This is a genomic window from Dehalobacter sp. (genome assembly GCF_030063005.1).
GTDB lineage: Bacteria > Bacillota > Desulfitobacteriia > Desulfitobacteriales > Syntrophobotulaceae > Dehalobacter > Dehalobacter restrictus.
On record NZ_JAPDHR010000012.1, the window covers coordinates 57,672 to 100,911 of the forward strand.

Genomic DNA, 43,240 nt, shown 5'->3' on the forward strand with positions numbered 1-43,240 from the left:
CAGCTGGCTGAGGGCATTAGGGTATCTGCTCGTTCTTCCGTCAATTTCTGCATTCTATGCCATGAATTTTACAGGAGCATCAACGTATACTTCATTTTCCGGCGTTATGAAGGAGATGAAAACCGCTGTTCCGACTATTGTGGTTACCATCGGCGTTGGAGTTACGCTCATTTTACTGAACGCCTTATTCAGGATGTGAGGGGGAGGCCGATATATGAAGCACCGCTATTTGAAAAATGTTTCGACGCTTACGCTTAAGACGGAAAAATGCACCGGCTGCGGAAGATGTCTCGAGGTCTGTCCGCATCAGGTCCTGGGTTTAAAATGCAAAAAAGCAGAGATACTGGATATAGATCTCTGCATGGAATGCGGCGCTTGCGCCCGCAATTGTCCGTTTGAGGCGATCGATGTGAAGTCCGGTGTGGGCTGCGCTTCAGCCGTTATCACAGGGTGGCTTACAGGGACAGAACCAAGCTGCGACTGTTCCGGAGGCAGCAGCGGGGGATGCTGCTGATTGACAAGAGGGGAAGAGGATTTTGATTATAGGTGATCATGCCGTCACAGCCTCTGCGATCGTGGCGTGAGCTCGGAATTCTGCTGACCGACCAGGCCATCACAGGCAGTGTAATTTAATTAGCTGTAATGTCCGAAGAGGAGCTTCTAGCGCGGGTTCAAGGAGTTTCTGTTGCAGCGTATTGGCTGTGCGATGGGCAGCGTCTATCTGTCATTCTCACCAGTCTGATGACGTTTATTCGTCACAACTTCGGTAGAGATAATCAATTATTTAATAAAGCTATAGCAGATTCAATTTTATTAACATCCTTAGGTTCAATTTTAAGCCTAAAGGTTTTTTTCTCTTTTCTTTCTATAATGAGAGTACTTGAAGATACGGAGTAATTAGTAATTTGATATCTCGGTATAAAAAAAGGTATCGTAGGAACAAAGACACCCTTTGAACCAAAATAAACTTTTGAAGTAAAAAACATAATTATGAAAAATACCCCAGTTGACATAAAGGTTATGACTAATTCTGTCTCTAAATTAGATAGATTTCCTTTTAGAGAAATATAAAAATATAATTGTCTAATTCCTAACGCAAAAACAAAAAATAATCCTGCCATCAAGTAAAGAAATCTGTTTTTTGATGAAGACGTTTTCTCCAAAATATTACCGACCATTCTCTTTCTAACGCAGAAAAAAACAATAATTCCAATATTTAATAATATTAAAAATGCTATTATACTATAATTCAACTTAAAACACCCTTTCTAGAAGAATATATCAATTAGCAATCACAGGATTTTACCTGTGATTGCTAATGTTAAAAAACCATAATTTGCTTCTTATCTTAGTTGAACTGAATAAATTAAGGGAGCTGATGGAGAACCAAAACAGAACACAATGACACCATTAGCAAGAGCACCTTGAGCACATGTATTTGCCCAAGTAGATATAATCCAAATTTGTAAACCTGATGCAAGCAAAGATGGTGTCCAGGCCATTCCAAGTGGAATGGCAAGAAGAGCTGCATTATTTGCTGCTTGTTCAAATACTAACTGTTGTCTTGCTGCCATTTCTGCATTTTCAATAGCATCAAAACCATACCAATGGTAGATATAAGTTACCGTTGCCGTCATTATTGACATCTTATTTTTTGTTCTTTTTACCACTGGATCAGAAGATGATTTATCAGTATAAAGGTCTCCTTTTTCTATCATTGTATTGATACCATTCATACCGCTTATCAAATCATTCAATATTTGATTGTCTATAACTTTTTTCGCTGCTGGATCAATTGAGAAAGTACCATCTTCATTTACGATTAAATATTTGGTTTCAATGGTATTAATAGCCTTGTCATAATCAGCTTTCGATATATTTGTAGATTTAACAGAAGATACATCAATATTTGATGCGGCAAATACAGTAGATGATGTGGTAATTAAGAAGGTTACTACCAGAAGTAGTGATACAATCTTTTTGAATTTACTTATAGTCATTTTTGACCTCCAATAATTTTGTGTTTTTTAATTGTTTAGTCAGTGGCCACTGATCTTATACAATAAATTCCACATTAATAATTAGATCCCTTTATCAAAATATGTAATAATATGGAAAATAATAGGTTATATATGCTTAAAAAATAAAATAATGTATTTAATTTGAAATAATTGGCTACTGTGATTGACGATAACTCATTTAGGTCTAATTTTCGATATAATGGTTTGTAAGTTGAAAAAGTAATAATAAACCATTGTAAAGTTTAACCTTCGCGAAAGACCCATTTAGTGAACAAAAAGTAAAACGCCAAACGATAACGTTTTACTTATGCTCTTTAAAATATGAGTAACTGTCCTTGCTATAAAAATTAAGCTTATCTTCTCTTTTGTCTGTTGCGAATGATCTTGGTGGTCAGCCATCCTGCCATCAGAAGTGCGATCAGATAGCCAATCAGGCTGATGACCGGAATCCCAAGTAGCCGGGGCGTGATGCTCGTCATACAGACCAGACTGGCCCCGATCAGGAAGGCCGCACTGAGAATGCTCAAGACGAGCTTGTCCATAATCATGTCGGCCTGACGTACGGGTTCATCGGCGCTGGACAGATCAATATTGATCTTGGCCTGTCCTCTCATTGCCATTTTGAGGATGTTGGCGAACTGAACCGGCAATTCAAGACTGTTTTTGGTAAAACCGTACAGAGAAAGCCCCGCAGAAACCAATTCCTGTCTTGCATCCAACTCACTTAGGAGTTTTCCGGAAACGTGGTTGGCCATAATTTGAATGAAGTTGACTTTCGGGCAGCATACGGCGAGTACTCCCTCGATCGTAAGGACTCCGCGCCCGAGTATCGTGAAGCCTGTCGGCAGGGATATCTGATGGAAATCCAGAACTTTCTTGACTTCTTCCATGATCTGGCCAAAATGCAGCTCAGACAGATCCAAATCACCATAGCGCTCCAACAGGCTTTCAATGTCTTCATAGAGCCTGGTGTGGTTTACCTTACCTTTGATCGTATCGAGTAATAGAAATACTTCTTTTAATCCTTCAATATCATGTTGGACGATAGCCAGGATGATTTTTTTCAACAGCAGCCGGTCATGATTATTGATTTTTCCAACCATCCCTAAATCGAGCCAGACGATTTTCCCGTCTCGGATAAAGATATTTCCCGGATGCGGATCCGCATGAAACAAGCCGTCATCGACAATCTGTTTGACATAGTTTTCGGCGAGTTTTATCCCGATCTCATTTAGATCGTAGCCAAGTGCATGAAGTTTATCAAGATCATCGATTTGAACACCGTCGATGTATTCCATAACAAGTACTCTTGGGGTGCACAGCTGACGTTCGATCAGCGGAAAAGAGATATAATTCACGCTTGCATTCAGGTCGGTAAATTCTTTGATGTAGTTTGCTTCGGCAATAAAGTTCATTTCCTGCTGGGCAGTCGCCCACATTTCATCGATAAACATTCTAAAGTCGATATCTCCGACATTGATGTTTAAGACTTTGATCAGCGAGATTGCTTTTTTCAGCAGTTGGATATCCCGTTCCATCGTTTGATAAATTCCGGGGCGTTGTACCTTGAGCACGACGATTTTGCCGTCTTTCAGCACGGCTTTATGCACCTGCGCAATCGATGCCGAGCCGATGCACACAGGGTCAATTTCCTGAAAAGCTTCCTCTGCGGAGAAACCGTATTCCGAGGCGATGACCTGAAGCACTTCTTCATAAATCATCGGTTTCACATCGGTTCGCAGCTCGGCCAGTTCATCGCAGTAACTCTTCGGGAGCATATCTGTGCGCATAGACATAATCTGACCGAGCTTGACATACGTCGGGCCGAGGTCTTCAAGGATGAATTTTAGCTTGACTGGAGAAACGCCGTGGATGATTCCATGGCGTTTCAGCGCAGTGACCATTTCCTTCAAGCGGGCTGCGGATGATAGTTTGACCTCAGTTTGGGTCATTCTTTTTCTCCATCTCTGCGAGCTTTTGTTTGAGCACAGAGAGCTCTTCTTCATTCAGCGTGTTAACCTTTTGCAGAAGATCCTCCATGTGACGGGCGGAAGAATGATGATGCAGATTTTCAGAAAGGTTGCGTTTTAATTCCTCATTGATGACTTTGCCTTGTTCGACGGTAAGCTCACCTTTTTCAATGAACGAGTCAATGACTTCCTTGGCTTTTTCGGCCGTTGTCGCTATCGCTCCAATTCCCGCAAGAAAGACTTTTTTCATTTCATCGCTTGCATTCAACTTTAACAACCCCCTTTATGCTTTTAGTATATCTAAAAATAGGTATAAAATATATAGAAAATGTAAAATGTTTACTTATGCCTAATCTTTGGATTAATTGATTTTCAGATATTCATTGCTCTGGGATTTTGTGTTAAGATATGACTAAAGCCATATTTCAACCCTCAGTAACCGCAAGCTACTCGAGAATAACGACAAGGAGGCAAATACGCGATGAAAGTGATCAGGAATCTTTTCGTTTCATTCATGTTTTTGGCTTTAGTGAGCCTGTCAGGGTGTCAGTCCCAGACAGGACCAACTCCGGAGCCTTCGCCGGAGCCTGAACCCCCTGCTGTTGAAACGATGAAAGCAGCGGTCTATTATCTGAAGGATAGTAATAATGAAATGTACCTGGTTAGAGAGGTGCATGAGATTCCGAAAAGTACAGGTGTTGCCCGGGCAGCTCTCGAGGAGCTAATTAACGGTACCCCTGTAACGACAGGCGCATTTAAGGTACTTCCCGCCGACACGAAAATTTTGGAAGTTAATATCAAGAACGGTTTGGCAACCATTGATTTTTCCGAAGAGGTGCTGCATGCGAACGTTGGTGCCAGCGGCGAAACACTTGGAATTGCCAGCATTGTCAATACACTGACGGAGTTTCCGACTATTAAAAAAGTTCAGTTCACCGTAAACGGCAAGGCTGAAAACGGCATGGACTGGTGGGGCCACGTTGGTCTTTATAATCAACCCTTTGCCAGGGATCTCAGCTCAGTTTATGAACCGGCGATCTGGGTTACGGCTCCTGTGGACGGACAAACCATAGCGAGCCCGTTAAAGATCACCGGCAATGCCCGGGTCTTTGAAGCTGTCGTAAGCTACCGCTTAAGGGATGTACAAGGTAATATTCTGGCAGAAGGTAACACAATGGCGGCAGCAGGGGCACCAGGACGAGGCGATTTTGAAGCCTCGCTGACATTTACGCCGTCGGCAGCAGGAAGCGGTCAGCTCGAAGTATTCGAGGCCAGCATGAAGGACGGAAGCGATCTGAATAAGGTCATTATTCCTGTCAAATGGTGATCGGATTAAGTTTTCTTATTAAAATACAAAACCGGTTAAGCAGGGATTAGTCACACCGTAAGATAAAGCTTACGCCAGTGCAGCAAGGCAGCTAGCAGGACCCAGAGTCCAGTATAAATCGCAATAAAGCCAAGCTGAGGGTTGCTACTCCAGAATTTCACCCAGTTATAAGAAAATTCAAAAACCGAGAGAGTATTCCCATTCATTTTCAGGATCATATGATGTATAGCGGAGAATACCATCGAAGAACCAAAATACAGGAGGATCGCATTGCGGCCGATCGCCTCAAACAGCCAGTAGAAAGGTGCCATGAGCTTCCTAATAACCGGGATCTGCGGGTCCCAGATCAAGTGGGCAAAGGCCAAAACAAGAATGGTGGCACCGGATGACAGCGTCACAAAGGACGGCGTCCAGAGTCGTTTACCTATTGGGATAAAGTTGGACAGCAGCGGGGTAAGTAGCAGAAGAACAGCAGCCAGAGCCAGGATTTTCAAGAAATTTCGGCCAATGTTTTTATTGTTCAAAAACAAACCTGCCGTATAACCGAAAAGCGTGCTGGCAATTGCGGAAAAAAGTGTACATATTCCTTCCGGATCATATCCGGCATCGCCGTGAACATAAAGATGGCTCTTTGTGAAAATAAACGGATCAGTCATTCCGGATAAATTATGGTCCGGCGAGGGCAAACTGCCCGGAAAAGATTGACTTGTATATAAGAGAATGCCAAGATAGGCAGCCAGAATAAGTAGTCCGGCAGTGAACGGCCAGAACCATTTCCCAGATACCCTGGTGATCAGGGCTGTCATAATTCCGGTAAAAGCCAGAACCTGAAGCACTCCGGTAAAGCGAAGCTCGGAAAGCTGAAATTCCCAGGATACCAGGGAATTAAAAATCAGGCCAATGATAAGCAGCACAAAAAACCTTCTGATTAATCGTACCCAGGGCACATGCTTGCGGTACACAATCGCCATACTGGTTCCGGAAAGTGTCACAAAGGCCGGAAAAGCAAAGTCAATGGCGGTATAACCAAACCACGGAGCATGCGTAATATAGGCCCCGTAGAGAGGCCCTTCCGGAACAAAGGTCAGGAACAAAAGCAGTACGGACAGAGCCCGCGCAAAATCAAGGGCTTTAATCCGGTTCGTTATTCTTTTCATAGCGTTATCCTTTAATCAAAATGAGTAATTTTTAATACATTTTTATTATATATTTAATTATATATTTCTATTATATATTTACATGTCAATGATATTACTGGCTACCGAGTCCAGTGGGTTTCTAAAATTTTCTGGGCCAGGCCGAAATTGTAGCTCGTTGATAGGATACCGGTACTGTAGCGTCCGGCATCCGGGTTCCAGACGTAATAAGCATTCAGGGCGTTCTGATATCGGATCATGTTTTCCTGGGAGACGGATCTCGTTATATTTGCCGCTGGATTGAGGTCCCAGAGCGGCCGGGAAATAATATAGCGGCACGAGGATACGAGGTTCTCATTCTGAAGCTCATGAAGTGCGGTTCCCGAGGCGGCATGATCCGGGTGGGTATCGCTTGGGGACATTGCTTGATGAAGTGCTTGTGGATACTTGGCTTCAAAGGTCAGGATAATCTCGCGGACCGAGGCCGGAGTCACCTGACCGTCTGGAAGGTCATAGACATAAATATTATCCGTCTGGATGCCGAGGTATCTGGCTGATTCATAGAAATCCCGGACGCGCGCTTCTGTGAATTCAGCAAGCGTGATAGGTGGAAGGGTATATGCCGCGAGCCGGTCGTTTACTTCTTTAAAAGCGCCACTTGCGGCACCTTTGGTCAAAAGCACTAGGACGATGGGCTGGTAGTGGTTTTGTGCTTCCAGGACAGTAGCTCCCATGTTTAAAACCTCATCATCCGGATGCGGGACATAAAAGATAGTCGCCTGATCAGAAACCGACGTATCGGCTGAAGGCTCGGACGGGGTCGAAGGATTGTCGGAAATAACACCAGAATAATCCGGTGCCTTCGGCAACGGATTATTTTGGTTAGCTTCACTGTTTATCAGGGTCCACTTCACCCCGGCAAGAGTGATAAATACAAAGATGATCAATAACGGTATCCAATGTTTTTTTTTCATCGATCCCAAACCCATCCTGTATCAGATAGATATTCAGATACCTATTTTATATGTTCTTTCCCAAGCACCTTCTCGACAAATACTTTGGCCAGATGAGGATCAAACTGGGTTCCAGCATTTTTTAGGATTTCTTCAGCAGCGGTTTCCTCGTCTAAGGCTTTTCGGTATGGACGGCTGCTGGTCATCGCATTGTAAGCATCAGCAATCGCAACAATCCGGGCTTCCAATGGGATTTCCTCACCTTTCAGTCCCTTGGGATATCCCTTCCCGTCCCATCGTTCATGATGGGCCAGGACGTAATCCGAGAGATGCGCATACTCATTCATTGTGCTGAGGATTTCATGGCCGAGCTCCGGATGACGCTTAATTTCCGCCATCTCGGAATCAGTCAGCTTGTCCGGTTTGTGAAGAATCCTGCTGTCAAGGCTGACCTTGCCAATGTTTCTGATGAGTCCGAACATCTCAAGATTTTCAATGTTTTTCTCGCTCAATTCCAGGGTTTGACCGATTTCGGCACAAAACTTACTTACTTGGGCGGATTCTTTTTCTTCCATATCGTTCTTATGGTACAGAGTTTCCATGATGATTTCGATCAAAACATTGGTCGGTAGGTTTTTGGCTGTGCTCTTAAGCGGAGGAGTTTTTTCTGCAGCTTCTTTATAGATGAGGGCAATTTCATTTTCTTTCTTCTTTGTTGGTTCACAGCCGAAAGATAAAGGAAGGTTCAGGGCGCCTAATTTTTCCTTATCAACCAAGTCATTAATCCGGTTCACAAGAATATCGGCCTGTTTGGAGTTAGTCTTTGGCAGCAAGATCATAAATTCATTTTCACTGACTCTGGCAACGATATCGTCAACACGGCATTCCTGTTTAATTATTTCAGCGACTCTTTTGATTAGGTTGTCTCCTTCGGCATTGCCGAAGGATTTCTTTACCTCGTCCAGGTAATCAATGTCAATGATGGCCAGAGAGATCGGCAAATTTCTTTCCGTATTCAGTCTTTTAAATTCTTCCTCAAAAAACTTACGGTTGTATAAGCCCGTAAGCGGATCGTGAAAGCTTAAGAATTCAGCTTTGGCAAGTTTTTTGTTTTTCCTGGCCAGTTCTTTAAATACAAGTACGATACCTTGGATGCAGTTGTCTTTGTCCTTCACCGGTTTGGACTTACTCTTGACCGGACGTTTTTCACCCGTTTTAGAGAGCAAGACAGCATTTTTGTCAAATACAACATTTTTGCCTGTTTTAAGCACACTCAGCATGCTGCCGCCAAGCACTTCATGGGTGTCTGCGTTCAAAAGCTGAAATACCTCAGTCAGCGGTTTGTGAAGTGCTTCTTCGCTCGTCCAGCCGGTAAGCAATTCGGCCTTCTGGCTTAATAATCGTATATTGCCTTCAATATCCGTCAAGATAACAGCGTCACTGATCGATTCTAACGTCGTTTTTAACCATTCCTGATCTGGTTTCATACTCCTAATCTCCTATAAAAACTGTTTAAAACGAAAAAACAAGCTGTAACTAATATATCGTAATATTTTTTCAAATATTTAGTAATTTTTTTGGTCGGATCATTTTAAACTCCATAATGGTACCAAGTTCGCTTCGATTGACCTGGAAGTGCATGCAGTGTATAAAAAAAATGCAGAATGATTTTTTGAATTTCAAAAGTTTTACAATTAGTATGATTTTAACTTACATGATTCTCACAACAGCCGCTTGAGGGAAAATCAAAAGTCGGGATAAGTTTGATGAGGAAGGGCTGGTGGTATCCCCAGCCCTTCGCTTGTCGCAGTTAGAATTCACTTCGTTTTGGCTCACCGGTTTTCAGTATTTTTGATAGCTCCTATTTTAGCGCTTAAACCACCGGATCGAAAAGATCGTTGGTGGTGTTATCAAACGCCCTGATATCTCGCTTTAAGCTAAGCTCACCGCTGGGCGTATTAAAAATATTGCGGGCAATGATCATATCCATCACGGCCTCAGCCTCAGCCTTGGTCATATCTGCCCTTGGATTGGGCACCGTGATGGCAAACGTTTTACCACCGGCGGTCAGGAAGGTTAATCTGACAAATTTATTGTTTACAATAGCCATGCTTTCACCTCCTTTCCCGCAGATTTTGCGCGTGTTTATTCTTCGTCAATCAATTCGTAATTCTTCTGCAGCAGCACATTCGATACCGGATTCTGGCTCAGACCGTATAAGGCTGTTATCACATCGAAGAGGTCCTGCACCGCGGCATCAGGCTTCACATAATTGATGCTTTTCTTTTTGATCTCCGGGTCGCCGGCGGGTGTAGTCCCCCCGGTCTGGTAGCGCGCAGCAAGTATCGAATTTAGAGAGACCGCTATCGCTGCCATTGCCCTCAGCTCCTTTCCTCAGGATTGACAGGCCGGGCTTGTACGGCTTGTCTAATATAGTTTATGGTGAAGTATATCCGGCGGTTACCCCCGGAGGCATATATTAAAAAAGTGACACTTCTGCTCTAACCTTAATATCAGCCGCCGGCCGGAGTTGTCCAAGAATCTGAGGCGCCTCAGATTCTTGGACAACCCTGTTATAGGAGGTTTTTCACATTTGTAAGCCTGTCCTCATATTCTGTAAGTGAGGAGAAATTGAAAGCGAGGACCTGAAGCTGTCATGAGCCATTTGATAGACATGAACGATGTGATGATAGAACGTACGCCGCATTTAATCGCGGCTGAGATTAACCTGATCAAATACCAGACCAATCATATCGTGCTTACCAATACCATCGAGATTGGGCGGCGGCTGACGGAGGCCAAGAAGCTGATCCCCTATGGGGGATGGGGCAAATGGCTGAAGGAGTCGGTCAACTACTCCCAGAGCACGGCCGAAAAAATGATGCGTCTCTACCAAGCTTACGGCGACAAGCAGCCCCTTGCCCAGAGCGCCGGCGAACAATCGCAGGAAATTCCGAATCTAAGCTATACGCAGGCATACATCCTCTTAGGCGTCCCGGAGGAGGAACGGAAAGCGTTCATCGCAGAAATTGATATCGTAGACATGTCTACCCGTGAATTGCAAAAGGCGGTTGATGAACGGACCCAGGCAGAGCAGGAAAAGAATAAGGCCTTGGAGCAGAAAGCGGAACTCCGGCAAGCCCTGGATGACGAAAAGGAGAAGAACGAACGGCTGACCAAGGCGAACACCAATCTGAGCAAGAATGCGCAAGCGTTGTATAATGCCAATATCGAGCTCGAAAAAAAGAGCGGTAAGCAGCAGAATGAGCTGGATTCGCTCAAAAAAAGCACATCTTACGGCTTCGTCGACCGGCTGAGAAAGGACCTCGACAGCGCTTCTGTCAAGGTGAAGTCCAATAAAATCGCTTTTCTTTACGAGAACCTGGAAAGAACCATTAAGGAACTGAAGTGGGAGCTGGAGCAGATCGGTGCGGACGATCCGGATACCTTTGTCGCTTATAAGAACAATGTCTATGAGTCTCTGATTCAGTGGACGAGGGATACGTTGTGGAATAAAAATTATTAATTTATTCTGGTGGGAAAGTGAGCAAATTATTTAACTGGTTTATTAATTCCTGATATTGATTGTCATCAATGGCCTTAATTATGGACTTTTTGACTGTTGGCAATTATTAGGATATAATTGAATCAAAGAAAGCATTACCATAAAATACAGAGGTGATGAGCGTGACTATTACAGATATAAAAGAGGTAGTTAGTCAGGTTGCATCTGCATATCCGGTACTTTATATTGATTTATTTGGCTCATATGCAAATGATGAGGCTACAGACGATTCGGACGTAGACCTGCTTGTATACTTTGATGAAAAAGTTGCAAGTTTATTTGATGTGTCAGGACTTAAGCTCGATATTCAGGATATATTGAACACCAAAGTGGATGTAGTTGCCGGACCTCTTAAAGAGAATAGCTACATCACTATTGACAAAAAGGTAAGAATCTATGAAGCATAGGGATATTCAACTACTGAAAAAAATCATATCCGAATGCAAAGATGTTATACGGTATACAAATGAAATCGGTGAAAAAGGGTTTCTCAAAAGCGATATTTTCCAGAAGGCAACGGCAATGTCGCTTCTTAATATAGGTGAGCATGCTAATGCCCTGACAAGAGAGTTGTGGACGGAGTACAAGGATATTCAGTGGAGAAAGATTATTGATCTTAGAAACATCGTAGCACATGGATATGGTGAATTAAGAATGGAGCTTATTTGGAATTTATCGCAAAAAGAAATTCCGGATTTAATGAGACAGCTTGAAGATCTGCTGAATAGATTTGAATAACAACAAGTAGGGACGCAGCCTGAAATACACACAGCTGCGTTTTAATTTTTTTGAGGTAACGTCACCCTGGTTCAGCTTGTCCTTATGAGAATGTTTTATTTTAATCGTATCTCATAAAGCTCCTTGGTTCCTGATTTTTTAACGTAAAGCTTATAACTTTCAGCGTCTGCTGGCAATTCGTATACCCAATTCCCATTTTCTGTGATACCCGGAGAAAGTTCCCGGTAATCCAGATAATATACCATTGGCGGTCAACTTTAATCAATTGAACATCGATTGATTTTTCCACATAAGATTCCTGAATTGTTTTCTGGTATTTTTGCATGGCAGACACCAGCATAGAAATTTTCGGATTGATCTCCGGAAGCACCGGTCTGATGAAGGGAAAAAGTTCTATTACCTGTATTATTTGCTTCATAATTCCTATGATCATTAGAAAACCAGCAAAAACCCAGTTTGCATCCAAATGCCCTCTATCATTAGGGGGCTTAAATATTTCCGAATTTTTGCCGAGTTTTTGCCGATTATTTAAGGCTGAAGAAATTATACTTAACCTATAGTCGTCACCAAAAAACAAGGGGGGGATTATCTTATTGGAAGTTCAAATTAAAAAAAGTATCATTTTCTAACTTTAAAAAAAGAAAGAGAGGCGTAAATTCAAATGTCAATCACACAGATTACCAGGGAATTTCTAGGATTATCTTCTGACACAAAACCTACTAACGTTACAACAGGCTCGAAATTTATCGAACTTGATACAAAGAAAGTATTCATTTTTGACGGTTCATCTTGGTACCTTAATCCTATGCCAGTTATGGTAACTGATTCACTTCCAACGGGGTCAAATATAATTGGGAAAGTCGGAATAGACTCTGGAAATAATGGGGTTTCGATAATTGGGAGTTTAGCGAACGATGTAACCTTCCACAATGCTGCAATAGTAGCGGCAGACGGAACAATTCTAACGGTCGGTGGATACAAGACTTTAACGGTTGAGATATACGGCACATCAACATCCAGAACCATTGCCTTCATCGGAAGAGGCCCAAGCGGAACAGACAGGGCGATTATGGGTGTAAGATTATCTGATCTGTCCACTGGTTCTAGTACGACAGGAACGGGCGAAATCTGGCAGTTTGATATTACTGGTTTATCCTCCGTCTTCGTGGATTTACAGGCTGTAGCAGGTGGAAATGTAACCGCTAAAGGAAGGGTGGTGGCATAAAAATGAATATTATTTCGCTTGCAAAGGCAAACGAGGCATCATCTATTTCAAATAGTCGTGGCATCAACCCTTTATATCCACCATCTCCCTTAACTGCGGCAATCGGCGATGGCGTAACAGATGATTATGCTGTACTAGCTACAATACTTACAAATTACGATTGTCTATTTATGCCAGCTAACACAACTTTTAAAATTACAGATACTTTAAATTTTGAAGGAAAAACCGTACTTGGCGCAGACAGGTTGACTTCTAAAATTATTCAAGATACTTTAACAAAACCAGTTGTTTATATCGGCGGCGTTTGCCATATTGCTGATTTATATATTGGACATAGTAGTCTACCATCATCACCTTTAGCTACTGGTCTTGAAGTTGGATCAACTGTTCAGGATGGTTCAGTAATCGAACGGCTCTACCTTGAAAATAACTCAGACGGAATATTTAACAGTGATAGTAACAACTACAATGTTTTTAGTACGACAATCCGTGATCTTAGAATAACCAGATTTAATCATTCAGGATTATGGCTTGGAGGTCTTGGAAATACCGGTTGCTATATTTCAAATGTGTATCTGGTAAACTGGGACGATTACAACGCTGGAACAAAACTATCTGCTGATTGTGGTGTTTATCTTAGGGGGTATACTGATGGTATCATAGGTCAGCTTAATATAGAACATGGTTATTATGACCAAGGATTGGTAACTGTAGTCTGCGACAATCTAAAATTTAACAGCCTCCATTTTGAAGGTTATGTTGCTAATGTTGATTATAACGGAATGATCTATGTAGGTGGCGGCACAATCTGTTTCGATGTTATAACTGCTGTATTTAATACCTTTGATATCTCAAATTTTTCCGATTACAGTTTTATTAAAATTGATACCGATGCCAAAATATTTATCAAATCAGTACTAATGCGAAACAATACTAAAACAGGATCGCCTACGCTTAGGCGATTCTATGGTGCTAGTACTCAAATTGCTGGCGCAGGAATTTATGTCGATTTCTATAGCTCAGATTTATTTATTGGAAGCGATTATTTCCAGGTAAACACACAAGGAAACCCCGTACTGAAGAAACTTAATAATTCTGTTTATTTTAGCCAATACAAAGGCAATAGCCCGATAGCTCTAGCAACTTCCGGAACAATTGCTGTAACAATGACCGATTCCGAGGTTTTCACAATAACTCCTGGCGGCACGTGTACCTTTAATGCATCAGGTGGCTACGCCGGGAAAAGATGCAGCTTTATTATTACCACTAGCGGGACAACATCATATACCTTAACCTGGGGGACAAACTTCAAGACAACGGGAACATTAGCAACTGGTGCAACCACATCGAAAGTTTTTGTGGTTAATTTCGTCTGTACCGATGGAACAAACTGGGTTGAAACTGGAAGAACTGTAGCAATGTAACTTCGCTAGAAACCCAGTTTACGAACCAAGTTTAATGGGCTGACAGATAACTGGCTCGTTCAGCAACCTGTATGTATGGCGTAAATGCAGTATAGCCAAAAAGAAAAATGAGGCCCTTCTGAGGGCCTCTAAAAAACTTAAGAAATCGTATATACCAGAGAAAAGCAATCACATTTTGCTAAAGTCAGAATTTGGCTTGATTCAACCTTATTTCAATAAAATCTCATAAAGCTCTCTGGTTCCTGATTTTTTAACGTAAAGCTTATAACTTTCAGCGTCTGCTGGCAATTCGTATACCCAATTCCCATTTTCTGTGATGCCCGGAGAAAGTTCCCGGTAATCCAGATAATTGTCAATGGTATTCGTGCTGTCGGCATAGGTCTTATACTCGCGGTTTTTATGATCGACCACGATTAAATCAGGCGGAAAGGTGAATGCTTTGTTAGTCATGTTGGTGACGTCGGCATTAATGATCACGAACTTCGCGCCATCTTTGGCGGCTCTGTCATAACTATATTTTGAGCTGATTGTTTGTTTTTCTTCTACATGATTCACTCTGAGTTTAATCGAGGTAAGGATGATTTCATCGCCAACAGCTTTGGGGATAATAGTCAAGTTCTCTTTTTTAGCTTGTTCCATGAAGCTGTTTGTTCCCTGACCGGCACCATCAGAAGATGAATTGATATTCTTGTTTAATTCCTTGGTAACCAAAATGAAATTAGACAGAAAAACATCTAAGAGCTCATCACTTGGTTGGGAGATATACCAGTGGCGATTAACTTTGATTAATTGAACATTGATAGATTTTTCCACATAAGATTCTTGAATAGTCGCCTTGTGTTTTTGCATGGCAGACATCAGCATTTGTTCTATTTCTTCGTCCTTTATCTCAGAACCTGTGATGGCTGAAGTAAAAGCTTCAGTAAATACATCCTGCAGCACTGCCTTAAGAAGGGGTTCGCCGTTCATATACTTTATATCAACAGTGAGGGTAGCTTGATCATTTTCTATTTTCGGCTCCTTTACAGTGTATGTAATTTTCGCCGCGTTTTCTTGGAAATAGTCCAAAAAATATTTTTGAGACTGGCTTTTACCGTCTTCGCCATCCCTCATGAGATCTAAAATTTTTGTTTTACTGTTTGAGTCTGTTGGATCCACTATCGAAGCCATTTGGGGTAAGTCAAACTTCTTGCCGGCCTCAATAAAGGAGGTTACCGTTGATTCCGGGCTGGGAATATTGGCACAACCGGCAATAAAAAACATTCCGATGATTAATAAGAGGCCTGTTAGTTTTTTCATTTTTTCCTCCCCTTTTTTACCTTTCAAGATATATCGTTTTCAGGTCTTGATGAACCATTATGACATTGTTTTAAATAACTATTTCCAGATATAATTCTTATGTTATAATACAATAAATTATAGAAAATATAAATAAAGAAATTTTACTATTAAATGATAGGGAAGAGGATAAGCATTATGAAAACCAAAGAAGGGTATTTGGTCAGAGAAATTGCCGATTGTTATATTGTCGTTCCAGTCGGGGAACGTGTTATTGAATTCAAGGGGATTATGACGCTTAACGATACAGGGAATTTTATTTGGCGGTGTCTGACCGAAGATATATCTTACAATCAATTGTTGACTTCTATTTTGGATGAATATGAAATCGATGAGGTCACAGCCAAAGCGGACCTGGATGATTTTATTCAGAGTGCCCGTGAAAGCGGAGTGCTGGAGGAATAAATATGGAGAATAATAATAACGAGATTGCCCGGAAGTGGGAAAGCTCGGAAATGACCCTGGCAGGATATGCTGCCCAAAGACATGTACCTTTGGGTGGGACTTTTGAATTAACGGCTCGATGTAATCTAAAGTGTAAAATGTGCTATATACGCTTGGATAAAGCGCAGATAGATCTTATCGGCAGGGAAAAGACCGCTGATGAGTGGATTACCCTTGGAAAAGAAGCCATTCAAGCTGGAACACTAAACCTATTGATTACCGGCGGGGAACCACTATTGCGCCCTGATTTTGCAGAGATATATTCAGCGTTGACCATGATGGGATTTATTATTACGTTAAATACCAATGCAACACTTATCAATAGTGAAATACTTAAACTTTTTAAGAAATATCCACCTACTGCGACAAATGTAACATTGTACGGGGCTACTCCCGAAACATATCAGTCTATTTGCGGCAACCGGGAAGCATTTTACAATACAATAAGCGGTCTGGAAATGTTAGCAGATATCCCAACGGTTCTCGAAGTTCGTACAACTTTTATTAAGGACAATCGGCATGAATTAAATGCCCTTCGTAAGATAGCTAACCGTTACACCAGACGCTTTGCTATTAATACAAAAGTGAATAAGGCTGTGCGTGGAGCTTGTTCCGATGCAGAAAACTGCAGACTAACACCAGCTCAGTTATTTGATTTAGCTGAAGAGAACGGGGAATATTATCGATCTCTAAATAGTGAAACAGAATTTGCTTTGGAAAAAAATATGGATACTGATAATTATATTCATGCACTAGAGCATTCTCATCTTCCTCCTCAAATTCTTACTTGTCTTGCAGCAAAATCAATGTACTGGATTACCTGGGATGGGAAAATGCTTCCATGTGGTTCGTTCACCAGTCCTTACACATTACCTTTTAAAGAGGGGTTTCAATCTGCTTGGGACCGGTTGCCAACTTTGTTTGAGAAGATAAAACTCCCACAGGAATGTATGAAGTGTGAATATGTAAATGGACAATGCTCCAACTGTCCAGCAATTCTTCAATCAGAGTCAGGTTCTTTTTACAAAATTTCATCATACATTTGTGAAATTGCACAAGAGCGGTCGAAACGACGTAAAAAATTAAAATAGGACTAGACAGAATTTGGATTATATGATAGTTTGAATTTAGTTATATGTTTTTTGTGAGGTGTTTTCTATGAAAAAAGAATATACTAAGCCAATGCTTGATGCCAAGGAGTATGCTCAGTTTGAAAGTGTATTTGCTGATTGTAACAAGGGAAATGCTGGTGTAGGCTGCATTGACAATGTTACGGATTGGACTCCAACTGGTTCATCTTATGCTGCATTTGGTGAACAAAAAGGACCAAAATAAATCAATAACAAAAAAGGCACACATTGTGTGTCTTTTTTAATTACAAGGGGATAAATGATGCCAAAGTTCTCTATTGGAGATTTAATAATAAATATATTGGCTCCTGATTGGGCAATACATGAAAACTTTAAATTATTTACGACTAAAGAGGGAGAACCTGATATCGAATGCCAGGTTATTTTTCAGGAACATCAGGATATTTCTGTTGAAGGGGCTCAATTGATCATGGAAACACCTAAGAATAAAATATATGAAATAAACGGAAATATCTTAAATATTAGCGGAGATAGAAAAGCTTACAGCATAACATCTAAGGATTGGTCAACGTATAAAATATATATTAATTCGGAGTATAATAATCCAAATAATGAAGAGATTATTCAAAAAGTTAAAAATGGAATTTTAGCATCTTTACGCGATTTACTAGTTGGAGCATTGGCACAAAAAAATGGTTTAATTATTCATTCCAGCACTATTATCTGGCAGGATAAGGGGATTGTATTCCCTGCGCCTTCAGATACCGGAAAAACTACACATACCCTCTTATGGCAGCAAATGTATCAAACACCGGTTTTGGATGGGGATGTTACTGCCTGTAGGATTAATAATGATACTCCGGTAGTCTATGGCCTTCCATGGTGCGGTACATCGGGTCAATTTATCAATGCCAGCGTCCCTCTTGGGGCAATCGTATTTCTTCAGCAGTCTCAAGAGAACAGTATTATAAAGCTTGATTTTCAGGAAGCATTTCTGCGGCTTACCGCAAGATGTTTTCTTTTGCCTTGGAACCAAAGATTGATGGATCAATACTTAGATACGATTCAAAGAATTGTAGGAAAAGTTAGTTGTTATCTATTGAATTGTCTGCCAAACCAAGAATCAGTAGAGTTGGTGAAGGAATGCCTGAAAAAACAATAAACCGAAATTTTATTCCGGCTATTGTATGGTCAAATGCGTTGCTGCCTATTTTAGCTGAAGGGCATCTGCTGAGATTGCCTATTGAAGGGTTAAGTATGTATCCTTTGCTTGTAGGGAGAAGGGACGAAGTGCTTCTGGCGGATGTCACAGGTAAGAAACTTCGACGAGGTGATATTGTCCTATATGTCCGACAAGATGGGACCCATGTCTTGCATCGGATCCATCATGTTAACCTAAATAATTACTATATGTTTGGTGATGCTCAGACATGGATTGAAGGTCCAATAAATCAAGATAATGTTCTGGGAGTTGCTATTTCAGTGATCAGAAAGGGAAAAACAATTGAATGCAATTCGTTTGGATATCGGTTTATATCCCAGATATGGATGGTAATGCGTCCTGCTAGACCCTTGATCCTAAAAATCATTGATCGTATACCGATTATTGTTAAAATATTGAATATTATCCTGCGTCCAATTCATTCAAAATAACTTTATGCACAAGGTCGACGGCTTCTTGATCCGGTCGGCATTGCAAAAGGTAGATAGGGGTAGAAGCCATGATGCAGGCGATGTGATCGAGTGCCAGATCCATTGAACGCCGGTCATGGTAAGGCAAAAGAAAGCGGGGCAGCAGGCAGGAGGATAATTCCGGCTCCCGGAGCCTGCGCAGCCTGTTCTCCTCACTTTGTTCAAGTACAAATATCGCCTGCAGCGGGGCGCTGTTATTCCGATGTTTATGGCTCGAACCGCACCAGGGAGTGCCATGGATGGTGATTTTATCTACAGATCGTTTCAATATCGGGGTGTCATCATTGATGACAGCAGCCCCCCTATAGGCTTCCCACAGCTGAGCTTGGGTCGATTTTCCGGTTCCGGACGGAGCGGTAAATGCAATTCCTTTATCCTGCCACTTGATCGCGGAAGCATGGAGAATAATCCCTTGATGGAGTAGAATCAGATTGCGGATCACAATATTGCTGAAAAACTTAAAAACTGCAAGCTGCTGGTCGGAGAGATCCTTGATGTATTCGATAGATACCTGCCGCCAGTCCTCTGCAGCCGTTAATTTGCAGACAGGCCCGAAAGGGTAGAGCGGGGTGGAAAGATAAACGGAAAATCCATCTTCATTTTCATCGTGAGTATACCATTTTAAACCGTCTTCATATAGAAACCTTCCCTGAGGAGGGGACACCTCGGAACATTGCAGGAAATCCACCTCGCAGTCCGCAGCTCCATCAGATTCAGATACGTAAAACGTAAATTCTTCGGGCATGTTTTTTAAATCAGTTTGAAAGTCGATAATCAATCCCGCGATATCATAGCGCATCAAGCAAATCTCCGATCCTATAAATAACACAAGAGCCTGGCATTCTGTCAGGCTCTTAAAATATTACTTTACAATACGGATATTAAAAACCTTTGATACCGTCGCCAAGACCAATCGCAGATAAAATCTTACCAAAAGTATCTTCTGCTAATTTCTTTGAGTCTTCCGTGGAAAAGGAACCTCCGGCAAATCTTTCTTCCGGTCGTAATGAAGTAATCGCACCTTCAGGTTTGACATAGTTTTTTTTCATTCGGATCATCCTCTCTAAGTAAAAACAGCTTAAACGAAAATTAACAAATTGTTAATGACAAATGATTACTGTGTAATTGTAAAAATAGACATTTATATATAATAAGAATAATACATGGAATTCAATTTGGCAAGGATGGAATTATCTAATTTCATAAATATTTTTCGTCTACCCCATAGCCATAGCTTTGCAGTTGCCATTTAAAAAAATGCAGTAACCGGCAGAATCAATTTGTTAGTCATCTCAATGTAGAACAAGCTGGAAATCATACCATATAATGTAATAAATATATAATAAGGAAGGTTATCCTATGGATGTTACGAGTAATGTCCAAATATTGGGCAGTCCGTTCACAAAATCAACCTTTGCAAAAAATGTCTGGGATATGCAAGTCTTTAACGGGCATATATATCTAGGGCATGGAGATTTTAATACAAGCTCAGGCCCAATTCCAGTTATTTATTTTGACCCTGCAACAAGTAAATTTGTGACGCATTTTACTGTGGATGAAGAAGAAATAAACGTATTCAGAGTAGTTAATGGTAAGCTATTCATTCCAGGGATAGACGCCAGAGACGACTGGAATTTTGGAAATATTTATGCCATAGGAAGTAATAATAGCTGGATAAAATACAGAACGGTTCCTCAGGCAGCTCATGTTTTTGATATCGCTTACTTTCATGGTAAACTTTATACGGTCACAGGTACAACAGGAACATGTTGGGGAGAGGTCTTAGTATCAGAAGATATGGGGGTTTCATGGCAAAGCCAAGTCCCGGGCAATGCATCAAACTGGCTGTTTACAGGAAATTGGGGGATATCGTTATTTGAATTGGGTGGAAAGCTCTATGCCGCAGGAAGAATGCTTTTTTTATCCCCAGCGGAGCTTGCAGGAAACAGTGGGAACTATGCCAGATTTGTGGAGATAGATGGTGATAATGCGCAAATACAACTTTACTCAAAATATTTTGCACCTGGAATAGACCTTCGGTATGGTTACTACCTCAAAAAGAACATTGTATTTCATAATCAGCTCGTATTTATTTGTCAAAACAGGATCGCTTCGAATTGGAAGCCGAATTCGATGTATGCTGCCATTTCGTTGGATAAATCAAGAAAAATTGTTTTCCCTGAGACTTCGGCGGTTCCGGCAGATATTCTGAATAGAGATTCTTCAATTTACGTCTTAACTTTTATCAAAACCGCATCCAAAAATTACACCAATATCATTTACAAATCGAGTGACCTCGAAAATTGGACTGAGGTATTTAGATTCAATACCGATACCTTTGCCAGATCATTTGAAGAACTGAATGGGCACTTTTATTTTGGCCTAGGATGCGATGCTGACTATGTTTCTCCTAATACCGGAAACATCTTGAAGGTTGCACAAGGAGCATATTAACCGCGCTGAAGGCCTATTAAACAAAACGCCTATACCTTGGTATAGTAGGGTTCACTAAAGACCCATTTTGCCAAACACCATTAAGGTGTTTTCTTTATTTTATTGATTTCCGAATTCTTGCCGTGTTTTTGCCGTTTATCAAAGCTCTAAGACTTTCTTCGATTCGCAGCTGAGTATACCCTGCTTCTGGTTTATATATGTTGCCCATATTATTATGTAAATGGTATATTATTTATATCCATTTGCATTTAATTCAGAAAGCTTATATATTTGGAATACTTGAGATGTTTATTTTTGACAAGCAAATTTTCTAGTATTCATGTAATTAAATGAACGATTGGAAATATCATACAAAATATTTTCGCAAGAAGAAGGAAATTTTTCATTAGCTGTCGAAAAGTAGCTGAAAAACAAGTGAATGAAGAGCAAAAATGCGAATAAAGAGCCAATCTGATGGAGTGTGAAATTTTTGATCAATAACATATTAGTCACCGGCGGTGCCGGCTATATTGGCAGTCATACTGTTAAGGTATTGCAGGAAAAAGGCTTCTCGGTCGTCGTTCTAGACAGTCTGATTACGGGGAATTTGAAGTCTTTAGGGTCGGATGTTAAGTATTACCATGGAGATATCGCTGATCGAAGTTTTGTTCTTAATATTGTAAAAAATGAAAATATTGAAGCAGTCATCCACTTTGCTGCCTGCAGCATTGTTAGTGACTCTATGAAGCATCCAGATTTTTATTTCACAGAAAATGTAGCAAAAACGAATCGTTTCATTGCATCACTCCTTATGGGCGGTGTGGATAAAGTTGTGTTCTCTTCTACAGCAGCGACTTATGGCATTCCTCAAACCGTACCAATTCCAGAGACTGCCTTGCCTCAGCCCTTAAATCCATATGGGGTTTCAAAATTAATGATTGAACAGATGCTTTATTGGATGGAATTATCCTATGGTCTGAAATGGATCGCCTTACGATATTTTAATGCAGCAGGGGCTATGCTTGATGGCTCAATTGGAGAAGACCATGAGGTAGAGACGCATCTAATCCCGCTGGTTTTAAAAACTGCTTTAGGCCAGAGAGATGCAATTAGTATTTTTGGGAATGATTATGATACGCCTGACGGAACGTGTATCCGTGATTATATTCACGTTCTGGATCTTGCTGAGGCACATATTGCAGCATTAAATGCTCTTGAGAAAAACAAAAAAAGTGTCATATATAATGTCGGGACAGGAGACGGCTACTCTGTTTCAGAAGTCATTGAGACGGCTAGAAGAATAACGGGGAAAGAAATAAAAACGATTGTTGCCCCGCGCCGGCATGGGGATCCCGATCAATTAATTGCAAAAGTTGATAAAATCAAGACAGAACTTGAGTGGACTTCGTGTTATAGTGAATTGGAAACGGTTATAGGCAGCGCTTGGGAATGGCATAGAAAACATCCAAAGGGTTTTCGAGGATAAATATGAAAGATATAACCAATTTGAATATGTTATTTGAAGGGGAGTAAAGTTAAGGTGGAAAGTAAGGTTGCTACACAGGTTTCAACTTGGAATGAGATTAATAGTATTGAAAAAACGTTTCCAATCTGGAAAAGAGCTTTCGATATATTGTTTTCGTTATTTGCATTAATTGTTACAGCACCCATTACAATTTTTATCAGTGTAGTAATACTTATTTCTGACGGGAAGCCGGTAACCTTTAAGCAAAGGAGACTGGGGAGGAACGGAGATCTTTTTGATATTGTGAAATTCCGTACGATGTGCAAGAATGCTGAGGAAGTTCTGCAAAAAGATCCGGAAATATTTAAGAAGTACGTGGAAAATGATTACAAACTTCCAGAAGGGGAAGACCCGAGAATTACAAAACTAGGTAAATTCTTACGCAAAAGCAGTTTGGATGAGCTGCCGCAGTTTTGGAATGTCTTAAAAGGGGATATGACGGTTGTCGGGCCGCGGCCAATCGTTCCGATGGAGCTTGAAGAGTATGGGAACAATAAAAATTTGTTTTTATCGATGAAGCCTGGAATCACCGGCGTCTGGCAGGTATCAGGCAGAAGTGATATCGGTTACCCGGAAAGAATTTATTTGGAGTTGAGCTACATTCAAAAGCAAGGTGCGTTTTTTGACATAGGTGTGATTTTTCAAACAATTTTTAAGGTATTTAAGCGTTCGGGCGCGCATTAACCCCTTTTCGGAATACATATGTTGGAGGTCACTTTGAATATATTAATTATTTCTGATGTTTATGTTCCGAATGCCAACTCGTCTGCAATATTAATGAGAGATTTGGCATTAAGTTTTGTTAAACGGGGAATGAGTGTCGATGTGTTAACGTTATTAGAAACGAACATAGAGGGAATGGCTGTCCAGGAATCGTTAACAATCGACTCGGAAACTGAAATACGTGTATTACGGGTCGGTAATTTAAAGAAAAAGAAAGTTGGGCTAATTCGCAGGGGGTTAAGCGAAATCTTACTGCCAACTTCCTTTTATAGAGGTTTTAAGGAATATTTAAGTGATAGAAAGCCAGATATCATTGTTTGTTATGCTCAGCCAATCACATTGGAAAGAACCCTGAAGAAAATCAAGAAAAGATATGGCTCGAAAATATATTTAGTGCTTCGGGATGTATTTCCCCAGTGTGCGGTTGATGTAGGGGCTATAAAGCAAGGGCTTGTTTTTGCTTTCTTTAAAAAAATTGAGAAAGAACTTTATCGGGTTTCTGATTTCATTGGAGTCCAGTCTGCAAATGACTTAAAGATTTTATCGGATGATTACAGTTGCTACAAAGATAAAATTGAACTCAAATATAATTGGATAGATGTTGAGCCTTACGAACAGAAGGAAATAAAAAGAGATTTCCGCAATGAGTTTGGAATCGAGAAAAGAATGATTTGTCTTTATGCCGGAAATATTGGAAAATATCAGGAGTTAACTTTCCTTGGGGAACTAATAGAACGAAACCAAGATAAGTCGGATGCGGTTTTTCTGATTGTTGGTTCCGGTAGTGAAAGCGTGAATTTAAGAGAAAAATATGGGCATCTTCCGAATGTAATGTTTAAAGAATTTATTAGTCCTGAAGATTATCCTGACCTTGTCAGACAATGTGATATTGGGCTCATCAATCTGAATCGGAGTCTTACAGTACATAATATTCCTGGTAAGCTTATGGGGTATTGGAGTGCTAAACTTCCTGTTTTAGCATCGATTAATCCCGGAAATGATCTGTTTGAATTAATTGTGGATGCCGATGGAGGGTTGTGTTCTATTACTGGAGATTTAGAATCTTATCTTGCTAATTTTAATCGACTATATGAAAGTCGAAAGCTAAGAGAGAAAATGGGAATGTCAGGCTATTGTTTTGTTCAGGATCATTTCTCCGTGGATATGGCAAGGGATAAAATTATAGAACATTTTGTAGGAGTTGAAAGAAATGTTTAATGGCAGAATTTTGTTAATTACCGGAGGAACCGGATCTTTCGGAAATGCTGTCCTAAAAAGGTTTTTAAATACAGACATAGGGGAAATACGAATTTTTTCCCGCGATGAAAAAAAACAGGACGATATGCGTAAAGAACTAAAAAATGATAAGGTGAAGTTCTTTATAGGAGATGTAAGGGATTACCAAAGTGTTGCAGCGGCAATGCATGGTGTGGATTATATATTTCATGCTGCTGCTCTTAAGCAAGTCCCTTCTTGTGAGTTCTTTCCAATGGAAGCGGTAAAAACAAATGTGATAGGGACAGAAAATGTTTTAAACGCAGCGATTGCCTTTGGTGTAAAAAAAGTCATCTGCTTGTCGACGGATAAGGCGGTCTATCCGATTAATGCTATGGGTATTTCGAAAGCAATGATGGAAAAGATCATGGTTGCAAAATCTCGTACAGTTGACTCTTCCAAAACAATTATTTGCGGTACGCGATATGGTAATGTGATGGCTTCCCGTGGATCGGTCATACCGCTATTCGTCCAACAAATAAAGTCTGACGGTCCGCTGACAGTGACAGACTCCAATATGACACGTTATTTGATGTCGATCGATGATGCGGTGGAACTTGTACTTTTTGCATTTAAGCACGCCAATCAGGGGGATTTATTTATTCAGAAGGCCCCCGCTTCAACAATTGCTGATTTGGTTCTCGCAGTAAAAGAAATATTTCAAGCCAATAATGAAGTTAAGATCATCGGGACCCGGCATGGCGAGAAAGTGTATGAAACACTTCTCTCCCGTGAGGAAATGGCTAAAGCAGAAGATCTTGGGGATTATTACAGAATACCGGCAGATACGAGAACTTTGAATTACGATCAATACTTTGAGTCAGGGGATGAGAGCCTTAGTGCCAGTCTGGAATACAATTCCCATAACACACAGCGTCTCGATATCCCTGCGGTGAAAGAACTGCTTTTAAGTCTTGACTATATCCAAAGTGAGCTGAAGGAGTGGAAAAACGGGTGAAAAAAGTTCTTGTTACCGGGGCAAACGGCTTTATTGGGGGGAATTTGATTACTGCGCTGAACGGAAATGCAGAGATTTTGAAATATGATATTGAAAATACTTTGGAAGAACTTAAGGCTTTTGTACGCGAGGCCGATTTCATTTTCCATCTGGCCGGAGTCAACAGGCCCCTTGAAGTGAGTGAATTTAATGCTGGAAATAAAGGTTTTACAGAATTGATTTTAGAGATTCTGAAAGACAATGACTTAAACACGCCAGTACTTATGACATCGTCTACACAGGCTGTATTAGATAATCCATATGGCCAAAGTAAGAAAGATGCAGAAAGTCTGATGTTTGAATATAGCGCGCAGACTGGAGCTCAAGTATTTGTTTACCGGTTGCCGAATGTTTTCGGCAAATGGTGCCGCCCAAACTATAATTCAGTGGTAGCGACTTGGTGTTATAACGTCTCCCACGGGCTTCCAATACAAATTAATAATCCTGATACGGAATTAAATCTTGTCTATATCGATGATGTTATACAGGAGTTTATCGGGGCTTTAAACGGTTCAGCATCCAGAATCGATACCGGATTTTGTTTTATCTCAAGAACATTTTCTACTACATTAAGACAGCTCGCTGATATGTTGAATACTTTTAAAGAAAGCCGGAATTCACTGATTATGCCGAGCTTGGAAGGCGATTTTGAACGTTTTTTGTATGCGACCTATCTTTCTTATCTTGCGAAAGATGATTTTTGCTATGATTTGGAAATGAAAGAAGATCAAAGAGGCTGGCTCGCCGAATTTTTCAAGTCACCGAGTATGGGGCAAATCTTTATTTCCCGTACAAAACCTGGCATAACACGTGGAAACCACTGGCATCATACCAAGGTGGAGAAGTTTCTTGTCATTGAGGGTGAGGCAGTCATCAGGTTCAGACAAATCAGCGGGCAGGAAGTTATTGAATATAACGTTTCGGGGGATAGACTTCAAGTATTGGACATTCCTCCAGGCTACACACATTCAATCCAAAATGTTGGAAATACCGATGTTCTTACATTATTTTGGGCAGATGAGATCTTTAACCAGGAAAGACCTGATACCTTTTATTTGGAGGTTTAACTGATATGGCAAAGCTAAAATTAATGACAATCCTCGGTACACGGCCTGAAATAATCCGTCTGTCAGCAGTGATTAAAGCCTGTGACCGTTATTTTGACCACAAGCTTGTGCATACCGGACAAAATTGGGATTATACATTGAATCAGGTGTTTTTTGAAGATCTGGGCCTGCGGGAGCCGGACTATTATCTGGACAGTGTCGGTAAGGATCTTGGAGAGACCATGGGTAACATCATTGCCAAGTCCTATGAAGTATTGCAAAAAGAAAACCCGGATGCCTTATTGATCTTAGGAGATACCAACTCTGCATTGGCGGCAATTTCCGCAAAACGATTGAAGATACCAATCTTTCATATGGAAGCCGGCAACCGCTGCTTCGATCAAAATGTTCCGGAGGAAATCAACCGGAAGATAGTTGATCACATCTCGGATATTAATTTAACGTATACAGAGCATTCCCGCAGATACTTATTATCTGAGGGATTTCGTAAAGATCATATCTTTGTCACCGGTTCTCCGATGCAGGAAGTCCTGCAGGAACATATGTCAAAAATTGATGCCAGTAATGTGCTTGAAGAATTAAACCTCGAATCAGGGAAGTATATTCTGGTTTCCGCTCACAGAGAAGAAAATATTGATCAGGAACAAAACTTTTTATCTTTGATGACCGCTATCAACAACACTGCGGAACGCTATGGAATGCCGGTGATTTACTCAACCCACCCGCGCAGCAGGAAATTCATCGAAGAACGCAAGTTTACTTTTCATCCGTTAGTACATAGTGTCAAGCCTTTTGGTTTTTTAGATTACAATAAGCTGCAGAAAAATTCATTTTGCGTACTGTCCGACAGTGGGACACTATCAGAAGAAAGTGCTATACTGGGCTTTGCCGGCATTTTACTCCGCACGTCCACAGAAAGACCGGAAGTTTTGGATAAGGGTACAGTCATTATCGGCGGCATAACCAGCAATGATATTGACCAAGCCATCGAATTGGCCAAAGCAATGCAGGAGAATAATGAGCCAACGGTATTGGCAACGGATTATGTTGATGCTAACGTATCAGTAAAAGTAGTCAAATTGATCCAAAGTCATACCAAGATAGTGAATCGGGTTGTGTGGGGAAAGGAATAAAATTGTTCATATTGCTTTAAATAATCTAGAAATTCATTTAGAAAATAATGTATAGGTAGAATTTTGAGTTATTATGTTCGGAGGAACAAAAAATTGGTGATCGTGTAGAAGTATTGGTAAATATGAATCATAGAAAACGGTTATAACTCTATCAGATGGATAAATTTATACTTTACTCCAATTATTCTAATTATTTTAATAGTATGAGGTTTGCATAAAATGATGAGAAGAATAGCAAAAATTTTCTTATTGGTATCAAAAGCATGGTGGAAAATAATCATGATGCCATTTGTTAAATCGATGTTTGCGGATTGCGGCCATAATGTCAGAATAGGCCGAAATGGTAGTTTTAATTACAATCATATTCATCTTGGTGATAATGTCTTTATTGGCGATCATGCATGTTTTATTTGTGCGATCGCTCATATTTATATTGGGAATCATGTAATGTTTGGGCCACATGTCTTTGTTATTACAGGTGGCCATCGAACTGATATTATTGGAAGGTATATGGATGAAATAGGAAATAATGAGAAAAGACCTGAGGATGATAAGGACATTATCATCGAGGATGATGTATGGATAGGCACAAATTCAGTGATATTGAAAGGTATACATGTCGGTAGGGGGAGTGTTATTGCTGCCGGCAGCGTTGTCACAAAAGATGTTCCGCCATATACTTTTGTGGGTGGGATCCCCGCAAAAGTATTAAAAATGCGATTTTCTGAAGAACAAATATGTGAGCATCATGCATTACTAGAACAAAATGACAATCTCGCGCGGTAAGTAGTATTGTCAGTAAAAGTATATGAAATAATTTAGGGTGTGAGGAGAAAAAATTGACTAAGGTATGTATGGTTGTATTAAATAGTATTTGGTATGATCCTCGTGTTCGGAGAGAAGCCACATCTTGTGTGCGTTTGGGGTTAGACACATGGGTTGTCGGAGCAAAAGATACTGAATATAAACAGGAAAAAGTAGCTGTTTTACCTTTTAATACGGTATATGTTGAGATGGATGAAAGCTATACCCGTCCAAATGCATCTGTTTTCACGAAAATAAAACGTACCTATCGGCTGCATAAAGGGTTATTTGAAAGCTGCATTTCTGTTAATCCCGATGTGATTCACGCAAATGATCTAAATGCTCTGCCGGCAGCGTATCTTGCATCTAAAAAACTAGGCTGTAAAGTAGTGTATGATAGCCACGAGATTTTCACTGAAAACACGAGCAATTGTAATGGTATATTAAGAAAATTTGTTTGGAAATCAATTGAAAGATTTATCATTAAACGAGTAGACCAAGTGATATCTGTTAGCAATGCCGCGGCTTCAGAATTTGTAACAATGTATAATATAGAAAAGCCAATGGTAGTGACAAACGCTGCTTGTTTAACAGATTCCTCCCAGCTCAAACCGAAAACAGAGGATAAATTTGAAATTGTATGTCATGGCAAGTTTTATAAGGGCCGTGGTTATGAGGCGATGGTTAGGGCTGCGAAGATTTTAAGAGATCATGTAGGGATTCAATTCATTCTTCGCGGATATGGCAGTATCGAGCAAGAATTGCGTGAACTGGCAGCCTCTGGGCCAGTCAGTGACAATTTGCGATTTGATCCACCGGTAGATGTAACAGAACTGATTGCTGCGGCATCAGCATCACATGTGGGGGTAGCGATAACGGAACCGATAAACAAGAATTTTATATTTACTGTATCGAATAAGTTATTCGAGTATTTAAATGCCGGGCTGCCGGTAATTATGTCCGATGTTCCGGAACACCGTTATTTGAATGAAAAGTACCGCTTTGGAGTTATTTTAGAAGAGAATTCGCCGGAATGTCTTGCTAAGGCAGTATTACAACTGTATGAGGACGCAGAACGATATGAGGAATTATGCAGCAATGCGCGAAAGACAGTTGAAATACTGAATTGGGATAATGAAGCAAAGAAGTTGATTGATGTTTATCTAACATTGGCTGCAAAATAATCATAATACTTTATGGAAGGGTATCTCCTATGTTTACCAATAAAGAAAAAATTAATGAAGCAGTTTTCAGTCTGGATTTTTGGGCTGCAGCGATATTGGTATATTGGTGTAATATCTATTTCTTCTTGCATAATACCCATTTTATTGTACAGGTCTTTAATATTGCTGCCTATGTTGCTACTGTCTGTGTAATCATCTGCGGGTATAATAAGATTGATTTTAGACTGCTGATGCTTATTTTAACTGCGCTATTGGTTAGTTTGATTAGTTTACTTCTGCCTGCTGGAAGCCAGTATTTATCCGAATATCTCTTGCCATTTCTGCTTGCTGGTATAATAGGCATATGTATGACAGGAATAATCAAAGAACCAAAATATATTCTTTTCTGGTGGTTTGCTTTTACTTTAGTACTTTCATTATTATCCATAAAATCATTTCTGGGTGCTTCTGAAGCATTTGAGTATTATATGGCAACAGCGTATATTATCTTTTATTTTTTCGCGTTTATAGCTATCTTGGCAGTGGATAAAGTAAAGTGGTATCATTTTGTGACGCTGGCTTTCTGTGCATTCGCAATCATTATGATCGGTACGCGGGGCGCCATTATTGCAGTTTTACTGACAATGATTACAGTAATTCTGTTTTATAATGCAATTAGTATAAAAAAATTATGTATTGCGATCTGTTTCTTAGCGGTCATTTTTTCTGTGACGTATTACTTGATTTTTACAGACGAAGGACTAACCCTACTGAAGAGCTTCATCGATCACATAGGAATACAAAGCAGAATGGTGTGGTTGCTCGAAGAGAGCAGACTGACATTGTCCAAAGAAAGAATAGATATATATGGAGCTTTATGGAACGGTTTCTTGCAATCGCCTATATTGGGGTATGGTCTGGGCGGAGATATGTACATTATAACGAAAGCCTTAGGTGAATATTATTACTCGCATAATTTTATTTTGGAAGCAATTATTGATTTTGGAATCGTTGGTATCATCTTGATTATTTCTCTGTTTGCTTTATTTGCGAAAAGTGCAATGTCATGTCAAGATCCAAATTGGAAAAAAATTGGTTATCTGTTTTTCATATGTTGTTTTTTCCCGAAAATTTTTTCATTTACATTTTTGCACCCAATGACCCTGCCAACGATTGCAGTATTATTAAAAATAAATAAATTGAATACAAAAGATGCTGACCAAATAAAAAGAAAAGTTAGATATTGATTTCTAAATTATATATAAATGTTATATTGAAGGAGATTATTATGCTCAATCTTTGTATAACTTGCGATCATGAGATTTATTTTGGCGATAATTACTTGTCTGAAGATGAAGTGGTAATCAAACCAACAAATCGACTTTGTGAAGTATTAGATAAATACAGTGTAAAAGCCACTTTTTTTACCGATGTTTGTTCAATTTTCAGATACAAAGAGCTTCACATGATGGAATACCCTCATGCCATGGAAAACCAGCTGCAAGGTCTGATTAATTCTGGCCATGATGTCCAATTACATGTACATCCGCATTGGTACAATTCTGATTATATAAATGGATGCTGGCAGTTTGATAAAAATAGTTACAGGATACACACGTTTGGCTTTGATAACACCAACCTCATTAATGCTAATACGATTATTCGAGAGGGTAAAAATTATTTGCTCAATCTTTTGACTTCAATAAACAGTGATTATCGTTGTATAGCATACCGGGCAGGGGGGCTTTGTCTTCAGCCGGAGAAGGATTTGATCGAGGCACTGAGGACAAATGGTATTCATATTGACTCTTCCATCATCAAAGGCGTATTTGCAAATACAGACGCTCAATACTATTCTTATCTGCAAGTACCCCAAATATTGAACTGGTGGATAGATCCTAATACCGGTATCAGTATTGAAGCAAGAGAAGACTATCAGCAAAATATTTTTGAGGTTCCAATTGGATCACTAAGCAGTCCTGTACGATCTAGGCTTTTGGCAAGAAAGAATAAGCGATCATTCATTATCTCTGAACCCTCGCGAGGGGGATATATGCCGATCTCATTTATAGCATTGAAGCCCGATAATCGGATAGAGAGATTTTTTCATAAAGTAAACTCCACATTAACCTTTAGTTTTGACAGTTATTGTGCAGAGGTTCTGCTCAGGATTCTGGACGAATATCTGGGTAAGAATGATTGTTATAGAAATGAGTTATTTTTGTCGATAATCTGTCATCCGAAAATTTTAAGAAATGAGCATTTAAAGCAAATAGACTTATTTATTCGTTCGGTAATTAACAAGTATAATCAAGTCCGTTTTGTCACTATGCAAGATGTTGATCAGTTTATCTCTGACAAAAAATGATTTTCAATTACGAGAATGATTACAAAAAGTACTGGAGATAAAATGACTATAACGACCAAAAAAGGATTCAACCTAGTCATCGATATAATCAAAGATATAAAGAAATCGGCGTTCTATGGTGATACTGCAAAAATTATTATGGGAACGACGATTGCTCAGATACTCTCTATCATTTTGATACCGATAACAAGCAGACTTTATGGACCGGTGTATTACGGAGAATTTGGTGTTTTCACAGCTGCAATCAATTCTGTCAATGGCTTAGTTTGTTTAGGTTTGATCTCAGCGATTGTTTCGCCTGAGGATGATGAAGAAGCATCGGTAATATATAAGATTTGTTTAATGAGCTGTTCTACTTTTGCAATCGTAATTATTCTTATAACAACTTTGCTTGAACCCTATTTCCATGTTATTGAAGTCAGTGCGAACTATTCTTGGATATGTGGTCTTATGGGCATATTTATGCTATTTAATAATTGGGCGACGATGTCGAGTACCTGGGGCAATCGGAAGAAACAATATCATTTATTAATGTTTAACCCGATCATCTCGTCTGTTGTTAATTTTTTGACAGCATTTTCTTTAGGCATGTTAGGATATAAAGAATATGGATTAATTGTGGGTGCAATTCTTAGTCAGGTTGCTGTGTTGATCCATTTGCTGCTATGGATAAGACCCTTTAGATCACATCCGCGATGGACTGATTTGATCAAGACGATTAAGAAGTATAAAGATTTCCCCAAATACCAAATGCCTTCTAATTTCCTTCAAGGCTTTGGCGGCCAGCTTCCGATTATCATCATGTCAATCTATTTCGGGACCGAATTTGTGGGACAGTACAATATGGGGCAGAAATTACTGTATGTTCCGATTACAATCATAGGCAGCGCAATGGGACAAGTCCATTTTAAACAGGCTACAGATTTAGTCAATAATGGACAGGACATTGGAGCGTTTTCATATAAAGTAATCAGATCTATTTTACTTGTCGCTTTTGTACCACTTCTGGCTTGTGCCATTTTTGGAGAATCAATTTTTGAGATTTTTCTAGGCAGTCAATGGACTTCAGCAGGGATCATTTCCCAAATCAGGAGTTATGAGTTTTTGTTTGTATCGATGTATTTTAGTGTTTCCTATATACTTGTCGTTTTAAAAAGACAAAAGATGAACCTCGTGTACACGATATCACTATTGATTTGGAATAACTTAGCTGTTTTAATAGGCGGTAGTGTATTTAACAACAGCTATACTGCCGTTGTCACCCTAAGTATCGGAGGAATAATACTGAATTTTTTGTTCTTAGCTTATGCGTTTTCGCAAACTGCACTCGGGATGAAAAAATATTTGAAACTAATTGTAACTGCTTCTGTTTTGTTCATGATTTGTGCAGTTGCGGGAAATATGATCACACACTTTTCATTTTAATATAGGAAAAGGAGACGTTATACATGTCAAGAGTAAATATTATTGGGCTTGGATACATTGGGTTACCCACTGCGCTTATGTTTGCGTCACATGGCGTTGAAGTTGTTGGCTCAGATACGAACACTGAACTTATCCAGACACTGAATTCGGGGAAACTTACATTTAGAGAAGAAAACCTTGAGGAATTGTTCACTTCGGCAAGATCAAACGGAATTGTCTTTCAAAATGAGTATATAACGACGGATACGTATATTATTGCAGTGCCAACACCATACATTAAGGAATCAAAAAAAATTGATCCTGGTTATGTTGTAAATGCAGTAAAATCTGTGTTAAAAGTTGCACCCAAAGGTGCAATCATCTGTATTGAATCGACGGTATCGCCGGGAACAATCGACAAATTTGTCCGTCCGGCAATAACTGAAAAGGGCTTAAAAATAGGGAAAGATGTTCATTTGGTTCATGCTCCAGAGCGTATTTTGCCAGGCAATATGATTCACGAACTGAAACACAATTCTCGGACGGTCGGGGCTGATTACAATGAGATTGGTCATAAAATTAAAGAATTATATGCCAAATTTTGTGAGTCGAATATCGTGGTTACCGATATCAAAACAGCTGAAATGACGAAAGTCATTGAAAACACTTACCGGGATATTAATATTGCCTTTGCGAATGAATTAGCGAAGATCTGCCGTCGCGAGAATATGGATGTATATGAAATTATCCGTGTTGCCAATATGCATCCGCGGGTAAAGATACTGCAGCCGGGTCCTGGCGTAGGAGGACACTGTATCTCCGTAGATCCCTGGTTTCTAGTCGGCGATTATCCCGACTTAGTCAATATCATATTAGCCGCTCGCCATATCAATGATGACCAGCCTGAGTATGTGTTAAAAAGAATACGAAGTATTATGAAGGAAAAGGACATACGGGATGTTAGCAGGATCGGCCTTTATGGTTTAACTTATAAAGAAGATGTTGATGATATTCGGGAAAGCCCAACCTTACAGCTGCTTGAGAAAATGGAGGAACATTTGGCATTTGGCATCAGGGTGTATGATCCTTTCATTACAAACAATATTGTGGAGGGGCAATACCAGGATTTCGAGCAGTTTCTTAATGATATTGATATGGTCGTGGTTCTTGTGGCGCATCAGCATATCAAAGAAAACAGTTCAAAGCTAATGAATAAAATCGTATTTGATACGAAAAATGTAATCAGAACCGGTGAAATCTATAAATTATAAATTATAGAAGTACTCCAGTTGGGGAGGAGTCCACTTTGAACAGGCAGATTGTAATCGTTGGAGAGTTTAGGTTTCCTGAAGGGGATGCGTCCGCTATCCGGATACTAAATATTGCAAAAGCTTTAAGGGATACCGGAGATCATGTTCATATCATAGGAACAGGCGTTCCCGGAATGCAGGACAAGACAGATGGTACTTACCGTCACCAGGGTTTTTCATATGAGACCATTAATACTGAATCCACATCGAAATTCAAAAAGGTTATGAACCTATTGACGCGTAGCCTTACTGCTGCTGCAAGAATAAAGAGGCTGTATCAACATAAGAAGATTGACGTTGTAATGATTGCAGTTGGGTATGGAAGATTTGTTGGACCGGTTTTACATTTATCGCGAAAGCTTGGTTTTAAAGTAGTCATCGATGTTGTGGAATGGTATGATCCTGATCACTTACCATTTGGCAAATGGGGACCCTTTAACTGGGATGTTCAATTGGGGCTGAGGTTTTTGTTCAAAAAGGCCCGGAATATTATCGCTATTAGTACGTTTCTTGAAAAGTACTATTTAGATGCCGATTGCAATGTAGTACGGATTCCGCCAATGGTGGATCTGGAAGAGAAAGAATGGTGTTGTCTTGATGCATCAGTGAAAGCAGGAAAACACAGGAAAATCATCTATGCAGGAAATCCTGGGGCAAAAGACTTACTTCTGGAATTGATTAAAAGTTTGTATTCTCTGAAAATAAATGGGCTATATTTAGATATGGATATTTATGGAGTAGACATATCCTGGTTGAAAGCGATGTTTGGAGTTGAGGCTCATATACTTGATGAACTTGAAGAACAGATTAAGGCCTATGGCAGAGTGTCTCACAGCGAAGTAATTCAGGCGGTTAAGAATTCAATGTTTTCTGTATTGGTAAGACCAGACAAAAGATATGCGAATGCAGGCTTTCCAACAAAAGTTGTTGAGAGTCTTGCAGCAGGGACACCTGTTATATTAAATTATACGAGTGATCTTAGTCTTTATATTCAAGATGGTATTGAAGGATTGATCATCAAAGAATGTTCAAGCAGCGAAATTACGACTACCTTAGAAAGAGCGATAAATCTACCGGAACATCAGCTTAATGAAATGAGAAAATCCGCGAGAATGAAGGCAGAAGCGTGTTTTGATTATCGAGTCTATATTCCTATCTTAGATGAATTTTTAAATTCTCTTCTTTAAGTAATTATTGATATATGGAGGAGTTTCAAATAGTGGCAAGCGAAAAAAAAGTCGTTTTATTTATATCTCCCCTTCCACCTCCCGCCGGCGGTATTGCAACATGGACAAGAAGATTAGTCGAAATGGGTTTACCAGATGACTATAGGATCAGGGTTGTAAATACACGCAAGGATGAGAATCAAGTTTTGGGAGAGCTGAGGCGGAGTCTGCGTATTTTTCTTGATTTATACCATACGCTGAAGAATCATGAAGTAGATGTGATCCACTTAAATACTGCCGTAGCAGGAGGAGGGATTGCGCGTGAGGCGATTTGTCTTCTGATAGCCAAGTTGTTTAAGAAGAAGGTAGTACTTCATTGCCGTTGTGATGTTAAAGAACATATTGCATCGATGCGTTTTCTTTGGAAACCTTTTGCATCCAGGCTATTTAAGAATGTAGATTCAATTATTAATTTAAACAAAGCTTCACATATATTTATTAGAAGTACATATCATCGGGAATCTGAGTTTGTCCCTAATTTTATTGATAATGGTTTTTATGATGGTCTTCAATTGATTGAGAATGTATCACCTATCGTAAAAAATATCTTATTTGTCGGTATGATCATTCAGTGGAAAGGTGCCGGAGTTGTTATAGAGGCAGCACGGCGTCTGCCTGATTTAACTTTTCATCTGGTTGGCAGGGATGTAGATGTTTTATCAAAGATAGAGCTTATTCCTTCAAATATTACTTTGCATGGTGAACTTCCATATGCTGAAGTAAAAAGAATGATGACAGAAGCGGATCTTTTCTTATTTCCATCTTTTCGTGAAGGATTTCCAAATGCAGTGATGGAGGCAATGGCTGTTGGATTGCCAATCGTTGCTACGGATGCAGGGGCAATTCCGGATATGATTGGACAAGAAGGCGGTATTATTGTGAAACAGGGAGATGTAGAGGAAGTCGTAGCCGCGATCCAAATGTTAGTACATGACAGTAACAAGCGCCAACAGATGAGCAATTACAACAAGATGAAAGTGCGGAATGATTACATGTATGACGCTGTTACGCGTAAATATACTGCGATATATAATAAAACCTTAATTTCTTAAGAGAATTTGGAGAGGAACATGGCCATGATTGTACTACGATATATTGGGAAGATTTACTTATTATTATCTGAGGTTTGGCACCGGTTTGTCTGGGCACCGATCCAAAAAGCCATGCTTGTTAGTTGCGGCAATAAGGTATATATCGGTAAGTACAGCGAGATGACATATCACCACGTTACGATTGGAAACAAAGTATATATCGGAGCTTACGCTTCATTCATGTGTGCGAATGCAAGGATAAGAATTGGAAATTGTGTGATGTTCGGGCCGCATGTAACGATTCGTACGGGTGATCACAGGACGGATGTTATTGGCAGAACAATGTATGATGTAAGTCTTAAAGAGTGCTTGCCTCATAACAATCAAGATGTTGAAATAGAAGACGATGTATGGATTGGGGCGAATGTTACGATCCTTAAGGGTGTTAAAATTGGAAAGGGAAGCGTAATAGGGGCCGGAAGTCTGGTAGTTAAGGATGTTCCACCCTATACAGTCCATGTAGGCTTACCATCTATCAAAGAATGGAAAAGATTTGACGAAGAAACCATAAAAAAACATGAACAGATGATTCGTGTGAAATCCTAATTATTCGTTATTAACATTGAAGGAAGGATTGTTATGCAGACCATTGTTGTTACGGGTGGATCGGGATTTATTGGTTCTCACTTATGTGAAAGATTGCTTGGAGAAGGAAATCGTGTTGTCAATATTGATAATTTTAATGATTTCTATGATCCTGAAATTAAATACAGCAATGTTTCTGAAACCAAACAATATTGTATTGCCAATGGTATTCCTTTGAAGAACTACTCTGTTGCCAAAGGAGATATTTGTGATATCTCTTTTCTCAAAGAGACTTTTACTAAATATTGCCCGCAAGCTGTCGTGCATTTAGCTGCATATGCAGGGGTGAGGCCGTCTATCTTATCCCCAGAATTATATGTAAATGTGAATATTAATGGGACAACCAATATTCTCCAATGCCTCAAGGAATTTGGGGTAAAGAACTTTGTATTTGCATCTTCATCTTCTGTCTATGGAAACAACAAAAATGTTCCCTTCTCGGAAAACGACCCTGTTGACTTTCCGATTTCGCCATATGCGGCGACAAAAAAAGCAGGAGAACTCATTTGTTATACATACCATCATCTGTATAATATCAATACGGCTTGCTTGCGCTTCTTTACTGTTTATGGACCTCGGCAGCGTCCTGACTTAGCCATACATAAATTTACACAGCTCATCATGGATGATAAGGCAATCCCTTTTTATGGGGATGGAACAACCCAGAGAGATTATACCTATATTGCGGATATTATTGATGGGATTACGAAAGCATTAGACTGGGTAAACAATGATGAACAAAGATATGGTATTTTTAATTTAGGGGAATCTCGAACCATTTCACTCAAAGATATGGTGAGGACGATCGAAAAGGCTTTAGACCGGAAGGCACAATTTACGATTCAACCTTCACAACCAGGGGATGTTAATAGAACGTTTGCTGATATTTCGAAATCGAGAGAAATACTTGGCTATAATCCTCATACAGAGTTTTATCAGGGAATTCGATATTTTGTTCAGTGGTATAAAAGCACAAATAATATTAAATAGCATTTTTTGGCAATAAAATGTAATTTGGAAAACAAAACTGGTAGAAAAAAACCACTTGCTGGTTTATAATTGCAATATCTGTATTTTTTGAAAGTCGTGAGGTGAAAAACGAAAAAATGAGTAAAATCTCTGTTATTGGCACTGGATATGTTGGATTGGTAACCGGAGCATGTCTGTCGGAATTTGGTCATCGGGTTATCTGTCTCGATATAAATCAAAAAAAAATTGAAGACTTAAGAAATGGAATCATTCCTATTTATGAGCCTGGACTTGATGATGTTGTTGCTAAGAATTATCAATCTGGCCGGTTGGAGTTTACAACCGATTATAAAACGGCAGTTTGCACATCAGATGTGATTTTCATCGCGGTTGGGACTCCGCCTCAGGACGACGGTTCCGCAGATTTAGAATATGTTCTTTCAGCAGCGAGAGAAATCGCTGAGAATATGGATAGTTACAAAGTAATCGTAGACAAGTCTACTGTACCGGTAGGGACGGGGCAGCTGGTTAAGCGTACTGTCAGAGAAGTCTTGGAAAAACGCAATGTCACAATCAATTTTGATGTCGTATCGAATCCGGAGTTTTTAAGAGAAGGTGCTGCTGTAAATGATTTCATGCATCCGGAGAGAATCGTTGTTGGCTCAGAAAGTACGAAATCAGAAGAAGTAATGCGTGAAGTTTATAGAGTACTCTATTTAAATAATCATCCGTTTGTCTTTACGAATATTGAAACGGCAGAAATAATCAAGTATGCTTCTAACGCATTTCTTGCTACAAAAATAACTTTCATAAATGAAATCTCACGGCTGTGTGAAGCAGCAGGCGGGGATGTGCAGCAAGTATCAAAAGCGATGGGCTTGGATAAGCGTATTGGAAAATTCTTTTTGCATGCAGGACCGGGATACGGCGGGAGTTGCTTTCCAAAGGATACAAAAGCACTTGTGCATATCGGAAAGCAATATGGGCTTGATATGAGCGTAGTGAATTCTGTAATTTTTGCGAATCATGCTCAAAAATTGCTTATGGTAGATAAAATAATCGCAAAGATGGGTGAGTTAAGAAACAAAAAAATCGCCATTCTAGGACTCGCGTTTAAGCCTGGAACGGATGATATGCGGGAAGCACCTTCTATCACAATTATTCAGGAGTTGTATAAACGTGGTGCTAAGATAACGGTATTTGACCCGGTTGCTATGGAGAACGCAAAGTTGTATGCTTTTTCCGGTATGGATATCCAATTTGCTGAGAACGAGTATTCTGCTGTTGATGAGGCACAGGCACTTGTCTTGCTTACGGAATGGAATCAGTTTAGAAGTCTTGATATGGGCTTACTTAAAGAAAAGATGAAAGATAGATATTTCTTTGATTTTAGAAATATATACGATAGAAAAGAACTTGAAGAACAAGGTTTTATCTACGATGGCGTGGGGAAATAGAACTTTGTGAAAGGAAGAGTGTAATGGAAATCAGGAGGATTGTATATTCGGTTGTTCGTAAATGGTGGCTAATTATTCTCCTTGTTATATTAAGCGGGGGCACAGGGTATTATTTTAATGTCATTTCTACACAAACAGCATATAGTGCGGATACCACGCTATATGTATTAAATCGTGACAAAGTAGAAGCCGGACAAGCTTTAAGCTCCCAGGACCTTACTATGAGCCAGACCTTGCTGACTCAATTCTCCGGGATATTTTACAGTCGATCTGTTACAACAGCTGCTGCTGATGAGCTAAAAGCGTACAACATCTCGCCAAATATGCTAGGTTCTATGGTAAGTATCTCCAGTGAAAAAGATTCAAACTTGTTAACCATTCGAGCAATGGCCCCCACTCCGGAGTTGGCAGCTGCTGCTGCTAATGCTATGGCGAATGAATTTATTTCCCAGATACGTACGATTACAAAAAGTGATTTTATTGGGATACTGGACGCGGCTCAAGTGCCTGCCCATCCCATTCCCAATAATGGATTGATGGAAACATTTCTCTGGATGTTGATTGGCCTGATTATTTCATTAGGCATTATTTTCGTTATTGAGTACTTTGATACAACTGTGCGTTCTGCAGAGGACATCGAAACCTGTTTAAAAATTCGTGTTATCGGAATAATTCCTGAACATGACATTAGATAGGGGTAGGGAGAATAACATGCAAATAAAAAACTTTAATGTTTATCATCACCAAAACAAAGCGGTTCAAGATGCATATGAAATGCTTACAGTGAATATACACATTAATAATTCTCAGGATAGGTTAAAAACGTTTGCATTGACAAGTTGTTTACCGGAAGAGGGCAAAACTTCACTTGCGATCAGCCTTGCGATTTCTATTGCTCATTCAGGCTGGAAGGTCTTGCTTATTGATGCTGATATGCGTAAACCCACAGCTGCTAAGAGATTAAATGATCAGTCGCAACATGGTCTTTCTAATTACCTTACCGGAAAAGTCGATCTTAATGATGTCATATGCGGAACGAACATTTCAAATCTACATTATTGTTCTTGTGGTTCGGATCACACAAACCCGGTTGAGCTCCTATGCTCAAATCGTTTCCAAGAAATAATCAATAAAACTCAGAGTATGTATGATTTTGTTATATTTGATACACCCTCATTGGAGAGTGTAATTGATGCAGGGATTATTGCTTCAAAAGTTAACGCTGCATTATTGGTTGTAAAAATGGGTTCTACATCGTTAAGAAGCATTGCGCGTGCCAAAGATCAATTGGAAAGTTTGAATGCAAAGATTCTCGGGATTGTCCTCAATAGAGTAAAAAGGCGTGACTATAAAAGGTATGTTAGCTCATATAATTATTTTTTCAATCCAAAACGTTTTTTAAAGAGGAAACCAAAACGAACATATTCTCCATTGGAAGATGGTACGCAGAAAAATTTGGCTCAATAATGTTTAAGCACAAAAAAAGGTAGGGTTAGTTATTATGAAGCTACTTCATAATATAATTACTGTACTATTGCTGACTGTAATAATGATTACAACAGCATTTCCAGGTTATGGCTTACAAGTATCGAAAAATGTGTTCGCCTACAGCCTGGATAATACAAATAACGACTCAGTGAAAAAGACTTTTACGTGCCTGAGTATACCCGAAGACTATGACATGTCATTTGAAGCAGAAGTAAGTATCAAGAATTCCAGAGCAGACACATACAAGATTGCCGGCATATCAATCTATGCGGATAATAAGAATTACTGGCATTTGGTTCTGTCAGAAGCGCCGGAGGCAAAAGAAAAGAAGCGTTTTGTTGAGCTTGCAGAAATGTACAAAGGACAATGGAATGCCCAAGGTGCAGGAAGTGCAAAGCTTTCCCTTGCTTCATTTTATAACAATTATTTTAATTGGGAATATAACCATCCGTACTTGATGAAAATCATATTAAGTTCGGACAGTATTACTGGCAGCATTTATGAGCTTGATGGAACATTAAAATGGGAGAGAAAATATAGCTTATCGGCTAATAATAGTATCAAAAAAGGAGTTCCGGCTTTAACAACAGAGGCATTCAATACAAAGTTTGAAAATGTCAAAGTAACAAGCAGCAATGGGATTGATGTAAATAAAACATCATCCGATACAAAGACCATGAAAATCATCAATAATATAAGCAGCAAATACCCGGTATTTAATGTAGAAACAAATACGGATATTACAGGGAAGAAGACTGGCTACTTTCATACCGAAGAAATAAACGGTAAATGGTGGACAATAGCTCCGGATGGGAATGCCTTCTTTGCGATTGGAACAGGGCAAGTAACCTACGTCGGATTTTTTTCGCAGACATTAGGATATTCACCTTATGGACAAAACACAAAAGCAATCTATGGATCAGAAGAAGAATGGGCAGAAACTACAGCTAATCGGTTAAATGAATGGGGATTTAATCTTCTTGGGATAAACTCCAATGAACACTTAAGGTATCAGGGATTAGCTCACACTTTATATTTGGGATTTTCCACAAAATTTTGTGCCAATGGAGAAGATTATACGATCTACCCTTCAGACAATAACGGACATACGTTTCCAAATGTATTCAGCCCTAAGTTCAGTTATTACTGTGAAGACCTGGCAAGGCAGATTACAGAGGACAATCAGGATGATCCATGGCTTTTTGGCTATTACCTGGATAATGAGCTGGCATGGTGGGGGAAAAATTATAACACAGCCTATGGTCTAACGGATCTAGTGATTGAGAAGGAAAACACAC

47 protein-coding genes (1 of these 47 running past the window's edge) are annotated in these 43,240 nt (G+C 39.7%); 34 read left to right on the forward strand and 13 right to left on the reverse strand.

What is annotated here, in order from left to right; all coding sequences use genetic code 11:
* Both hgcA and hgcB read left to right on the forward strand, forming a co-directional pair.
* Window positions 1–199: the 3' portion of a mercury methylation corrinoid protein HgcA gene (gene hgcA, locus OKX56_RS03235; RefSeq protein ID WP_345787674.1), read on the forward strand. Its footprint begins 893 nt before the window's first position; the window shows 199 of its 1,092 coding nt (coding positions 894–1,092); its start codon lies beyond the left edge, outside the window; it ends in the stop codon at window positions 197–199.
* Between the two features lie 15 nt (window positions 200–214).
* A complete protein-coding gene (hgcB, locus tag OKX56_RS03240) occupies window positions 215–514 on the forward strand; it encodes a mercury methylation ferredoxin HgcB (RefSeq protein ID WP_025205892.1) in 300 nt (99 codons plus the stop codon).
* A gap of 262 nt (window positions 515–776) precedes the next feature.
* On the opposite strand, the gene OKX56_RS03245 is transcribed toward hgcB, so the two are convergent.
* The 4 genes from OKX56_RS03245 to OKX56_RS03260 form a co-directional block, all read right to left on the reverse strand.
* A complete protein-coding gene (locus OKX56_RS03245; protein ID WP_025205891.1) occupies window positions 777–1,253 on the reverse strand; it encodes a hypothetical protein in 477 nt (158 codons plus the stop codon).
* Window positions 1,254–1,343: 90 nt separating this feature from the next.
* On the reverse strand, window positions 1,344–2,000 hold the full coding sequence (locus OKX56_RS03250) for a SurA N-terminal domain-containing protein (protein WP_025205890.1): 657 nt from the start codon (window positions 1,998–2,000) through the stop codon (window positions 1,344–1,346).
* A 374-nt stretch (window positions 2,001–2,374) separates the two neighbouring features.
* A complete protein-coding gene (locus OKX56_RS03255; protein ID WP_025205889.1) occupies window positions 2,375–3,973 on the reverse strand; it encodes an ABC1 kinase family protein in 1,599 nt (532 codons plus the stop codon).
* Window positions 3,960–4,259: a phasin family protein gene (locus tag OKX56_RS03260; protein ID WP_025205888.1), complete on the reverse strand. Its 300-nt coding sequence runs from the start codon at window positions 4,257–4,259 to the stop codon at window positions 3,960–3,962. Before OKX56_RS03260 ends, OKX56_RS03255 begins: the two co-directional genes overlap by 14 nt.
* 213 nt (window positions 4,260–4,472) lie before the next feature.
* Between OKX56_RS03260 and OKX56_RS03265 the strand changes: the two genes are divergently transcribed.
* Window positions 4,473–5,318, forward strand: a complete 846-nt coding sequence (locus OKX56_RS03265; RefSeq protein ID WP_287895633.1) for a Gmad2 immunoglobulin-like domain-containing protein — start codon at window positions 4,473–4,475, stop codon at window positions 5,316–5,318.
* A gap of 50 nt (window positions 5,319–5,368) precedes the next feature.
* Here the strand turns inward: OKX56_RS03265 and OKX56_RS03270 are convergent, their stop codons facing one another.
* The 5 genes from OKX56_RS03270 to OKX56_RS03290 all read right to left on the reverse strand — a co-directional run bounded on the left by OKX56_RS03270 (window position 5,369) and on the right by OKX56_RS03290 (window position 9,783).
* Window positions 5,369–6,475 (reverse strand): heparan-alpha-glucosaminide N-acetyltransferase domain-containing protein, encoded by a 1,107-nt coding sequence (locus tag OKX56_RS03270; protein WP_025205886.1) that lies wholly within the window; start codon window positions 6,473–6,475, stop codon window positions 5,369–5,371.
* A gap of 101 nt (window positions 6,476–6,576) precedes the next feature.
* Complete coding sequence (locus OKX56_RS03275; protein ID WP_242836929.1) at window positions 6,577–7,428, reverse strand: PIG-L deacetylase family protein; 852 nt, start codon at window positions 7,426–7,428, stop codon at window positions 6,577–6,579.
* A 41-nt stretch (window positions 7,429–7,469) separates the two neighbouring features.
* A complete protein-coding gene (locus tag OKX56_RS03280) occupies window positions 7,470–8,894 on the reverse strand; it encodes an HD-GYP domain-containing protein (RefSeq protein WP_025205885.1) in 1,425 nt (474 codons plus the stop codon).
* Between the two features lie 386 nt (window positions 8,895–9,280).
* Window positions 9,281–9,517: a DUF2922 domain-containing protein gene (locus tag OKX56_RS03285; RefSeq protein WP_015045211.1), complete on the reverse strand. Its 237-nt coding sequence runs from the start codon at window positions 9,515–9,517 to the stop codon at window positions 9,281–9,283.
* A gap of 35 nt (window positions 9,518–9,552) precedes the next feature.
* Entirely contained in the window at window positions 9,553–9,783 is a 231-nt protein-coding gene (locus tag OKX56_RS03290; protein WP_015045210.1) for a DUF1659 domain-containing protein, read from the reverse strand.
* A gap of 280 nt (window positions 9,784–10,063) precedes the next feature.
* Between OKX56_RS03290 and OKX56_RS03295 the strand changes: the two genes are divergently transcribed.
* The 3 genes from OKX56_RS03295 to OKX56_RS03305 all read left to right on the forward strand — a co-directional run bounded on the left by OKX56_RS03295 (window position 10,064) and on the right by OKX56_RS03305 (window position 11,710).
* The gene (locus tag OKX56_RS03295) at window positions 10,064–10,933 is read left to right on the forward strand and encodes a DUF3102 domain-containing protein (RefSeq protein WP_144020306.1); all 870 of its coding nucleotides are present in this window, start codon (window positions 10,064–10,066) and stop codon (window positions 10,931–10,933) included.
* A 155-nt stretch (window positions 10,934–11,088) separates the two neighbouring features.
* Window positions 11,089–11,379: a nucleotidyltransferase family protein gene (locus tag OKX56_RS03300; protein WP_242871541.1), complete on the forward strand. Its 291-nt coding sequence runs from the start codon at window positions 11,089–11,091 to the stop codon at window positions 11,377–11,379.
* Entirely contained in the window at window positions 11,369–11,710 is a 342-nt protein-coding gene (locus tag OKX56_RS03305) for a HepT-like ribonuclease domain-containing protein (protein WP_015045207.1), read from the forward strand. The genes OKX56_RS03300 and OKX56_RS03305 overlap by 11 nt, the downstream gene beginning before the upstream one ends.
* A gap of 100 nt (window positions 11,711–11,810) precedes the next feature.
* Here the strand turns inward: OKX56_RS03305 and OKX56_RS03310 are convergent, their stop codons facing one another.
* Window positions 11,811–12,176, reverse strand: a complete 366-nt coding sequence (locus OKX56_RS03310) for a hypothetical protein (RefSeq protein ID WP_015045206.1) — start codon at window positions 12,174–12,176, stop codon at window positions 11,811–11,813.
* A 195-nt stretch (window positions 12,177–12,371) separates the two neighbouring features.
* Between OKX56_RS03310 and OKX56_RS03315 the strand changes: the two genes are divergently transcribed.
* Together OKX56_RS03315 and OKX56_RS03320 are read left to right on the forward strand one after the other, a co-directional pair.
* On the forward strand, window positions 12,372–12,935 hold the full coding sequence (locus OKX56_RS03315; protein ID WP_025205884.1) for a hypothetical protein: 564 nt from the start codon (window positions 12,372–12,374) through the stop codon (window positions 12,933–12,935).
* 2 nt (window positions 12,936–12,937) lie between these two features.
* Entirely contained in the window at window positions 12,938–14,359 is a 1,422-nt protein-coding gene (locus OKX56_RS03320) for a hypothetical protein (protein ID WP_025205883.1), read from the forward strand.
* Window positions 14,360–14,566: 207 nt separating this feature from the next.
* Here OKX56_RS03320 and OKX56_RS03325 read toward each other — a convergent pair whose 3' ends face one another.
* Window positions 14,567–15,658 (reverse strand): DUF4352 domain-containing protein, encoded by a 1,092-nt coding sequence (locus tag OKX56_RS03325; protein ID WP_025205882.1) that lies wholly within the window; start codon window positions 15,656–15,658, stop codon window positions 14,567–14,569.
* A 177-nt stretch (window positions 15,659–15,835) separates the two neighbouring features.
* Here OKX56_RS03325 and OKX56_RS03330 point away from each other — a divergent pair, with 177 nt between their 5' ends.
* From OKX56_RS03330 to OKX56_RS03350, 5 genes are all read left to right on the forward strand, one after another.
* Window positions 15,836–16,102: a PqqD family protein gene (locus OKX56_RS03330; RefSeq protein ID WP_287895640.1), complete on the forward strand. Its 267-nt coding sequence runs from the start codon at window positions 15,836–15,838 to the stop codon at window positions 16,100–16,102.
* 2 nt (window positions 16,103–16,104) lie between these two features.
* Window positions 16,105–17,232, forward strand: coding sequence for a radical SAM protein (locus OKX56_RS03335; RefSeq protein ID WP_025205881.1), 1,128 nt, complete (start codon window positions 16,105–16,107; stop codon window positions 17,230–17,232).
* Window positions 17,233–17,299: 67 nt separating this feature from the next.
* Window positions 17,300–17,476, forward strand: coding sequence for a hypothetical protein (locus OKX56_RS03340; RefSeq protein ID WP_158407247.1), 177 nt, complete (start codon window positions 17,300–17,302; stop codon window positions 17,474–17,476).
* Between the two features lie 54 nt (window positions 17,477–17,530).
* Window positions 17,531–18,394: a hypothetical protein gene (locus tag OKX56_RS03345; protein WP_242836928.1), complete on the forward strand. Its 864-nt coding sequence runs from the start codon at window positions 17,531–17,533 to the stop codon at window positions 18,392–18,394.
* Entirely contained in the window at window positions 18,376–18,885 is a 510-nt protein-coding gene (locus tag OKX56_RS03350) for a S24/S26 family peptidase (RefSeq protein ID WP_025205879.1), read from the forward strand. Before OKX56_RS03345 ends, OKX56_RS03350 begins: the two co-directional genes overlap by 19 nt.
* Here the strand turns inward: OKX56_RS03350 and OKX56_RS03355 are convergent.
* Both OKX56_RS03355 and OKX56_RS03360 read right to left on the reverse strand, forming a co-directional pair.
* Window positions 18,857–19,723: a hypothetical protein gene (locus tag OKX56_RS03355; protein WP_287895643.1), complete on the reverse strand. Its 867-nt coding sequence runs from the start codon at window positions 19,721–19,723 to the stop codon at window positions 18,857–18,859. The two genes, OKX56_RS03350 and OKX56_RS03355, sit on opposite strands and share 29 nt — an antisense overlap.
* An 82-nt stretch (window positions 19,724–19,805) precedes the next feature.
* On the reverse strand, window positions 19,806–19,973 hold the full coding sequence (locus OKX56_RS03360; RefSeq protein ID WP_287895644.1) for a hypothetical protein: 168 nt from the start codon (window positions 19,971–19,973) through the stop codon (window positions 19,806–19,808).
* Between the two features lie 310 nt (window positions 19,974–20,283).
* On the opposite strand from OKX56_RS03360, the gene OKX56_RS03365 reads away from it, so the two are divergent.
* From OKX56_RS03365 to OKX56_RS03465, 21 genes are all read left to right on the forward strand, one after another.
* Complete coding sequence (locus OKX56_RS03365; protein WP_287895645.1) at window positions 20,284–21,378, forward strand: hypothetical protein; 1,095 nt, start codon at window positions 20,284–20,286, stop codon at window positions 21,376–21,378.
* A gap of 472 nt (window positions 21,379–21,850) precedes the next feature.
* Window positions 21,851–22,843 (forward strand): UDP-glucose 4-epimerase GalE, encoded by a 993-nt coding sequence (gene galE / locus OKX56_RS03370; protein WP_287895673.1) that lies wholly within the window; start codon window positions 21,851–21,853, stop codon window positions 22,841–22,843.
* A gap of 54 nt (window positions 22,844–22,897) precedes the next feature.
* Complete coding sequence (locus OKX56_RS03375) at window positions 22,898–23,566, forward strand: sugar transferase (RefSeq protein ID WP_287895646.1); 669 nt, start codon at window positions 22,898–22,900, stop codon at window positions 23,564–23,566.
* Window positions 23,567–23,599: 33 nt separating this feature from the next.
* Window positions 23,600–24,823, forward strand: a complete 1,224-nt coding sequence (locus tag OKX56_RS03380) for a glycosyltransferase family 4 protein (protein WP_287895647.1) — start codon at window positions 23,600–23,602, stop codon at window positions 24,821–24,823.
* Window positions 24,816–25,838, forward strand: coding sequence for a polysaccharide biosynthesis protein (locus tag OKX56_RS03385; protein WP_287895648.1), 1,023 nt, complete (start codon window positions 24,816–24,818; stop codon window positions 25,836–25,838). Before OKX56_RS03380 ends, OKX56_RS03385 begins: the two co-directional genes overlap by 8 nt.
* Entirely contained in the window at window positions 25,835–26,944 is a 1,110-nt protein-coding gene (locus OKX56_RS03390) for a polysaccharide biosynthesis C-terminal domain-containing protein (protein ID WP_287895649.1), read from the forward strand. Before OKX56_RS03385 ends, OKX56_RS03390 begins: the two co-directional genes overlap by 4 nt.
* A 5-nt stretch (window positions 26,945–26,949) precedes the next feature.
* A complete protein-coding gene (wecB, locus tag OKX56_RS03395) occupies window positions 26,950–28,077 on the forward strand; it encodes a non-hydrolyzing UDP-N-acetylglucosamine 2-epimerase (protein ID WP_287895650.1) in 1,128 nt (375 codons plus the stop codon).
* A 219-nt stretch (window positions 28,078–28,296) separates the two neighbouring features.
* Complete coding sequence (locus tag OKX56_RS03400) at window positions 28,297–28,863, forward strand: acyltransferase (RefSeq protein WP_287895652.1); 567 nt, start codon at window positions 28,297–28,299, stop codon at window positions 28,861–28,863.
* A 53-nt stretch (window positions 28,864–28,916) separates the two neighbouring features.
* Entirely contained in the window at window positions 28,917–30,065 is a 1,149-nt protein-coding gene (locus tag OKX56_RS03405) for a glycosyltransferase family 4 protein (protein WP_287895653.1), read from the forward strand.
* Between the two features lie 29 nt (window positions 30,066–30,094).
* A complete protein-coding gene (locus OKX56_RS03410) occupies window positions 30,095–31,291 on the forward strand; it encodes an O-antigen ligase family protein (protein ID WP_287895655.1) in 1,197 nt (398 codons plus the stop codon).
* A gap of 41 nt (window positions 31,292–31,332) precedes the next feature.
* Window positions 31,333–32,412: a polysaccharide deacetylase family protein gene (locus tag OKX56_RS03415; protein ID WP_287895657.1), complete on the forward strand. Its 1,080-nt coding sequence runs from the start codon at window positions 31,333–31,335 to the stop codon at window positions 32,410–32,412.
* A 42-nt stretch (window positions 32,413–32,454) separates the two neighbouring features.
* On the forward strand, window positions 32,455–33,837 hold the full coding sequence (locus OKX56_RS03420) for an oligosaccharide flippase family protein (protein WP_287895659.1): 1,383 nt from the start codon (window positions 32,455–32,457) through the stop codon (window positions 33,835–33,837).
* Window positions 33,838–33,860: 23 nt separating this feature from the next.
* The gene (locus tag OKX56_RS03425; protein WP_287895661.1) at window positions 33,861–35,087 is read left to right on the forward strand and encodes a nucleotide sugar dehydrogenase; all 1,227 of its coding nucleotides are present in this window, start codon (window positions 33,861–33,863) and stop codon (window positions 35,085–35,087) included.
* Between the two features lie 35 nt (window positions 35,088–35,122).
* Window positions 35,123–36,313, forward strand: coding sequence for a glycosyltransferase (locus tag OKX56_RS03430; RefSeq protein WP_287895663.1), 1,191 nt, complete (start codon window positions 35,123–35,125; stop codon window positions 36,311–36,313).
* A 32-nt stretch (window positions 36,314–36,345) separates the two neighbouring features.
* On the forward strand, window positions 36,346–37,404 hold the full coding sequence (locus OKX56_RS03435; RefSeq protein WP_287895664.1) for a glycosyltransferase family 4 protein: 1,059 nt from the start codon (window positions 36,346–36,348) through the stop codon (window positions 37,402–37,404).
* Window positions 37,405–37,428: 24 nt separating this feature from the next.
* Complete coding sequence (locus tag OKX56_RS03440) at window positions 37,429–37,989, forward strand: acyltransferase (protein ID WP_287895665.1); 561 nt, start codon at window positions 37,429–37,431, stop codon at window positions 37,987–37,989.
* Window positions 37,990–38,022: 33 nt separating this feature from the next.
* A complete protein-coding gene (locus tag OKX56_RS03445; RefSeq protein WP_287895666.1) occupies window positions 38,023–39,018 on the forward strand; it encodes a GDP-mannose 4,6-dehydratase in 996 nt (331 codons plus the stop codon).
* A 101-nt stretch (window positions 39,019–39,119) separates the two neighbouring features.
* The gene (locus tag OKX56_RS03450) at window positions 39,120–40,454 is read left to right on the forward strand and encodes a UDP-glucose dehydrogenase family protein (RefSeq protein ID WP_353737760.1); all 1,335 of its coding nucleotides are present in this window, start codon (window positions 39,120–39,122) and stop codon (window positions 40,452–40,454) included.
* 23 nt (window positions 40,455–40,477) lie between these two features.
* Window positions 40,478–41,149 carry a YveK family protein gene (locus OKX56_RS03455; protein ID WP_287895667.1) on the forward strand — a complete coding sequence of 224 codons (672 nt, stop codon included), beginning with the start codon at window positions 40,478–40,480 and terminating at the stop codon, window positions 41,147–41,149.
* 16 nt (window positions 41,150–41,165) lie between these two features.
* Entirely contained in the window at window positions 41,166–41,921 is a 756-nt protein-coding gene (locus OKX56_RS03460; protein WP_287895669.1) for a tyrosine-protein kinase family protein, read from the forward strand.
* Window positions 41,922–41,955: 34 nt separating this feature from the next.
* Window positions 41,956–43,240 (forward strand): hypothetical protein (locus tag OKX56_RS03465; RefSeq protein WP_287895670.1); only part of this gene is annotated, 1,285 nt, incomplete at its 3' end.

Excerpts from the sequence above, each read along its gene's own strand:
- wecB (WP_287895650.1), top strand. The coding sequence starts at position 26,950 with ATGGCAAAGCTAAAATTAATGACAATCCTCGGTACACGGCCTGAAATA.
- OKX56_RS03460 (WP_287895669.1), top strand. The coding sequence starts at position 41,166 with ATGCAAATAAAAAACTTTAATGTTTATCATCACCAAAACAAAGCGGTT.
- OKX56_RS03360 (WP_287895644.1), bottom strand. The coding sequence starts at position 19,973 with ATGAAAAAAAACTATGTCAAACCTGAAGGTGCGATTACTTCATTACGA.
- OKX56_RS03455 (WP_287895667.1), top strand. The coding sequence starts at position 40,478 with ATGGAAATCAGGAGGATTGTATATTCGGTTGTTCGTAAATGGTGGCTA.
- OKX56_RS03365 (WP_287895645.1), top strand. The coding sequence starts at position 20,284 with ATGGATGTTACGAGTAATGTCCAAATATTGGGCAGTCCGTTCACAAAA.
- OKX56_RS03350 (WP_025205879.1), top strand. The coding sequence starts at position 18,376 with ATGCCTGAAAAAACAATAAACCGAAATTTTATTCCGGCTATTGTATGG.
- OKX56_RS03285 (WP_015045211.1), bottom strand. The coding sequence starts at position 9,517 with ATGGCTATTGTAAACAATAAATTTGTCAGATTAACCTTCCTGACCGCC.
- OKX56_RS03355 (WP_287895643.1), bottom strand. The coding sequence starts at position 19,723 with ATGCGCTATGATATCGCGGGATTGATTATCGACTTTCAAACTGATTTA.
- OKX56_RS03385 (WP_287895648.1), top strand. The coding sequence starts at position 24,816 with ATGTTTAATGGCAGAATTTTGTTAATTACCGGAGGAACCGGATCTTTC.
- OKX56_RS03300 (WP_242871541.1), top strand. The coding sequence starts at position 11,089 with ATGAGCGTGACTATTACAGATATAAAAGAGGTAGTTAGTCAGGTTGCA.
- hgcB (WP_025205892.1), top strand. The coding sequence starts at position 215 with ATGAAGCACCGCTATTTGAAAAATGTTTCGACGCTTACGCTTAAGACG.
- OKX56_RS03295 (WP_144020306.1), top strand. The coding sequence starts at position 10,064 with ATGAGCCATTTGATAGACATGAACGATGTGATGATAGAACGTACGCCG.
- OKX56_RS03335 (WP_025205881.1), top strand. The coding sequence starts at position 16,105 with ATGGAGAATAATAATAACGAGATTGCCCGGAAGTGGGAAAGCTCGGAA.
- OKX56_RS03445 (WP_287895666.1), top strand. The coding sequence starts at position 38,023 with ATGCAGACCATTGTTGTTACGGGTGGATCGGGATTTATTGGTTCTCAC.
- OKX56_RS03320 (WP_025205883.1), top strand. The coding sequence starts at position 12,938 with ATGAATATTATTTCGCTTGCAAAGGCAAACGAGGCATCATCTATTTCA.
- OKX56_RS03340 (WP_158407247.1), top strand. The coding sequence starts at position 17,300 with ATGAAAAAAGAATATACTAAGCCAATGCTTGATGCCAAGGAGTATGCT.
- OKX56_RS03400 (WP_287895652.1), top strand. The coding sequence starts at position 28,297 with ATGATGAGAAGAATAGCAAAAATTTTCTTATTGGTATCAAAAGCATGG.
- OKX56_RS03265 (WP_287895633.1), top strand. The coding sequence starts at position 4,473 with ATGAAAGTGATCAGGAATCTTTTCGTTTCATTCATGTTTTTGGCTTTA.
- OKX56_RS03255 (WP_025205889.1), bottom strand. The coding sequence starts at position 3,973 with ATGACCCAAACTGAGGTCAAACTATCATCCGCAGCCCGCTTGAAGGAA.
- OKX56_RS03305 (WP_015045207.1), top strand. The coding sequence starts at position 11,369 with ATGAAGCATAGGGATATTCAACTACTGAAAAAAATCATATCCGAATGC.
- OKX56_RS03345 (WP_242836928.1), top strand. The coding sequence starts at position 17,531 with ATGATGCCAAAGTTCTCTATTGGAGATTTAATAATAAATATATTGGCT.
- OKX56_RS03420 (WP_287895659.1), top strand. The coding sequence starts at position 32,455 with ATGACTATAACGACCAAAAAAGGATTCAACCTAGTCATCGATATAATC.
- OKX56_RS03315 (WP_025205884.1), top strand. The coding sequence starts at position 12,372 with ATGTCAATCACACAGATTACCAGGGAATTTCTAGGATTATCTTCTGAC.
- OKX56_RS03280 (WP_025205885.1), bottom strand. The coding sequence starts at position 8,894 with ATGAAACCAGATCAGGAATGGTTAAAAACGACGTTAGAATCGATCAGT.
- OKX56_RS03250 (WP_025205890.1), bottom strand. The coding sequence starts at position 2,000 with ATGACTATAAGTAAATTCAAAAAGATTGTATCACTACTTCTGGTAGTA.
- OKX56_RS03330 (WP_287895640.1), top strand. The coding sequence starts at position 15,836 with ATGAAAACCAAAGAAGGGTATTTGGTCAGAGAAATTGCCGATTGTTAT.
- OKX56_RS03325 (WP_025205882.1), bottom strand. The coding sequence starts at position 15,658 with ATGAAAAAACTAACAGGCCTCTTATTAATCATCGGAATGTTTTTTATT.
- OKX56_RS03275 (WP_242836929.1), bottom strand. The coding sequence starts at position 7,428 with ATGAAAAAAAAACATTGGATACCGTTATTGATCATCTTTGTATTTATC.
- OKX56_RS03415 (WP_287895657.1), top strand. The coding sequence starts at position 31,333 with ATGCTCAATCTTTGTATAACTTGCGATCATGAGATTTATTTTGGCGAT.
- OKX56_RS03425 (WP_287895661.1), top strand. The coding sequence starts at position 33,861 with ATGTCAAGAGTAAATATTATTGGGCTTGGATACATTGGGTTACCCACT.
- OKX56_RS03270 (WP_025205886.1), bottom strand. The coding sequence starts at position 6,475 with ATGAAAAGAATAACGAACCGGATTAAAGCCCTTGATTTTGCGCGGGCT.
- OKX56_RS03440 (WP_287895665.1), top strand. The coding sequence starts at position 37,429 with ATGATTGTACTACGATATATTGGGAAGATTTACTTATTATTATCTGAG.
- OKX56_RS03410 (WP_287895655.1), top strand. The coding sequence starts at position 30,095 with ATGTTTACCAATAAAGAAAAAATTAATGAAGCAGTTTTCAGTCTGGAT.
- OKX56_RS03290 (WP_015045210.1), bottom strand. The coding sequence starts at position 9,783 with ATGGCAGCGATAGCGGTCTCTCTAAATTCGATACTTGCTGCGCGCTAC.